Below are 55288 nucleotides of genomic sequence, written 5' to 3'. Positions count from 1 at the left end.
TGAGCCTATGCCCACGGAAATCCCTGACGGTGCAGAGGTGTACCGCGAGGCGTATTTCCGTGGGCTGCGTCCCGATCCGGATGTCTGGATCGATGTATGGGCCGACGAATACATGCGCATCCCGCGTGATACCGGCGCCGCCGAGCCCGGCCAGTACCGCACGTCACGTACACCGTATGCCCGCGAGCCGATGCGATGTCTTTCACCGGCTCACCCCTGCAAGCGCGTGGTGACCATGGTCGCCTCGCAGTTGATGAAAACCCAGATCGCCTTGAACTGGATCGGCGGCCTGATCCACATGGCGCCGTCGAACATCCTGACGCTGCTGCCAAGCCTGGGCTTGGCGAAGCGGGTCTCCTCGCGGATTGGCAAGACCATCAAGGCCACGCCGGTACTGCGCGAACGGGTGGCCTCCAGCCGCTCGCGAGACTCACGCAACACCATGGACACCAAGGAGTTCGAGGGCGGTTCGCTGTACGTCACCACAGCCGGCTCGGCGGCCAACCTTTCGGAGCTGTCGGCGCGATATGTTTACGGCGATGAGATCGACCGCTGGGAAGTGGACATCGGCGAGGAAGGCGACCCCATCGAGCTGGCGGAAACGCGGGGCAGTACGTTCGGTCGCAATGCGAAGTTCTACTTCTCCAGTTCCCCGACCATCAAGGGAGCCTCACGAATCTCTGACTTGTTCGAGGGCAGCGACCAGCGTCACTACTACGTGCCGTGCCCAACCTGCGGGCACATGCAAACCTTGGAATGGGAACGCCTGCACTACTCGCGGGACTTCAGCGTGGTGCACTACCAGTGCGCAGGGCCTGATTGTGACGTGCTGATCGAGGAGTACCACAAGGCCGAGATGCTCGCCAAAGGCGAATGGCGCGCCCATGCCGAGGGTGACGGCGAGACGGTGGGGTTCACCCTCAACGCCTTGTATTCACCGCTCGGCTGGATGGACTGGAAGTCCCTCGCCAAGCAGTTCGAAAAGGCCAAAAAAGCCCAGGCCAAGGGCGACCTTGAGCCGATGCAGGTGTTCTATAACACCCGTTTGGCGAAGGTGTGGGACAGCGCCCAGGAGCAAACCAAGGCCGATACGCTGAAGCACCGGGCACGCCTGGAAAACTTCACCCTCGGCTCGATGCCGGCCGGCGTGCTTATGATCACTGGCGCCGTTGACGTCCAAGCCAACCGCCTGGAGTTCATGGCGATGGGGTGGGGCGTCGGCATGGAGCGCTGGATCATTGACTACCAGATCGTCGCAGGCGACCCGGCAGACGACCGCACCTGGGCTGCGCTGGACGAAGTGCTCAAGGCCAAATACCGGCATCCGTGCGGTGTAGGCCTGGGCATTCTAGCAACGGCTGTCGACTCCGGCGGTCATCACACCGACGAGGTCTATCAGTTCTGCCGCGTGCGCCGCTGGCGCAACGTGTTCGCCATCAAGGGCGCGAGCAAGCCCGGCAAGCCGGTGATTGCTCAGCGGCCATCCATGGTAGACGTGACCTGGAAAGGTCAGACCGAACGTAACGGCGCCGAGCTGTGGTTTGTCGGTACCGACACGGCGAAAGACTGGATCTACAACCGCTACCCGTTCGAGAGCGGGCCAGGCGCGTTGCACTTTGCCAGTGACCTGCCGGACGACTTCTTCGCGCAGTGCGTGGCCGAACGGAAGGTCGCCCGCTACGTGCGGGGTCACAAGCGCATCGAATGGGTCAAGGGCAAGGCCGAGCGCAACGAAGCCCTCGACCTGATGGTGTACTGCCTTGCCATGGCGCATTACCTGGGTATCAACCGCTACAAGGAGCATGACTGGGAGCGGGTCCGTCAGGCCCTGGCGCAATCTGGGTTGTTCGATGACGCGCTGGGGATCAAGCCCGTGCAGGGCGAGCGAGTCACTCAGCCGGTTCCAGCGACCATGCCACAACCAGCACCACATCCTGTTGCCCAAGCGGCTCAACCACGATCCGCTGCACCACCCCCTCAACGCCGCAGTTCCACTAGCGGCTATCTGAAGAGACGCTGATATGTCCTTTACACAGAAGCACCTCGACGCGGTTGAGGCGGCCATCGCACGCGGTGAGAAAGTCGTGCGCTACACCGATCGCACCGTGGAGTACCGAACCGTGGACGAGCTGATCAAGGCCCGCGACGAGATCCGCACCTCTCTGGTCAACGCGGCCGGGCCGCGCTCCCGCGTAGTCCGGCTTTATCACGGAGGCAAAGGAGTCTGATGGCCCGACACTATCCGACGCTAAGCCGTAGCGGATTCTTGTTGCCGTCGAACATCAAGGCCAGTTACGAAGGCGCCGGAGAGGGTCGCCGATCCACTGGCTGGGATGCACCCGACAACGGAATCAACAGCATCAACACACCGGCACTGCGCAACCTGCGCGGCCGGTCGCGGGCAGCGGTACGCAACGACCCGTATGCCTTCAACGTCATCGACAAACGCGTCAGCAACCTGATCGGCACGGGCATCACGCCCAGGCCGAACACCGAAGACAACACGCTTCGCAAGCTGCTGCAACTGCTATGGGATGACTGGGTGGACGAGTCGGACGCCGATGAGCACACCGACTTCTATGGGCAGCAGGCGCTGGTCGCTCGCACCGTCGAGACTTCCGGCGAATGCTTTGTCCGCTTACGACCACGCCGCCTGGACGAGGGGCTGGCGGTGCCACTCCAGGTGCAGATCCTCGCGCCGGAGTTTGTGCCCCACGACAAATTCGAGACCACGCGCACCGGCAACTCCATTCGTGCTGGCATCGAATTCAATCCGGAGGGCAAGCGGGTGGCCTACTGGATGTATCTGTCGCACCCCCGCGACGGCGTATCGCTGAACGCGGGTTACAACCAGTTGGTACGGGTACCGGCATCGCAGGTGCTGCACATCTTCGAACCGGTGGAGCCGGGGCAATTGCGCGGTGTACCGCGCCTGTCTCCCGTACTCAAGCGCCTGCGTAGCCTGGATAACTATGACGACGCAGTGCTGTTCCGGCAGGAGGTTGCAAACCTCTTCGCAGGCTTCATCAGCCGCCCGGCACCGGACACTGGCCCCGTGCCAAGGGATCCCGTCACCGGTGAGCCGCTGAGCTTTGACCGTGACGGATTCACGCCCATGGTCGCGCTGGAGCCCGGCACCATGCAGGAGCTGGGGCCCGGCGAAGAGGTTGAGTTCTCCAAGCCGCCGGACGCAGGCAACAACTACCCCGACTTCATGCGCCAACAATTGATGGCCGCAGCCGCGGGCACCGGCACGCCATACGAGATCCTCACCGGTGACATGCGTGAAGTGAATGACCGGGCGTTGCGCGTCGTGTTGAACGAGTTCCGGCGCCGCCTGGAACAGCTTCAGTTTGGCGTTTATGTGCATCAGCTCTGCCGCCCGATCCGTGCCGCCTGGATGGACATGGCGGTCCTGTCGGGTGCCTTGGTGTTGGATGACTACGCCAAACGGCGCCGCGAATACCTACGCACGCGCTGGGTGCCGCAAGGCTGGGCTTACATCCAGCCTGTTCAGGACGTGCAGGCCCGCCGCATGGAAGTGCAAGCCGGGTTCGCCTCACGTAGCGAGATGGTCACCCGCACCGGTTACGACGCTGAAACCGTCGACGCGGAAAACGCAGCCGACAACGCTAGAGCCCAGGCGCTGGGCCTCAACTACAACACGCACGAAGCCGTCGAGGTTACTGACGACAAGGAACAATCATGAGCAAGCCAGCGCTTCCGCGCATTTACAACAGAGCCGGCCAGCGGGTGAACGTCCAGGACAAGACCTGGTACGCCATGCAGGAGAGCGGCGAAGCCGAGGAGCGGGTTATCGAGGTGTTCGTCTACGGCGAGATCGGCACCTGGGGCATCACGGCGAATCAGTTCGTGCAGGATCTGCGCGCCATGGACGACGGCGTTTCGCCGGTTATCGCCGCATTCAACAGCATCGGCGGCGATTTGTTCGATGGTCTGGCGATGCACAACGCGTTATCCCGCCTGGGCGAGCGTTGCACCGGCCGTGTCGATGCCCTGGCAGCCAGCGCGGCCAGTGTCGCGGTCTGCGGTGCGCACCGTGTGGTCATCGCCTCCAACGCCATGCTGATGATCCACAACCCATGGACCTACGCGGCAGGGGACGCCGAAGACTTTCGCAAGGTGGCCGACGTCCTGGATCAAACCATGGAGGCCATCATCGCGGCCTACAAGGCCAAGGCGCCGGACATCGACGAAGCCGAGCTTCGGCGTCTGGTGGGGGCTGAAACCTGGCTGACCGCCAGCGAAGCGGTGGCCCTGGGGCTGGCCGATGAGGTGGGCGACGGGCTGAAGGTCAAGGCGTGCCTTGGGCAGGGCTCCGTGCTGCAGCGTTACCAGCATGCCCCGGCTGAATTGCTCGCCCAACTGGACGAGGCACCTGAGCCGGATATCGAGCTGGAGCCTGAACCTACTGATCCGCCCCAGGAGCCTCGGGTGACGAACTCGGCCAAGCTGGCCCTGATGATCACCCAGCGTTGTACGGTGGACGGCATCAGCAACCTGATCGAGCCGTTGCTCAACTCGACCAAGCTGGAAAGCGAGGCCATCGTCCTGGCGGGCTTGGCCCGTGCCAAAGCCGTAAACGATCTGTGCGTTGCCGCACGACTGCCTGAGTTCAGCGCCGAATACGTCGCGGCCGGTTTGGATGCCGCCTCGGTTCGAGCGCGTCTGTTCGACAAGCTGGTGGGCAGCGGCAAAGGCTTCGAGATCGACAACAGCCTACCGCTCAACGCAGACCCGGCCCCGAAGGTCCAGGCCAAACAACCCGACCCCACCTCTATCTGGGCAGCCCGTCAGGCGGCGCAGTCAGGTAGCGCTAATACCTCGAAAGGAGCAAGACCATGACCATCAAACTGGAACCGATGCACGCCGGAGAATTCCTCCTGTCCGAGGGTGCCGGGAACATCTCGCGTGAAGCGATCAACGTCGCGGCAGGCCCAGCCTTGAATCCAGGGCAAGTCCTCGGCCTGATCACCGCCTCTGGCGAGTTCGCCCCTTACGACCCGGCAGCCGAAGACGGCACGCAAACCGCCGTGGCGATCCTCTTCGGCCCGCTTGGTGAATCCGACGTGGTACGTCGAGCCCGTGCCGTGGTGCGACTGGCAGAGGTGAGCGAAGTCCATCTGACCGGCCTGGACCCCGACGCGGAAAGGGCCCTCGCCGCGCATTTTTTGATCGTTCGTTAAAGTGGTTGAACTAGCATCAGAGAAACTCCACTAAGGACGATTTCTATGCCAGACCACAACGAAGCCCTAGCCAGCGCCCTGGAGCTGTTGCTGATCAATCAGAACGCAATTGGCGCTGCCGTTGAAGAACTTTCCAACTGGGTCGCTGATAGAGGTTCATTGGACGTTGCGGACAACATCACGACTGCCTTGGAAACACTGGACCTGAATGCCGATGGGATCGGCAATGCAATTCGAGCCCTGCGTCAGGGATAGAACTACAAACATTTTTTTTGAACCCGCTCCGGCGGGTTTTTTCATTTCTGGAGTGTACTCATGGCCGATATCGCCATTTTTGACGACGAAGCGTTTGCCGTACCGGCGCTCACCGCCGCAATCAACGAACAACCCTATCTGCCGGGCCGTATCGGCAGCCTCGGCCTCTTTCAAGAAGAGGGCGTTGCTACCCTGACAGTGCAAATCGAGAAGGATGGCGACACCCTGGCCCTTGTGCCTGCGGGTGAGCGCGGTACTTCGGGGCTGGTGGTCGGTGCCAGCAAACGCAAGATGATTCCTTTCAACACCGTGCACCTGCCGGAACGCTTTACCATCAAGGCCGACGAGATCCAGGGCATCCGAGCGTTTGGCACCCGCACCGAGTTGCAAGCGGTACAGGACGTCGTGAATACCCGGCTGGCAAAAGCGCGCCGCCAGTTGGACGCCACTCACGAATTCCAGCGCATGGGCGCACTCAACGGCCTGATTCTGGACGCCGACGGTTCGACACCTCTGTTGGACCTGTACGCCACCTTCGGAGTGTCCCGACAAAAACTGTCCATGGGGCTGAACGACCCGAGCACCGAACTGCGCGTTAAGTGCGGAGAGGCGTTGGACATGCAGGAGGACGCGCTGGGCAGCGTCACCAGCACCGGCTCCCGCGCCTTCTGTGGCAAGAATTTCTGGAACAAGCTGATCGTTCACAAGTCGGTCAAGGAAACCTACATCGCCACGCAGCAAGCGGCGGCATTGAGAGGGGACGCTCGGGAGAGTTTCGAGTTCGGCGGCATCGTCTGGGAGCGCTACCGTGGCAAGGTGGCCGGTGTGGCCTTCGTCCACGACGATAAGGCGTTGCTGGTCCCTGAAGGTGTGCCGGACCTGTACATCTCGGTGTTCGCTCCGGCGGATTACATGGAAACGGTCAATACCCAGGGCATTCCGTACTACAGCAAGCTGGAGCCGTTGCCTTTCAACAAGGGTGTGGCCGGCGAAGCGCAATCCAACCCGCTGCACCTGTGCTCACGGCCCCGTGCTCAGATCCTGCTGGAACTCTAACCATGAGCTTTCGCGAGCTGGTCAGCGACCTGGACAACACGGTATTCGATGTCCTCGGCGACTCGGTGCTGATCGAAGGCCGCCCAGTCCTTGGTATGTTTTCGGCGCCATGGCTGCAACCCAAACTCGGCCGGATAAACACCGGCCTGCGCGAGCCGCACCTGATCATCCGGGTGGCAGACGCCGAGGGCGTCAGTGAGCGACAACAGGTCGTGGTCGACCTGCCGGTGCATGACGGCGGTGGTAACTACATCGTCGTCAGGCCGGAGCCCGGCGGCGATGGCTTGGTGACTCTGGTGCTGAGGAAATCCCCATGAGCGTCGGCAGCTACGTCAAGCAGTCGGCCAGCAGCGGCATGATCACGCTGCAGGCTGATCGGTCGGATCTGAAAGCGTTTGCTGACTTCGCTGCGCTGGTGCCCAAGGCTTCCTTAGCTGCACAGCGCCGGGCCATCAACAAAACGTTGCGGTGGCTGCGAACTCACATTGCCCGCACCGTCAGCCGGCAGGAACGCATCGCGGTGTCTGCTGTACGGCAGCGCCTGCGGGCCTACCCGCTTTCCGGCAACGGGCAAGGCAAGCTGTGGTTCGGCATCAATGCGATTGAGGCCAGCCGTGCGGGTCGACCTCGACAATCACGGTCAGGTGTTTCGGTAGCAGGCCGTCGATATGAGGGGGCATTTTTCAAGAAGGTCTATGGCAGCCGGCCCGATATCTGGATTCGAACCGCGAGCAAACACTTTAAGGCCAGCGACTATCCCGATAGTGAGGTGTCTGGCGGTGGTGGGGCAAGCTCGGGCTGGATCTCGGAGAACGACAGCCGTTTTCCACTTGCCAAGGCCAAGATATCCCTGGAGGACGTCCGGCCGCACTTCGAATCATGGACCAATCGGGCTCACCAGCGCCTGCTTGAGATCCTGGAGCAGGAACTGAACTTTGAACTGCAGAAGTATCTGCGAGGATCTGCCCGTGTCTGACTTCAATCTTGAGCTTTTGTATCAGGCCGTTGAGGCTCGTATCGACCAAGCGATCCCAGGATTGGCCTGCGTGCGGACCATGCCCTATATGGCCGATCACATCGACTTGCCTGCTGCGGTGATCGAGTTGGTCGAGCTGGAGCCCGGTCGAGATCCCGGAACAGGGGAGACGGCGCTGGTTGCGCGTTTGGAGGTGCGCTTCATAGTTGGCGGTGAGGATGCCGAGTGCCAGCAGAAAGCGGCATTCGCCGCCTCACAAATGGCCGTGCTGTTGCGTATCCAGACATGGGGGCTGGAGGTTGAGCCCGCCGAGTTTGTTCGGGCAGCCCAAGACTGGACCCGCCCCGAGTTGGATGGTTACGCGGTCTGGGTCGTTGAATGGACACAAACTATTTACCTCGGTGAAGAGGAGTGGCCGTGGCCGAATCAGCCCCCGGGTACCTTGCTCTGGGGTTTCAGCCCTGACACCGGACCTGGTAGCGAAGGAAACTACCAGCCACCGGAGGATATGGCATGAGCTACCCCAGTGCGCAGCATGACCGCATGCTGGCCGGCCTGGTCAAGGGTTGTTATGTGGTCGCGCTGGATCTGACCGCTTCGCCGCCCGCATGTCGGGTGTCGGATGGGGACTGGGTCAGTGCCTGGGTGCGTTGGCACAGCATCGCCGCCGGTAAAGCCCGTCATTGGCGAGCGCCCAGCATGGGCGAGCAGGGAACTCTGGTAAGTGCCAGCGGCGATGTGGCGCAGGGCACATTTATCCCCGGTCTGTATGGCGATGCCGGGGCACCTCCGGACAACCGCGACCACGTCGAGGTGTGGCGCTTCGATGATGGTGGTTCGCTGGTCTATGACTGGCAGGCCAGTACCTACACCATCACCGTGCCAAGCGGTACCGTGACCATCAAAGCCGGCGGAACCGAAGTGGTCGTAACGGACAGCGAGATCAACGCCACGGCAGGCGATATCACCCTGACCGGCAATGTGCTGATCAACGGCCCGTTACAGGTCACGGGCGATATCAACGGCGGCGGAAAAATCATCGACACTAGTGGCAACACGCCGAACCACAAACACTGACTCCGACATTTATCCACAGCCCGCCACGTGCGGGCTTTCGCATTTTTGGAGCAACCCAAATGAGCAAAGCGCGAACAGAGACGGAGCGGACAACTGCCGATGCGGCGTTGCCTGAACCAGTCCAAACCGAGTCGCCGGCACCCATCGGACCGGCACGAGTGTTTCGCGACACCCGATACACCTCACGCACGCTGATCATGCCAGACGACAGCACCTTGCCGGTCATCGCCGGCCAGGTCACAGCCTGCGGCGATGATCAATACGCCTTTCTCAAGGCACACCCGGATATGCAACAGCTGACGGAGTAATTCCATGATCGGAGTGGACCGTCGCACGGGGCAGCCGCTGTCCGGGCAGGCGCATTTGCGGCAGTCCATCGAGGACATTCTGAGCACGTCTGTCGGCAGCCGCCGCATGCGTCCAGAGTACGGCAGCCAGATGCGCCGTTATGTCGACCTGCCAGTTAACGAGGGTTGGAAAAGCGCGGTACAGGCCGAGGTCGCTCGTGCCCTCGGGCGCTGGGAGCCTCGTTTAAAGCTTGAGCGTGTCCGGGTCATTGCGGTGGTGGATGGACAAATCACCTTGCAACTGACGGGCTCATATATTGGCGATGGCGTGGTGCTGGAGGTGAACGCATGAGCACTATCGACCTTTCGGCGTTGCCGGCGCCACAGGTGCTGGAGAGTCTGGACTTTGAAGAGTTGTATCAGGGCGAGCTGGCAACGTTTCGCGAATACATGGGCGACAACTGGACCGCTTTCCTTGAAAGCGATCCGGTAACCAAGTTGCTGGAGTTGGGGGCCTATCGGCGCATGCAGAACCGGGCCAGGGTCAACGACGCGGCCAAGGCGCTGTTCCTGGCTCATGCCACGGGTGCTGACTTGGTGCAGTTGGCCGCCAACGTGAACCTTGAGCGCCTGGTCATTCAGGCTGAGGACTTGACCGCCGTGCCGACAGTGGCGGAGGTGCTGGAAAGCTACGACGCACTGCGCGAGCGTATCCAGCTGAGGTACGAAGGGCTGACCACTGCCGGGCCGCGAAACAGCTACATCTTGCATGCCCGTAACGCCTCCGGCCTGGTGGCAGACGCCACGGCCGAAAGCCCGGCGCCGGCCGAGGTTGTCGTGACGGTACTGTCCCTGGACGGCGATGGTACGGCCAGCCCCGAGCTGTTGGTCGAAGTGGACACTTACCTCAACGATGAAGATCGGCGGCCTGTTGCTGATCGGCTGACGGTGCAGGGCGCCGAGATCCTGCCTTATCGAATCGATGCCGTGGTGTACATGGCCGGCACCGGGCCGGAAAACGAGGCAGCGCTTGCCGAGTGTAATGCGCGACTTCAGGCCTGGATCAATCCACGGCGCCGTCTGGGCGTTGAGGTGGCCCGTTCGGCGATTGATGCACAGATCCACGTCAGCGGCGTGGCCCGAGTCGAGATCCCTGGATGGGTGGACATCCGTCCAACCAAAGCCCAGGCAGCGTGGTGCACGGGGTTCACCATAAAGCGGGGTGGTAAATGAAAAGTTTGCTTCCCCTCAACAGCACTCAGCTTGAGCGGGCCATTGAGGCGGCTATCGACGAAACAACAGAGATACCGCTCAGAACCCTATACAACCCCGACACCTGCCCGGCGCACCTGCTTTACCAATTGGCTTGGGCCTGGTCCGTGGACCGCTGGGACGAGGCGTGGCCCGAAGAGGTCAAGCGTTCGGTGATCCGTTCTTCGTTCTACGTTCACGCCCATAAAGGAACCATCGGGGCTCTGCGTCGCGTGGTGGAACCGTTCGGCTACGTGATCGAGGTAGTCGAGTGGTTCCAGACCGAGCCGAAGGGGGTACCGGGAACGTTCGCCTTGAAGATCGGCATTTCCGATGAAGGCATCAGCGAAGAGACCTATCAGGAACTGACGTGGCTGATCGATGACGCCAGGCCGGTCAGTCGCCACATGACCGGATTAGCGATCAGCCTCGAAACCCGAGGGAATTTGAACATCGGTGTTGCCCTGTATGAGGGCGACGAAATCGACGTGTACCCGCCGATCATGCGTGACATTGAAGTCACCGGATCCTTCGGCGTGGTAGGGCGCGAACACACCATAGACATCTTGGACGTTTACTAATGATTGATCAGACCTCGCAATTTTTCGCGATTCTCACGAACGTGGGGGCGGCGAAACTGGCAAACGCCAATGCCCTTGGCGTTCCCTGGAAACTTACCGAGATGGGATTGGGAGACGCCAACGGCACCGACCCGATTCCAAGCGCGGTGCAAACGTCTCTTATCAACGAATGGCGTCGCCGGCCGTTGAATCAGCTTTTTATTGACCCGGTCAACCCGGCGGTAATTGTCGCGGAGCAGGTAATACCGGCCGATGAGGGCGGACGTTGGATACGTGAAATTGCCTTGTACGACGCTGACGGGGATCTGGTGGCGGTCGCGAACTGCCCACCGAGCTTTAAGCCGATCATGTCGCAGGGCTCGGGTCGGACTCAGGTCGTGCGGATGAACATCATCGTCAGCAGCACGGGCAACATCACACTCAAAATCGACCCATCGGTTGTGTTGGCGACGCGGGAGTTTGTCGAGCGGCGAATCCAGGAAGAACTGTACAAGCTAGATAACAAGCAGTCGGTGCGCGTGGCGACCACGGCCAATATCGCGTTGACTGGGCTTCAGACCATCGACGGCGTTAGCCTGTTCGCAGGCGACCGGGTGTTGGTGAAAAATCAAGTGACCTCCAAGGACAACGGCATCTACATTGTCGGCGTAGCGGCTTGGCAGCGCGCACCGGATGCTGACAGTAACGCTGAAGTCACGTCGGCGATGATTCTGTCCGTCGAGCAAGGCGCTACGCTGGCTGACACTCGCTGGCAATTGATCACAGACGGACCGATTGTTTTGGGCACTACGGCCCTGACGTTTCAAAACATCACGCAAGGCTTTGCCCCACTTAACTCGCCCGCGTTTTTGGGTGTACCTACGGCACCCACAGCCATCCCTAACGCAAATAATACGCAGGTTGCCACGACAGCCTTTGCCAAGACGATGTTGGCCGCTGTCGGCCTTGGTGATGTTTCGCCAAGCGCAACTATCCTCGATATGGATGACGCAACCTTTGCCTCTGGTTTTTACTATGCCAGTGCAACCTCGACCGCCAATTTGCCGGTTGAGGCCAACGGTACGGTGATACACAAAATTTATGGCGGCGGCGGTCTGCAAATTTTCCAAGCCTATGCAAATAACCTTCTCCTGTGGCGCCGCCGGAGTCTTACCCAATGGGAGCCTTGGAATTCCCTTGCAGCGTTGGATAGCCCCGTGTTTGTTGGTAACCCAACTGCACCAACACCACCGCAATTCGATAAGGACAAATCGCTAGCCACCACTGAATTCGTACAGCGCGAAAAAGGGAGTTTTGCCAGTAGTGCGGGAATCGCCGGTGGAAACGTCACCCTAACGGCTGCGCACGTCGGCACACGTATCGAGTTGTCCGCAAACGGTACGTTGACATTGCCCAAGGCAAGTACGCTGCCCAAGGGGTCGTCAATTCTGATTACGACTTCTAGCGCGGTCGATGCGGCCAAGTTGGCGCTGTTGGCAGGTGACTCACTGGCTATCAATAACGTTGCCGTCTCCACGCCTTACACCATGGCCGTTGGGTCGGACATATTGCTGGTGTCGGACGGTGCGATGTGGCGGGCCCACGCCAGTCTTGAGTGTTTGCGATCGTCTCCAATGTTTGCGGCCATTTTTGGAGCTAACGGCCATCAAGTTTTGCCCAGTGGCTGGATATTTAAAATAGGGCATGCATCAACGGATACTGCGTCAGGAACAGTGCCAGTAACGTTCCCCGTCGCATTTCCTACTGCCTGTATGTATGTGGGAGCCATGTATGCGGGGGCTGGTGCGGCGCCTAATCCAAGTCTTTGTCAGTGCTCACAGCCGACCCGTACAGGTTTTACGGGCTTCATGACCAACGTGACTAGCAACAATTCCGCTGTGACTGTTGGTGGTTACAACTGGCTAGCCATCGGCTATTGAGGGTATTTATGTTCGCTAAATGGATTGAAGAAGATGGTCGATTTGCCTTCGAATTGACTGATAACGGAGGCATCGAAATATCTGATGAGGACCACGCCGCACTGTTTGAGCCGCGCCAGGTGGTCAAGATCATTGGAAAGGGCGCTGATGGCCGACCAGAGCTGCAGGATCCACCGCCGCCGACTGTAGAGGAACTAGCTGGCATCGAGCGGGCCTGGCGCGATAACCAACTATCACTCACTGATGGGGTTGTGACACGCCATCGAGACGAGATGGAGGAGGGCGTCGTAACAACATTGACTGCTGAGCAATATGCGGAGCTTCAAACCTACCGACGGGCCCTGCGCAACTGGCCGGAGGCCGGCGAATTTCCATTGACTGATCATCGGCCTCCAATCCCCGCCTGGCTGCCTCATCAATCCGAATAAACGCCCCGCATCGACGGGGCGTTTTCTTTTCCGCCTCATCACAAGCTAGGCCCTGCATTGCGGGGCCTTTTCGTATCTGGAGAACCTATGAGCTTCTTTCACGGCGTTACCACCACGAACGTCGACACCGGCGCTCGTGTCATTGCGTTGCCTTCGTCCTCGATCATTGGACTCGTTGACACCTTTGTACCGGCGCCTGCCTACAGCGCGCAGCCCAATGACCTGGTGGTGATCACCAATGAGCGCGAAGCGGTGGCTGCCTTCGGTGCCGACTCGGCGATTACCAAAGCCTGCAAGGCCATTTACACCCGGGCCAAGGCGGTGATCGTCGCCTGTGGTGTGGCCCAGTTGGCCGATCCGGCTGCACAGACCTCGGCAATCATTGGCGGCGTTCTGGCTGACGGCAAGCGTACTGGCCTGCAGGCGCTGCTGGACGGCAAGAGCCGGTTCAACGCGCAGCCGCGGCTGTTGGTGACTCCCAAGCACAGCGCGACACAGGCTGTCGGTACCGCCCTGGTGGCAGTGGCCGACAAGTTGCGAGGGCTTGCCATCCTCGACGGTCCAAACACCACCGATGAGGCGGTTATGGCCTACGCCGAGAACTTCGGCGCCAAGCGGGCGTACCTGGTTGACCCCGGCGTGCGGTATTGGGACACCACGGCGGACGCCACGGTCGACGCGCCGGGCTCGGCCTGGGTGGCGGGCTTGTTCGCCTGGACCGATAGCGAATACGGCTTCTGGGCTTCGCCTTCGAACAAAGAATTTGTCGGCATCACTGGCACCACGCGGCCCATTGAGTTCCTGGACGGTGACGAAACCTGCCGAGCCAACCTGCTCAACAACGCCAACATCACCACGATCATCCGTGATGACGGCTTCCGCCTGTGGGGCAACCGCACGCTGTCGAGCGATCCGAAGTGGGCGTTCGTTACCCGCGTTCGGACGATGGACATCGTCATGGACGCGATCCTCTACGGCCACAAATGGGCGGTGGACCGCTCCATCACAGCGACATACATCAAGGATGTGACCGAAGGTCTGCAGGCGTTCATGCGCGACCTGAAAGCCCAAGGCGCAATCATCAACTTCGAGGTGTATGCCGACCCGGAGCTGAACACGGCCAGCCAGCTGGAGCAGGGCAAGGTGTATTGGAACATCCGCTTCACCGACGTTCCGCCGGCAGAAAACCCCAACTTCCGCGTAGAGGTCACCAATCAATGGCTGACCGAAGTCCTCGACACCGCCGCTTAAGGAGCGACCTCAATGGCAATGATTCCCGAAACCCTGGCGAACCTGAACTTGTTCGCCGACGGCGTCAGCTTCCAGGGCGATGTGCCGAGCCTGACGCTCCCCAAGCTCACGCTCAAGATGGAAGAGCATCGCGGCGGCGGCATGGACGCGCCGGTCGAGCTGGACATGGGCATGGAAAAACAGGAAGCGAGCTTTACTACCACTGGCGTACGCCGTGAGTCGTTGAAGTTCTTCGGCTTGGCCGACGGCACGGCGTTTAACGGTACGTTCCGAGGGGCCTATAAAGGGCTCAAAGGCAAAGTCACGCCGGTCATCGTCACCCTGCGCGGCACGTTGAAAGAAGTCGACATGGGCGACTGGAAGCCGGGCGACAAGGCCGAGATCAAGCACTCCATCGGGCTGACCTACTACAAGCTCGAAGTGGACGGACGAACCGTCTACGAGATCGACCCCATCGGCATGCGCCGTGTCATCAACGGCGTTGATCAACTGGCCGTCCAGCGTTCCGCATTGGGACTTTAACTCTTCTTGATACCCCGCCTGGCGATTCGCCCGGGCGGCGGCTCCTCTGTTTAAGGACATACCTCTATGAGCAGTACCGCAATTCCAAGCTGGATGACCCTGGCCGCTGACCGCGTCACCGTAAAACTGACTGTGCCATCTGAAGCCAACGGCGTGCGTGTCGATACGCTGAGCCTCCGAACACCGACCGTACGTGACCTTCGTATCGCCCGCCAAACAGCGCCCAATGATGAAGAACAGCAAGACCTGAACTTGTTCGCCTCCCTGGCCGAAGTCGGAACCAAGGATCTGGATGGCTTGACGCTGAAGGACTTCAACCGCATACAGGCCGGCTATTTTCGCCTGGTGCGAGAAGATGAACTTCAACCCCAAGGTGCAGAAGCAACTGGCTAAGCGTCTAGCCACCGAGCTGAATTTTTCCGCCGCTGAAATTCTCGCCATGCCGTTCTCCGACATGGTCTGGTGGCTCTCAGACTGAAACAAGGGGTAGACGATGGCAAGCAAACTGGCGTTATCGCTGGTGATTGGCGGCGCCGTTAGTTCGACGATGGCGTCTGCCTTCCGCACGGTTGAAGGCCACATCAAAAAGCTGGAGGACAAAGGCAGCAAGGCCAAGGTGCTCAAGAGCACCATTGGCGAAACCATCCGCCTGCGTGATGAATGGAAGCGGGCGCACGACAGCGGCGCTGCTTCGGCCGATGGCCTGTTGCGCAAACTCAACGGCAACCTTGATGCCCTGCGCAAGCAGGGCGTGGAGGTGGGCAGGCTGGGGCAGGAGTACCAGCGCCTCGGCCGTGCAGCTAAAGCCGCCGATCTGCAGCTCAAAGGTCACCAGCAGCTCGATGCCGGCAAGAAAGGACTCACGTCGAGCATTGGTCAGGGTGTTGTAGCCACAGGCCTGGCGGCGATTCCGACCAAGGTCAGCGCGGATTATCAGGCGATCATCCGTGACATCGCGATCAAGGCGGATGTGGTCAACAAGCCGCAAGAAACACAGCTTAGTCAGACAGTAATCCAGACCTCTCGCGATACGGGTATGGCCCGTAACGACGTGGCGGACCTGGTGAATCAGCTGGTCGGTGCAGGTATGGACCTTAAGCAGGCCATGGCCTACGCACCGACGGCCGCGAAGTTTGCCATCGGCCAGGGCGCATCCGGCGTCGACACGGCCAGCATGATCATGGCGCTGCAGCAGAACGCCAAGATCAACGACCCGAAGGTGATGCAGCAGGCCCTGGAGGCCATCGCCTATCAGGGACAGGCGGGGAGCTTCGAGGCCAGCGACATGGCCCGGTGGTTCCCTCAACTGTTGGCAAGCATGGAGAAAAACGGTAGCACCGGCATGGAAGCGGTCAGCTCCTTGGGCGCGATGCTCCAGGTGCAGATGAAAACGGCCGGGGGCTCGGACGAAGCGGCCAACAACCTCAAGAACTGGATGGAAAAAATCGGTTCGGGCGACGTGGTCAAGGCGTACAAGGACGCCGGTATCGACTATCAAGCCTCCTTGAACACTGGCATCCAGAAGGGCATGTCGACCCTGGAATCCAGCTTCGCCCTGGCGATGAAATACATCCAGGCCACCGACCCGGCAAAGGCCGCGAAGATGGCCGAGGCCCAGGCCAAGATCAGCAAGGAGACGGATCCGGAGAAGGCCAAGGCGGCGCTCGATGCGTTGGAGAAATCCCTGCGTACCGGTGACCTGTTCGCAGACATGCAGGTCAAGGCGGCGCTCACGGCCTACTCGCAAAACAAGTCGCTGTACGAGCAGTTGAAAAAGGATTCGCAGTCCTCTGGCGGGATCCTCGATAAGAACCTGGCCGAGCGGCGCGAAACGTCGAAGCAGATGTGGGACGAGCTGGGCCAGGCGGTTAGCGATGGCATGCGCAGCGTGGGTGACGCCATCCGCCCAGCGACCGATGCGGTCGCCCAGGGCCTGACTTCAATTGTGCGTGGGCTGACCAAGCTTTCGGATGGTTCGCAACCGGTGGTGCTTGGCATTGCTGCCATCACCGCCGGCCTGTTGGCCCTCAAGACGACTGCCAGCGCGGTGAAGATTGGCAAGGGGCTCTACAACATATCGCGTGGTCGAGCGATGGAACGAGGCGCGGGTGCCCTGGGTGGTGCCGCTGCCAAGGCTCCGAAAACCGGTATCAAAACGGTGGACAAGGGCCTGGGTGTGCTCGGCAAACTCATGGGAGGCAGTTCGGAGGCTGGCAGCGAGCCGCAGCGGGTCTTTGTCGTCAATGCGGATGCTATCGGCAGGGCCAGTGCCAGCGGTCCGGGGACAGATCCTGGAGGCGCTGCGCGCAAGCGTCAACGTGGCCGCCGTGGTCGTCGTTCTGGCATAGGGGCTATGCCGCGCAAGCGGATGATGGTTCGGGCACCGAGTGCCCCGGCAGTGGCCGCACCCGCAATGCCATCTCTGCCCAAAGCGTCTGCATTGTCCGCCTTACCCAAGGCCGCAGCGGTGGCCGCTCTCCCTATGGCTGCGGTCGCAGAGGCCGTTCCTAGCGGTTCACTCGGTCAGGCGGTGAAGTCGATAAGAGGGGTTACGCGTCTTTCCAAGCGTGTCCCAGGTGGATCGGTGCTCGATGCGGGAGTGGGTGCCCTGGACACCGCACTCAACGCCACAACGCAGGATGAAAAAGCCGAAGGATACGGCAGCGCGGCCGGTGGTCTGGCGGGCGCGCTTGCGGGTGGTGCTGCCGGTGCCGCTATTGGTTCAGTGGTACCGATCATCGGTACCGCCATCGGCGGAGCAATTGGTGCCGCTTTGGGCGGCCTGGGTGGCGAGAGTATCGGTGGCTTCCTGGGCAAGTCCTGGTTTGGCAGTGATGACAAGGTTGAGGACGCAAAAGCAGACAAGCCAGCGGCCTCTACTGACGCACCGACCAAGCCGCCCGAAGTCGCGAAGGTGGCAGAGCCGACGCCGCCTGTGCCGCCAAAAGTTGAGCAGGCTTTCAGCTTTGCGCCGCAAGTCTCCATCACCGTGCAAGGCGATGTAAAAGACCCGGCGCAGCTGGCTCGGGATCTGGAGCCGCATCTGCGCCAGTTAATGGAGTCCTTCTCCCGGGACGTGGCCGCCCGTCAAGCGTCGAGTCAGTTGTTCGATTCCCCTCACGTTTAAGGAGGTGCCATGGCCTACATGGAGCAACTGCAATCGGTGTTCAAATCACTGCTTGCAGCGGGGGAGGCTGGCCGTACCAGTCTCGACGGCATGCTGGGCCCGCTCAACGGTGCAATCAGCGACATGACGGGTGCCGCCTCGGAGTTGGAGGGAGTGCCCTTCATTGGGCCTGCCATCGGCGCCAAGATGCAACGGACCATGCGGGCCATCAACGCGGCACAGTCCACCGTGGGCCAGGTGGCGGCGAAGTACAACCAAGCCGTCACCGCAGCCGGCCAAGTCCAAGAGCGGCTGGGTTCGCTCAAGGAGCAGGCAGGCAAGGCGGGAGCAGCGATTAATCGCATCGCCGGCCAGGTGAGCCCCTCGCTGAGCAACATCATGCCCACGGGTTCATTTGCTCCACAGCTGACACCAGCGGCCGAGGCGGTGAAGCCGTTCCCGCACCTGCTGATCATGCAGCCCTTGGAGCCGAACGCGCAGCCGTACTACTTCAACCTGGATACGGCGGCTTTCGAGGAGCTACGTCGGCAGACATCGTTTCGTTGGGCAGGCCAGGAACGTCTGACACGCAGCATCGCCCAGCAGGCGGTCGGCCAGGGAGAGGACAAGATCAGCCTCAAGGGCGTGATTTTTCCCGGCTTCAAAGGTGGGCTCAAACAGCTGGACACCTTGCGTACCATCGGGCGACGTCTGCAGCCGGTGAACCTGACCACCGGCTACGGCGAAGTGCTCGGCACCTGGTGCCTGCTCAACATCGAGGAAGAGCAAAGCAACCTGCTCGCGGGTGGTATTCCGCGTAAGCAATCCTTTTCACTGGAGTTTGTGAGCTATGGCGACGACCTGCAGAACGTCTGACGGGGATCTGTTGGACACCGTCTGTCATCACTACTACGGCCATCTGAATGGCACGGTGGAGGCCGTGCTTGCCGCCAATCAAGGCCTGGCCGATGAGCCTCAACCGTTTCGCGCTGGTGTGATCATCCTGCTGCCGGATCTGCCAGCGCAGACGCTGGAGGATATCCAGCTGTGGGATTAAACAGCACCGTCATTCCTCAAAAGCCCCGCCCTGTGCGGGGCTTCTTGTTTCTGGAGTATCACCATGAAGCCGACCTTTCGCATCGTTGCGGACGGCAAGGACATCACCACGCTGATCAACGATCGCCTGTTAGAGCTGCGTGTCTCGGACAAGCCCGGCATGGAGTCGGACGACTTCGAGCTGCGCATTGATGACCGGGATCAAGCGGTCGCGTTACCCACGCGGGGCGCAAGTATTGAGGTCTACCTGGGCTACACCGACAAGGCCCTTACTCGCCTGGGGCTGTACACCGTGGATGAAATCCAGGTGTCCGGGCCTCCGGATACGCTGATCATTCGGGGTAAAGCCAGTGACATGCGCGGCAGCGGCAAGACCGTGCGCAGCGGGTCCTGGGAAAACGTGCCCCTGCAGCAAATTGTCCGCGACGTGGCAGCCCGCAATGGTTGGCAGCCGGTGTGTCCGGTGCAAACCAAGGTGCCTCGAGTCGACCAACTCAACGAGTCGGATTACAACTTCATCACCCGCCTTGCCAAACAATATGACTGCACGGCCAAGCTGGCCGACGGCAAGCTGTTGGTCATGCCTCGGCAAGGTGGTCAAACAGCCAGCGGCAAGAACCTGAGCCCTGTGGTTCTGAGGCGCTCTGATCTGAGCCGCTATCAATTCCGTCTCGGCGACCGCAATACGCAAAAGGCGGTACGCACCAAGCACCAGGACAAAAAGTCCGGCGCGCTTAAGGTGGTCGAGCTGGACAACGACGACCTACCGAACGGCCTGCCAGCGGTCCATACCGACCGGCATATCTACCCCAACAAGTCAGCCGCCGAGCAGGCCGCCAAGGCGCGCTTGGCCGCGTTCAATCGCAGCAGCGCCGGGGTTCGCCTGGAAATGGCCGGGCGTACCGATGTATTTGCCGAACGGTCCATCATCGTTCAGGGGATCAAGCCCGGGCTTGACGGTGAATACCTGGCTGAGGCGGTGGAGCAATTGTTTACCCCCAGTGGCTGGACCACCGCAGTCGAGTGCAACGGCGGCAAGAAGGGCAAGGCCAATGCCAAGGGGAAGAAAAAGAAGAAGGAAGCCAAGCCGGTCAAGGTCGTCCAGCTTTAAGCGGACTCAGCACCACCTCAAACACAACCGCAACCCGCCATCGAGCGGGCTTTTTTTGGAGCCCCCATGCCACTCACTGAGCAGCAACTACAGCGCATCATGCCCAACGCCCGCCGCCAAGCGGGCGTTTTTGTATCGGCCCTGAACGCCGCCATGGCCCACCGACAGATCGACACGCCCAAGCGGCAGGCGGCATTCCTGGCCCAGGTTGGGCATGAATCCGGCCAACTGCAGTACGTGCGGGAGCTGGGCGGCGATCAGTACCTCAGCAAATACGACACCGGTTCGCTGGCGTCGAAACTCGGCAACACGCCCGAGCCCGACGGAGATGGCCAGCGCTATCGCGGTCGCGGCTTGATCCAGATTACCGGTGCCCACAACTACCTGCGCTGCAGCTTGGCGCTGTTCGGCGACGAGCGTCTGTTGCGTACGCCCGAAGTGCTGGAACTGCCCCAATGGGCGGCCGAGTCGGCTGCGTGGTTCTGGTGGGTCAGGGAGCTGAACGTGCTGGCTGATCGGGATGAGTTCGAAAAGATCACCCGGAAAATCAACGGCGGGCTCAACGGCTTGGCAGATCGCCTGCAGCTGTGGGAGCGGGCGAGGGCGGTGTTATGCGTCTCGTCGACCTGATCCCGCTGCAATACCGCGTGCTGGTCGCCGGCCTTTTACTGCTCGCTTTGGTCGCCACTTCGGCGGCCATCGCCTGGACAGTCCAGGGCTGGCGATACGGTCAGCAGTTGGAAAAACAAGCCCGGCTCCACACCGAAACCCTCAACCAAATAACCCTGGCCTCGGCCGCGCTGCAGCGTACCGAGCAAGACAAGCGCCTGGCCCTGGAACAGCGGCTGGCCGCCAAAGACCAAACCCACTATCGAGCCCTAACCGATGCCCAACGTGATCAGGATCGCCTGCGTGATCGCCTCGCTACTGCTGATGTCCGGCTGTCAGTCCTACTCGACGCCACCGATACCATCAACGGCTGTGCAGTGCCAGCCGCCACCGGCACCGGCGGCGTGGTTCATGGAGCCACACGCGCCCGACTTGACCCGGCGCATGCTCAACGAATTATCGGCATCACCGATGCCGGCGACCGGGGGCTGATAGCCCTGGCTGCTTGCCAGGCCTATGCCAAAGAAGTTTCAACACCGAAGTGAAAAGAAGCGACCGGGCCGGATGCGCCAACATCCGACCCGGTCGCCGTCCCTGCAGATGTCCCTGCAAGTCCAGCCAAGGCTCCTGCTCCGTGCACAAAGCGCGGCGAGCCTAGCACCTGTTTATCCATACAGTAAAGGTCTTGCTTTCAATGAGTTCACCCATCATCCCTTGGATGGGCGGCAAGCGCCGCCTAGCCGACCGCCTCATTCCGCTTTTTCCGCCTCACGAATGCTATGTCGAAGTCTTTGCCGGCGGTGCCGCGCTTTACTTCATGCGACCCCAGGCCGCTCCCGTTGAAGTCCTGAACGATATCAACGGCGATCTGGTGACGCTCTATCGCGTCGTGCAGAACCACCTGGAAGAATTCGTGCGCCAGTTCAAATGGGCGCTCAGCTCCCGCCAGGTGTTCGAGTGGCAGAAAATGACCCGTCCTGAAACCCTCACCGACATCCAGCGCGCCGCCCGGTTCTTCTACCTGCAGCACCATGCCTTCGCCGGCAAGGTCACCGGGCAAACGTTCGGCACCGCAACCACTGGCCCGGCCATTAACCTGCTGCGGATCGAGGAGAACCTCTCGGCCGCATGGCAACGACTGTCCGGCACCTACGTCGAAAACCTCCCCTGGCTTGATTGTGCTGAGCGCTATGACCGCGCTCATACGTTCCACTACATGGACCCGCCGTACTGGCAGACCGCTGGTTATGGCGTGGACTTCCCGTTCGAGAATTACGAGCGGATGGCTGACTTCATGCGCCGTTGCAAGGGCAAGGTAATGGTCAGCATCAACGACCACCCGGACATCCGCCGCGTGTTCGAAGGCTTCCAAATGATATCGATTGATATCCACTATAGTAGTAATAATCAACGGCATGGTAAAACTAGCAGTAGTGATGAGTTGGCAATTTTGAACTGGACTCCTGTAATGCAGAGGGGACTATTTGATGTGGTCGGATAAATAGCTGATTAGCTAAAAGGATGGTGCACTTGTTAAGGTTTAAAGGTCTTCGTGGTCATAAAGGTTTTGATTTGGATGGTGAATTACGTATTGATCAAAAAATTGGTGTGCTGACTGGGAAAAATGGTTCAGGAAAAACAAGATTTTTAGAGGCGATAGCCAATGGTAACGTCATCGTTGATGAGGATGGCGAGGAAATAGCGGTCGCATCTATTAAAATGATTGAGCACAAATCGTTGGTGCCTCAATTCTATAATGGATATGATGAAAATTCGCGCAAGATGAAAGTGTTGGCTTTAAAACAGATATTGGAAGCATGTAAGGGGGAGTTAGATGAGCCGTTAAGTGCGGTGGCTGTTAATCATCCTTTGATGGCACAGAGGGCTGGTAGGTTAGGTGGTGCTGATTGGCCGCAAGCTCATAGAGTCATCGGGTTGATCGCGCGTAAGCTAGGGAAGAAACCTAGTGAGGTTTCAGGAGGAGAGGTTGATAGCTATTATGATGAATATCGAAGGTTGACTTTTGGTGAATATGATGTTGGGGCAATATTCAAAGATTACCTGAGGCGAAAGGAGAGTAATTTATATTTTCAATGGTTGCGTCAAGAGCGAGGGCGTGAAGATGTTCATTTTGTTTCCGAAGATTCATTTGAGTCGGAGTTTGGAGGTCCTCCTTGGGTTGCTCTCAACTCGATCCTGAGCGACTTGTTTGACGGGAAATTTAAGTTTAGCGAACCGGGACATGAATACGATCCCGCTTTTGTTACAAGCTTATGCTTAAGCGCGGATGGAACTCCGTTGGAACCTAAGGAGCTTTCTTCCGGAGAGCAAACTCTTTTATGGCTAGTTCTTACCATTTTCAATACTCGTGCTTTTATATCTAGCACTCAGACTCCCAAACTTTTGTTGATAGACGAACCGGATGCATTTTTACACCCCTCAATGGTCTTGAAAATGGTCCAGTGCTTTGAAAGTTTTTGTGACGTATTCGACGCTGTGGTTCTTTTTACTACGCACTCACCTACAACTGTTGCTCTCGCTCCCGTTGATGCAATTTATGTTGTGGATGATAATAAAGTTTCCGCTGTGGACCAGGACGGGGCGATTTGCGAGTTGCTAGATGGTGTGACGCAAATATCAATAAGCCCCCATAATCGTAGACAGGTTTATGTTGAAAGCTCAAGTGATGTTGAGATCTTTCAGATGTTGTATGATGCTGTTTTGCGAAAAAGTGAGTTTCTAGATAAGAAAATTAGCTTGACGTTTGTAAGTGCTGGGATGAAATACCCTAGGGGGTTGGTTGCAGAGAAACTGAGAGAGTTCTTTGGGGGGCTGGAATCGGGACAGGTGGAGTTGTATACGAGTGCTATAAACGGTGTCGGTGGTTGCGTACAGGTGAAAGGAGCGGTAGAGCATCTTTGTGATGCTGGCAGTATCACGGTAAGGGGGCTGATTGATAGGGATGCAAATAACATCGCTGAGGGTCATGTGCATGTTTTAGGTGGTGGGGTTTGCTATGCAATCGAAAATTTGGTTTTCGATCCCGTCTGTACTTTGCTAAAAGCGCATCTAATAGATGATCAAAAGTTTTCTATGACTGCTATATGTGGTGCAGAGGTAACATACGATCAGTGGCTGGAGGATGATGATTTGTTGCAAAAAAGTGTTGATGTATTTATAGATACGTTGTTGGGTCGGCCGAATCTGAGGGATGTTTCATTCGAATATATGGGTGGTAAGCGACTGCTTTCTGATTCTGGATATTTGAATCATCATGGTCATGAGCTTTGGAAAGATAAAATATCGATCAAATATGCGCCGCTTAAAAGGTGTGGGAAAAATGAAGAAGGTGTAAAGAAAGAAATTGTTCGTTGTATGTTGCTGCATACGAAGGGTAAGTTTGTTCCGTCATTGTTCGTAGCTGCATTCTCTGATCTTCAGAAATAGAGGCTATTGTTTGTATGATAAGGTTTTGAGTTTTTTAATCTATTTAAATTATTCGCTGGATTAACTCTATGCCTTGATTTCGAACATTACCCACTGCAAGGTCAACCTTGAACCACTCAAAGACCTCGCTAGGTTCGCCCTGCAGCAGAACGATTTGTTCGGCGCGCTCTGTTGGTGTGGCAGGATCGATCCATTCCCGCGCCAGCTCCGCATTGAGCGCCACAGGGCGGCGATCATGGATGTCCACCATGCCTCCCTGGCTGTCAGCGGTGATGATTACGAAGCCGTCATGCTCCAGCGGCTCCCTGGCTCCAGTTGGGTACTGGCCGATGGCAGCGCACAAAATCGGCGCTTGGTCCTTTCGGCGGATCAGGTACGGCTGCTTCTTTGGCCCGCCTTCATCCACCCATTCGAACCAACTGTTGATTGGGGCCAGTGCTCGGTGCGGCCAGATCGACTTGTAGTAAGGACCGTGCGCAACTTTCTCGACCCTAGCATTCACCGGGGTTCTATCCTTCGCCCAATGCGGCTTCCAGCCCCAACGCACTAGGTCGACGTGTAGAACGTCACCCTCCTGATGGAAGAGCGCGAACTGATTCGAGGGTGCGCCGTTATAGCGCCCCAAGGGCTGATCGCCCACGGTATTGACCATGGCGTTCGGCATGCTTAGAACGCGGGTGAACTCATGGATTCCGGTGTACTGGGAGAGTCGTCCGCACATGTTGAACCCTCTGGTTAACGTCAGCGTAGTCCAGTGGGCGACCCGTCGACGAAGCACAGGTAAGCGGCGCACGACCGCGACCTGCATCAGCCGGGGCCTGCTCAGCCACTTGTCCGAATCCTCTTACAAGAAATTGACCGCAAAACTTGTACAACGTTAACTGTATATCTGTACAGGTTTCTAGAAGTGGTCCGTCATGAGCTTTTCGATTTTAGGCCCCATCGCTGAAGGCGGGTTAAAGCTGCCTCTCTGTTCGTTTCGAGTGCCCGCCGGGTTTCCGTCTCCGGCAGCGGACCATATCGAAGCGCACATCTCATTGGATGAGGTTCTGAACATACGCGCCCCGCATGTCTACCTAGTTTCCATCGCTGGGGAGAGCATGCAGGGCGCTGGGATCTTTGAAGGGGACCTTGCCGTCGTCGACCGTGCGATGGAGCCTACGCACGGGCACATCGTCGTGGCGCTGCTGAACAACGAGCCCGTGTGCAAACGCCTTTGCATACGCGGTAAGGAGGTGATTCTCCTGTCGGAGAACCCAAAGTACCCACCGAGGTACGTGCTCGAGGGCGACGAGCTGGTCATCTGGGGCGTCATTACCTGCAGCGTGCGCAGCCATGTCTAAAGCCCAGCCTGTTTTTGCCCTGATCGATTGCAACAGCTTCTACGCCAGTTGCGAAAGAGTATTCCGCCCGGACCTGGCCCGCGTGCCCATCGTGGTTCTGAGCAACAACGACGGCTGTGTGATTGCTCGCAGCTACGACGCCAAGCCCTACGTGAAAATGGGCGAGCCGTATTTCCAGATCAAGCACAAGCTGCAGAAACACGGCATCGTCCCGTTCTCCTCAAACTACGCGCTATATGGCGACATGAGCGAGCGCGTGATGACACTCATTGAATCGATGGTGCCTGCTGTCGAGGTTTACAGCATCGACGAAGCCTTCGCGGATCTCACCGGCATTAACGGCCGGGATACCCTCGGTCGCAAGATCCGCAGCCACGTGCTGCGCTGCACTGGCATCCCAGTCGGGGTAGGGATCGCTCACACCAAGACCCTGGCGAAGCTCGCGAACCACACGGCCAAGCGGCTGCAGGTGCAAACGGGCGGCGTGGTTGATATCTGCGACCCGTTCAAGCGCGACTGGGTGCTGCGCAACACCGACGTGTCCGAGGTCTGGGGAGTCGGTCGCAAGATGAAACTTCACTTGGACACCATGGGTATCAAGACCGCTATGGACCTGGCGAAGGCCGACCCTTGGACGCTACGCAAGAAATTCAGCGTGGTGATTGAGAAGACAGCCCGCGAGCTGGCCGGCACGCCGTGCCTGGAGCTGGATGAGCCGGACCCGCCGAAGCAGGAGATCTGCTGTAGCCGGATGTTTGGTAAGCGGCTCACGGAGCTGGTACCGATCAAGGAAGCGGTGGCCACTTACATGATGCGCGCCTCGGAAAAGCTCAGGGCGCAGAGGTCGCTTTGCAAGAAGATCCGCGTCAGCATCCGCACTGGCATGTTCAACCCGGAGGAGGCGAAGTACGCCAACGGTGTTCTGATTGACATGCCGTACCCTACGGACGATGTGCGGCTGCTGACCAAGGCCGCGGTAGATGCACTCGACCGGGTTTTTCGACCGGGCTTCAAGTACAGCAAGGCCGAGGTGCTGTTGATGAATCTCTGTCAGCAAGGAGAGTACACCGACGACCTGTTTGCCACCTCGCAGCCAGTCGACGCCACGAAGTTGATGGCGGTGTTGGACCAGATCAACGGACGCTGGGGCAGGGGGACGCTGCGTTCAGCCTGCGTGCCTGCAAACCCTGAATGGGGCATGCGCCGGGAGCTGATGAGCCAGAGCTACACCACAAGACTGGACCAGCTGTGGCGAATTTCTTGTAAGTAGCCGGTGGAAAATATTGAGCCTTCGTTCACGTGTGGGACGTTCTGCATATATAGCAGCACCCTGTGTTACTAGGATTGGAAGCAGAGGTGGGCTTTCAGATGTAATTTTCCATTCTCGCCCGAAATTCTACAGCCAGAGCCTCTCAGAAAAGAGCGATTAGCTCTGGTGACATAAGGCTCCTACCTTGGAAAATTAAACCCAAGTATCTTCAAGTTTTCGGAGTTTGAGTCCAATAGATTCCATTTTTGGGATAACCGCTCTGAGAGCATTCCGCATGGTTTCCTGGCTCGGGTTCGATTGGATGTTGAAGTAGTGATTGTTTGGCTCTTTGTCGTTAAATTCCATTGCTTCAATTGACAACTCTGAATTGATCAGCTCTACGGTCTTCTCTAAAAGCGTGTCGCTTTCGGCAGTGATGGTTAGAAGTAAATCGCGGTCGTCGTCGTAAATATTAACTATGATTTTATCAGTTAGCTCGTGACATTCATCTCGTTTGACGAATGTTGCCTCGAGGATTTCCCACTGCTTTTCAATTGAAAGGTCCATCTTTATTATCCTTGTTGAGAAGTTGAAAGGTTCTGGTCGTCTTGATGTGGCGTGGCGACCTATTGTGTAAGTTTTATTTGTCTTTAGTGGCAGTATTAATAATTTTAGTCGTGGTTGCGACTTCAAAGAGCCAAGAAGTCATCGAGTTCATCTGGTGGCCATACAGTTTTAGCGAGAAAAAGGCCAATAACGTGCTCGACACCGTCCACCTGCTCGATTAATTTTTTGGCAGCATTAAATGATGCCCCCATAGTAATAACGTCATCCAAAATTACAACCGTGGCTCTTGCAGGGTGATATACATGCGCAGGGTCAATCGCCATGGTTTCCAAGAGTTCGGCGGGAGTTAATCTGCCTCCACCTTCATGTTGGCTTTGCCTTAACGCTGTTTGTACAAGTATTGGGCGAATATCGGTCGGGGGTTTTCCTCTAGCCATGCTTAGCAGAACTTTATGCATCCTGTCATCAAAATCTGGATGGCCTGGGGGCTTGGAGCAAGGCATCGGCACAAATGTCACACGGGAGTCTGCTTTTAGATCTAGAGTGGCGGCAAGTATGCGGCCCCAATAATCAATCGCGCGCTGCTTATACCATAGCTCGCCACTGGAGCTGGAGGGTTTCTTTTTTAAGTTAAGAATCTGTTGGTTGGTTTCGCTTTTTTGAAAACCTCCACCAGATGTGTATTCACCATAGTAGTAACATTTATCATCATCCACTAGATAGCGGTAATCATCGTTGTCCAGCTCAATCAGCTTTGTCATCCGTGAGCATTCCAATAAGGTCACTTACATTTTTAACTCGAATGGCGCCCAACTTCTCATACTTTGCTGGCCATGTTAGTTCCGGCTTTCTAAAACAGCTGTCGAGAATGAAAAGCTTTCTTTTTTGCGCAAGTGCTGCACGCGCCTGTACGAGTGTGCCTGAAGTATTGCCCGCTTCAACTATGATTGTCGCATTAGTGAGTGCGGACATTGTTACGTTGCGCGCGGGGAAAAAAAGTCGATTTACTTTATAGTTTTGAGCGTCATACCTCAGGAATGGTACTTGGGAGATGAGTAGGTGGTGTTGGGCAATTCGATCTTGGAGAAGTTTGTTTTCTTTAGGGTAATAAGAGTTTAATGGTGTGCCTATCACCGCAATAGTGTTGCCTCCTGCCTCGAGTGCAGCATTGTGGGCGCAGGAATCAATTCCTTTAGCTAGCCCTGAAACAACGGTGAATCCTTTTTGAACGAGTTTGTGTGCAATAAATCCAGCATTAAAGGCGCCTTCTTCACTTGGTGAGCGTGTCCCTACAATAGCAACACATGGTGTATCAACGAGTTCCCAGTTCCCCATGTAGTAAAGCATTTCAATTGGGTGGTCGGCATCTCTGAGTTTCTGTGGATATTCACCTGCGCCATGTAGTCTAATGCCGACCTTCGAAAGAAATTCTGCTCCCAGGGAGCTTGAAAGCTTCTTGCATGTATCTTCAATGAGTAGACGGTCCACAAGGTCCGAGGGCGCAGCTCCAGGGTTTTCGCCGAACAGTTTTGCAAGGTTTGCGAACCATGCGCCATGGTTGAGCCAGAGGGCTTCATAGGCTGCGATCTCTTCCAGTGGAATGATCGGCTTTGAACGAAAAATATTCGCTATTGGGGAGGTAAAATTCATACTTGATTTTCTGATCGCTGTCTGCGTCATGGGCGTTCCTTGCTAGACCTTGCTGGTGGTGAAATGTTGCACCACAGCGTTTGCGTCGATTTAGCGCCTTCTGTCCCTATCGGTGCTTAATTTAGCGTGATCTTTAGCTCTGCGTCACTGAAAAACCAAATCTAAGTGACACAAAAACGAACGCCCCAGCAGCGAGACGCAGATTCATGCGTTTATGGGTAGCCGAAAGCGAAATTTTTTGTCGAAAAACATCGTTTCTGGTGAGGGAAAATAGCTAGGAGGGGCCCGGCGCATAAAAACCCTCTTAATAGTCTGGTTTTTTTGCGCGAAAAGCCGGGTACGCCTAGCGCCTTCCCAGCCTCACTATCTCCCGACGCCAAGCGGAACCCACCCAACCTACCGGTGTGATTTCTTACCCAGTACCGCACGCCTGAAATCAGCCAAGCTGCGATTGCTAAATATTTACTACATAGTTTTCCTAAAAGATGCTCGCAGCCAGGCTAGGTAGAGGTTCAGCGACTAATCCGTCCAATCCATCATGGGTGAGCCAGGGGCCACTTTTGACCAGCAGCTGACACTCAGCCGAGCAAAAGCCATGCCGGTTCAGAATTCGCGTAACAATAGAGTGATCTGCAAGCGATAAATTGATAACTTCCAGTCCACCTGACGCGAAACCCACTGAGCTAGACGACAGTGCTCACGCGTTTCGCATTTGAAAGCAGATCGCATAGAGAAACTTGGAGCCGCTTAGTGGAAAGCACGTTGGGAAAAATTTGCGGATTGCAGCCCAAGTACTCATCAACCAACACACACGAAATGCAAGAGCGGGGGTATCTTATTCGATCTGTGCTTGCGGGGGAGTTGCGTTCCCGTTTACCAGCCCTACAGAAGGCATTTCATAGTGCCTTTGATGATCTTGCTGTCGAGGGCTCGGATGGTATCGGGCGAAAGACAGAAGCCCCGTGGGTACGCGTCTTTTCTAGAACAATGTCCCCTAACCCGCGTGAAGGGTTCTATCTGGTAATTCACTTTGCAGCTAACGGCTCTGCTGTTTTCATCACAGTAGGGTGCGGGAGCACGATCTGGCGCGGGGGCGATCTCCAGCCTGTATCTAATGACGAACTTAGTAAACGAACCTCATGGGCTCGGTTCGTCGTTCAGCAAAAATGGAAGACGCTCAGCCCTTTTGATGACGAGATTGTCCTGGGTGCGAAAGCGCCACTCCCACGAACATTCGAGAAAGCCACGGCATTTGCTAAGCGTATAGCAGTCTCAGACTTATTGACCGTTGATTTTGACCTTTTATTATTTAGAGCTGCAGAACGCCTTAGCGAAATTTATCTTGCTCAGATTGAGCAACGAGATATATCTCCAGGCGACCAAGATGCTGGGGAAATTGCTATAATTGCCAAACCTCTGAGAAGTACAGCAGGAAAGCAAGGACGAGGGCTGACAGCAAAGGAACGGCAGGTAGTTGAACTTCAAGCTATGGCACTGGCGATACAATATCTGGCTGCAAAGGGTTTTGAGTCGCGGGATACTTCAGCAACGGACTCATTTGATATTCTTGCCAAGAAAGCTGGTGAGAAGCTTATGGTCGAGGTGAAGGGCACGACCAGTGATATCTGTGATTCGGTACTGATGACAAAAAACGAAGTTAATCTCCATCGAGAACATAAAGGATCCACAGGCCTACTTATCGTCTCGAAGATTAGACTCTCTCGTGATAATGACGAGCCAACAGCTACTGGTGGCGAAGTTGAGGCTCTACTTTACTGGGATATTGATGAGTGGATTTCGGAACCAATTGCGTTTCAAGTATCGCGAAAGGCTAGCTACTAGGCCGATCTACCCAAAAAACATGAATGTACCTCGGTCAACTTGGGAAACGCTGTAACTACTTTGGGCCGGTTTCTGCAGGTCAAGACCGTCAAAAGTCGGCCAAGAGTAGTCATTGAAAAATCGCACTTGAGGATCCTTCAGCCGCCAAGGGCAGCAATGGTGTTATTGAGCCGTCGCAGCAGATCATCGTATGTGATGATGTCCATCATGTTTGCATACTTGCGTTTTATTATCTCGAAGTCCAACAACTGGCTTCCTGTCATATTGGCACCGCCGATTTGATCGCGTCCGACGATGATAGTCGCCTTGGGATTGGAGATCCGAATCCTCATGCCCGGCGGTAGTTCAGTGGTGTATTTTTTGGTGAGGGTTTCTTCACCTTTGATACCCCATTTCGATAAGTGGAACAGATATTTCTCGGCCTGCATAATGCTACCGCTCAACTCTGAGGTCGGTATACTGTTACCACGATACTGGCTCTTGCGAAGGATTTTGTCATCGAAGGGCTTTTTGACTTCTATGATGTCAAGATTTCCATTGGCATCAATCAAGGCAATGTCGATATATCGATCAGTTTTCTTGCTGAGATTACTATAATAATCATGGATAGTGACATTCTCGAGAACCATAATATATTTGGGGAACAAAAGGAGTAGGAAGGACAGCATCAGCTTCTGCCAGTCACCCTCGGACCAATTTTTCTTGGTTGCCAAGGAGTCCTTTATTAGGTCTCGAATCAAAATGTATTTCTCGATTTCCAGCTTCTTCAATACATCCAAATTGATTTTGTTGGTGCTGGTGAGAGACTTGTTTCTGTTGAGATAGTTTTCATAGCGGCCCCGTGCATCCCTCATACCATCCAGGTACTGAGAAAGTATTGTTTGAACACGAGCATCGGCGTAGCGGTTGAGTTCATAGCTGTTCGGGAATTTTTTGAGCAGTTCCTCAAATACGTCTCTCGGTATTGCGTCGGGGTGTGTCCCTCCTATCACAATGGAATTGGAGTGATCTAGTAGTTCTGATAGACGAAGAAAAATCGAGATATTGCGCTCGGCAACAAAGAGAGACCGCCTGAGTGTTATATCACGACTTATGAGTAAGTCGTTTTTGATTTCAAGGATCCGCGCAGGAATCCTCACATAGTCATTTGCGAAAGTTCCGAATCGAAACTGATACTTATAATTCTCAAAATTTTGGTTGGGGGATGGAGGATTTAGTAAGTCTGAAGAATTGAACAGAAATATTCGAGATATCCGCGCTTTGTTGTTGGTCGTCAATTCATCCCAGACCCATTTGTCATCGGATCCCAGATCTCCTTCGTATTCAAGATCGACACCTGTAGCTGTAATCTGAAATTCAAGCATGCTTCCCTCGATGGAAAAAATCAACGCCTCCTACTTATAGCAGGTGATATCAGAGTTTACATACTGAATGCCTCTAGTTTGATAGGCACAGTTGAGCGGCTGCTTTTGGCCCGAAAGCCGACACTGAGCGAGCGAAAAAGGGTGTCTCCAGTTAAGAAAAAGCCCCGTGTCGTTTCTACCGACGCGGGGCTTTTGGATGCATGAGTTCTCGTACCATTCTCCGTACCAATCGTTGCGTTTTGGTGAGAAAAATCAGGTCGCCCTAAGTACGAAACCCCCGATTTCATTACTTCTGAACACCAAGCTGAACCCACTCTATATAGCGGTGTAATTCTGTTCCAGAGACATGAAACTACCTGTGGGATTTTACGCAAAGGGCAAGGGTACGGTGGCGGACACGGCGCTGCAAGCTCGGCAAGCGAGGGCTATTCGTCGCGGCCTTCCATCATGGTGCGCTTGAGCATCACGTAGACCGCCCCGGCTCCGCCGTGTTTCGCCTGGCAGGAGGTGAAGCCCAGCACTTGCGGGTGCTGGCGCAGCCAGGTGTTGACGTGGCTCTTGATCATCGGTCGCTTGCCGTCCAGGCGCACGGCTTTGCCATGGGTGACGCGTACGCAGCGGATTTCGAACTTGGTGGCTTCGGCCAGGAACGCCCAAAGGGTTTCCCGGGCCTTTTCGACACTCATGCCGTGCAGATCGAGGCTGCCTTCGAAGGGGATCTGGCCGACCTTCAGCTTGCGCATCTGGCTTTCCTGGACACCGTCGCGGGCCCACATCAACTCGTCTTCCGGCCCGACGTCGATCACGAACTGATCGGACAAGCCGTCCACGGTGGTGGCGTCGGTGCGCACGGTGGCCGCTTGGCGCAGCTTGGCGATTTGCGCGCGATCAGCCTTGGGCTTGCCGGTCTCGGCACGGTCGTGCTTGATCGGTTTTACGCCCTGGATCGCACTTTTGAACAGGGAAAAGTCGTCGTCTTGCATGTCAGCCTCCGCGAAGCCGGCCAGTTTACCCAACTCTGGCGGAATCCGGCGCGACAAAACGTCGGGTGGCGGGTCAGTCGTGCTTTTTCATCAGGTGCGGAGCCATGGCCAGCTCCAGGGATTGACGGGCGCGACGGCGGCAGCGGCGCCAGAGCCAGACGCCCAGCAACAGCACGAAAAGACCGACGGCCAGGATGATAGCCGAACCCAGTGGGGTCGCGTTCAACTCGCCCAGTGCCGGTGGACGGCCCAGCAGGCTGGCGGCACCGGCCATGGCCAACAGTACACCGAGTGTTGCCAGCAGCGCTGCGATCGCTGCGCCGAAACGAAACCGCCAGTTGCTCGGGCCTTTGGGCCGCAAGCGACGTGCGTCAAAACCATCGGATAACTTCATTCCGACCTTCCTCAATGGGTATCGGCCCTTCGACCGGAAGATATTCGGGTTGTTCCTGACACTAGGGCAATTGCGGCAAATGAGAGGCTTTTGCGGATGAGCGGCGCAGTGGGCCGCTCATCAAGGCGCATCAGATGAAATCGCGGGTCAGGGCCAGGGTGGCGAAGTTGTCGGCCATGATCGCCATTTCGGTCTGCTGCACGTGCTCGGCGCTGAGGACGCCGCCCTTGTACGGCAGGTCGCGCGTGGCGCAGGCGTCTTCCACCAGGGTGCAGCGAAAGCCCAGGTTCTTGGCGGCGCGCACGGTGGTGCTGACGCTGGAATGGCTCATGAACCCGCACACGATCAGGTCCAGGGGGCCGAAGTCTTCCAGGCGCTTTTTCAGCTCGGTGCCGTGGAAGGCGCTGGGCAGCAGCTTCTCGACCACGGTTTCGTCGCCCTGGGGTTCGAGGCCGGCAATGAACTCCCCGCGTTCGCCTTGTGGGTCGAACAGCCCGCCATGGGTGCCCAGGTGGCGCACGTGCACGATCGGTCGACCGGCTGCACGGGCCGCGCCGAGCAGTTGCTTGATGTTCGCGACGGCTGCATCCATGCCGCTCAGGGCCAGGGGCCCGGCGAGGTATTCTTTCTGGGCATCGATGATGATCAAGGTCGCTTGACTCAGATTGGCCGCTGCATAACCACGGCCGCTGAGTTGAAACATCGTTTTTGGAACGGACATTCTGGGGCTCCTTCGAGTGGGGCTTTTGCGACATTGTCCTCTGGCTGAGCGGTTCTGTGAATCGCTTCCATCGCAAGGGCCGCCGTTGCTGGCCTACAGCCTTGTCAAGATGCTCGTCTTGTTCAATAGGCGGTGCAAAAAACGGACAAATCCTACGGTTGGTCCGGCGCTTTTCGTTCGTCATCGGGGCGCGTTTGGGTGGGGGCGCGTTTGGCTGGTAGACTCGCCCGTCGATTTTTCTGGAGTTTGCCACCGTGATCACTTCCCGCCTCCGTACCCTGCGCGACCATATCCGTTGGGCCGTCAGCCGTTTCCATGGGGAGGATCTGTTTTTCGGCCATGGCACCGACAATGCGTGGGACGAAGCCCGTCAACTGGTGTTGGGCGCGTTGCATCTGCCGTGGGAAATTGCCGACAGCTACCTGGACTGCCGTCTTGAAGACGAAGAGCTGGTCCACGTGCAGCGTTTGCTGCGTCGGCGGATTGCCGAGCGTATCCCGACGGCCTACCTGCTGGGTGAGGCCTGGTTCTGTGGAATGTCATTCATCGTCGACGAACGCGTGCTCATTCCGCGTTCGCCCATCGGTGAGCTGATCGAAAAACGCTTTAAGCCTTGGCTGGGCCAGGCGCCGGCACGGATTCTCGACCTGTGCACCGGTTCCGGCTGCATCGGCATCGCCTGTGCCTATGAATTCCCGGAGGCCGAAGTGGTGCTGGCCGACCTGTCGTTCGAAGCACTGGAAGTGGCCAACCAGAACATCGAGCGCCACGGCGTCGATGAGCGCGTGTTCACTGTCCAGGGCGATGGTTTCGACGGTTTGCCGGGGCAACGTTTCGACCTGATCGTGTCGAACCCGCCCTACGTCGATGCGGAAGATTTCGCCGATATGCCGCAGGAATACCAACATGAGCCGGAGCTGGGGCTGGCCTGTGGCGACGACGGCTTGAACCTGGTTCGTCGGATGCTGGCCGAGGCGGCCGATCATCTGACCGAGAAGGGTCTGTTGATTGTCGAGGTGGGCAACAGCCAGGTGCACGTCGAGGCGCTGTACCCGGAAGTCGATTTCGCCTGGCTCGACTTCGAGCGCGGCGGCCATGGCGTGTTCATGCTCAGCGCCGAGCAGTGCCGCCAGCACCAGGGGTTGTTCGCTTCGCGGGTTTGATTGCTGCGACCGCTTTTGTGGCGAGGGAGCTTGCTCCCGTTGGGCTGCACAGCAGCCCTCGCTTTAAAGGCTCAAAATAGTATTTGCCAGATTTACGACTGCTGCGCAGCCGAGCGGGAGCAAGCTCCCTCGCCACGGGATTGTCCGTATTGCGCCGCAACCCCACTGTGGGGGCATGCGCGGTTGGGATCAGTGCCGCGTCGCAATCCAGATCAGCAACCCCGCCTGGAACATGGCGAAGGCCACCAGGCAGGTGATGGTGAAGCGCAAGCCGGTGTCTTCGCGCTTGAACTTGTTGACCTTCTCTTCCTGCTGCTTGAGTTTGACTTCCTGTTCCGCCAGGTTCTGCTCGGCTTGTTGCAGCATCTGCGCGGCTTCGAGGATGGTCACGAACTGCAGCTTCTCGGTGTTCCAGTCCCCGACCAGATCGCCGACCTGGGCCGACTTGATGCTGCCCTTGAGGTGCTGGGCGTCGGCGTAGGCGACCTCGAAGCCCTGGGCCTTGAGGAAGCGGTCGCGGCGCAGGCGCGTGTCTTCGTTCAGGGCGTCCTTGTTGTCCAGGTCGGTGCCGTCCACCTGGTAGGCCGACCAGCGCTTCTTGGCCCAGGTAATACCCTGGGCCGCGAGGAACCGGCCAATGCCACGGTTCAACGGCTCGACTTGCAGGTTGTCCGGGGAAAAAGTCAGGCGTTTCTCGACGTGATCGGCCCAGACGTCCAGGTGATTCTGTTCCTTGCGCACCCGCTGGTTCGGCAGCTGGATGGTCATGCGCAGGAGGCTGCGTTCCTTGCTGTGGCGCTCGACATAGCTGAACTCGACAAACCGCAACGGCCGCACGCCGGTGGCGCGGTCGGTCTTGAGCGGCGCCAGCCGGAGCATCTTGTGATGCTCGGTATGCACATCGGCCCACGGCAGCTCCACCGCAGACGAGGCGGGGGCTTCGGCAGCGGTGTCGGGGGAAGTTTGAGTTTCAGTCATAACGGCAAAATCCTGTCCAGGCCGGCGGGTCGGTAGCCATTGCGCTATCCGACACCGGGTTATCGGCCATTTTTGCCAGTACTGAAGCTAAATCGACTAAAACCGCCTAACGCGCGGCTAACGAGTCAATAAAACGCAGAATCCGCGTGCCGAGTTCGGCCGCCAGGGGCAGGTTGGGGTCCTTGTAGGAGGCCAGTTGCCGTTTCACGTCGTTGGGCACGATGCGCATCACGTGGTTCATGCCCTCGATCAGCACCAGTTCGGCGTCGGGCTTGGCGGCTTTCAACTTCCGGGCATCATCGACGCTGACCTGGATGTCGTTGCTGCCCTGGATGATCAAGGCCGGCATCGTCAGCGCGGCGAAGGCCTGGGCCGGGTCTTGGCGGAACAAGGAGATCAGGTACGGCTGTACGCTGGGGCGGAAAATGACCTGCAGTTGCGCTGGCACGTTGTTGTCCAGCCGACCGGCCTTGAGGCTGTCGAGCAACTCGTTGCTGCGCAGCATCAGCGGCGGTGGCAGGCGGTTGCTCAGTTGCTGGCGCAGCACCTGGTCGATTGGCCGGGCGCTGCCGGACAGCGAAATCACCGCCGCCGCGTTGGCCTGGGGCGCGGCGAGGCTGGCGATCAGTGCGCCTTCGCTGTGGCCCAGCAGAATCAACGGGCCCAGGCGTGGATCGGTGGCGAGCTTGTGGCTCCAGGCCACGGCATCGGCCACATAGGCCTCGACGCTCAGGTTGCGCTCGTCCGGTGTTGCCGCGAGGCTGGCGGCCACACCGCGTTTGTCATAGCGCACGCTGGCAATGTTGTGCCTGGCCAGGACCCAGGCCAGGCGCTTGAGGCTGTCGTTGCGCCCGCCCTCGGGGTTGTTGCCGTCGCGATCCGTAGGACCGGACCCGGAAATGATCAGGACAACCGGCACCGGCGTGTCGGACTTGGGCAGCAACAACGAGCCGAACAGTTCGCCATTGCCGGTGTCGAGGCTGATCGGGCGTTGCAGCACCGTGGCCTGGGCCAGGCAGGAAAACAGGCCGGTAAACAAGGCAAGGCTTAAGGCAAGCAGCTTTAACATCATCACGCCATTAGTTACGAAGGTGCCGGTTGGACTGGCGGCCGCCGATAAGGTTCGAGGATGAACTACGCGGGGAGCCTGCGTATACTGGCGCCCACTACGAATCCAAGGTTGAGTTTCTCAGCGTTTTCACGGAGCACCCTGCATGTCCGGCAATACCTACGGCAAGCTGTTCACTGTCACCACCGCGGGCGAAAGCCATGGCCCGGCGTTGGTCGCCATTGTCGACGGCTGCCCGCCGGGCCTGGAGATTTCCCTGGACGATCTGCAGCGTGACCTGGACCGCCGCAAGCCCGGCACCAGCCGCCACACCACCCAGCGCCAGGAAGCCGATGAAGTCGAAATCCTGTCCGGTGTGTTCGAAGGGCGCACCACCGGCTGCGCCATCGGCCTGCTGATCCGCAACACCGACCAGAAATCCAAGGACTACTCGGCTATCAAGGACCTGTTCCGCCCGGCCCACGCCGACTACACCTACCACCACAAATACGGTGAGCGCGACTACCGTGGCGGCGGCCGCAGCTCGGCCCGGGAAACCGCCATGCGCGTGGCGGCCGGGGCGATCGCGAAGAAGTACCTGGCCAGCCAGGGCATCGTCATCCGTGGCTACATGAGCCAGTTGGGGCCCATCGAAATCCCGTTCAAGACCTGGGACTCGGTGGAACAGAACGCCTTCTTCTGTCCCGACCCGGACAAGGTGCCGGAACTCGAGGCCTACATGGACCAACTGCGCCGGGACCAGGATTCGGTCGGCGCGAAGATCACCGTGGTCGCCGAAGGCGTGATGCCGGGCCTGGGCGAGCCGATCTTCGACCGCCTCGACGCCGAGCTGGCCCACGCGCTGATGAGCATCAACGCAGTGAAGGGCGTTGAGATCGGCGCCGGTTTCGCCTGCGTCGCCCAACGTGGCACCGAACACCGTGATGAACTGACGCCGCAAGGTTTCCTCAGCAACAATGCCGGCGGGATCCTCGGCGGCATTTCCTCGGGCCAGCCGATCGTGGCGCACCTGGCCTTGAAGCCAACGTCCAGCATCACCACGCCGGGGCGCTCCATCGACATCCATGGCAACCCGGTGGAGGTCATCACCAAGGGCCGTCACGACCCATGCGTCGGCATTCGGGCCACGCCCATCGCCGAGGCGATGATGGCCATCGTGCTGATGGATCACCTGCTGCGTCATCGCGGCCAGAACGCCGACGTGCGCGTCAGCACCCCGGTACTGGGACAACTTTGATGGCCGGCCTGCCAGCCGCCGTGGCCTGACGACCGTGGCGGCACTGCCGTACTGGCGGCTCTCCAGTTTCTATCTGTTCTATTTCGCGCTGCTCGGTTCGACGGCGCCGTTCCTGGCCCTGTATTTCGATCACCTGGGCTTCAACGCGGCGCGCATCGGCGAGCTGGTGGCGATCCCGATGCTGATGCGCTGCGTGGCGCCGAACATCTGGGGCTGGCTAGGCGATTACACTGGCCGACGCCTGGCGATCGTGCGGTTTGGCGCGATCTGCACGCTGTTGGCCTTCTCGCTGATCTTCATCGACAAAAGCTACGCCTGGCTGGCGATGGTCATGGCGCTGCATGCGTTCTTCTGGCACGCAGTGTTGCCGCAGTTCGAAGTCATCACCTTGGCCCACTTGAGCGGGCAGGCCGCGCGCTACAGCCAGATCCGCCTGTGGGGTTCCATTGGCTTCATCATCACCGTGGTCGTGCTCGGTCGTTTGTTCGAATGGCTGAGCCTGGACATCTACCCGGTGGCGCTGGTGTTGATCATGGCCGGTATCGTCCTTGCCAGTTTCTGGGTGCCCAATGCCCAGCCATTGCAGGGGCCGCGAGTCGCGGGGGAGGGCTTCCTGCGACAACTGCGCAACCCTGGCGTGCTGGCGTTCTATACCTGTGTGGGCCTGATGCAGGTGAGCCACGGGCCGTATTACACCTTCCTGACCTTGCACCTCGAACACCTGGGCTACAGTCGCGGCTTGATCGGCCTGCTTTGGGCGGTCGGTGTGGTGGCGGAAGTTTTGGTCTTCCTGCTGATGAGCCGGATCCTGGCGCGGTTTTCCGTGCGTCGGGTGCTGCTGGCGAGTTTCCTGCTGGCGGCGTTGCGCTGGCTGTTGTTGGGCTCGCTGGCCGAATTTCTCTGGGTATTGTTGTTTGCCCAGGTGTTGCACGCGGCGACCTTCGGCAGTTTTCACGCCGCCGCCATCCATTTTGTGCAACGTAGTTTCGGCCCTCGTCAGCAAGGCCAGGGACAGGCGCTGTATGCGGCGCTGGCCGGCACGGGCGGGGCCTTGGGCGCGTTGTACTCCGGCTACAGCTGGAATGCCCTGGGCGCCAGTTGGACGTTCAGCCTCGCCAGCGTCGCAGCCTTTGCGGCAGCCGTTATCATTGCGACACGTATGCAAGAGGACCGGCCATGAGCCTTCGAACCGTTAATTTGCTGGAGCCATTGTCATGAGCAGCCTGTCCGTCTATCACGTTTCGAGCCCTGAGATTCCGAACAAGGTGTTGACTCACTTCGAGGACATTGTCGCGACGTTGGCTGAGCAAGGTGTGCGCTTTGACCGTTGGGAAGCAGCGGTGAAAATCCAGCCGGGTGCCAGGGATGAAGAGATCATTGCGGCTTATCAGGCTCGGATCGATGGGTTGATGACTGAGCGGGGTTATGTGGCGGTCGATATCGTCAGTGTCAGCAGTGATCATCCGGAACAGGCTGGGGAGCTCGATGAGTATCGCCATAGCCAGGATGACGTGAGATTTTTCGTTACCGGTCGTGGTTTGTTTAACCTCCACCTTGGCGATTATGTCTATGCGGTGCTGTGTGAAAGGAATGACTTGATAACGGTGCCTGCTGGTATGCCGCATTGGTTTGATGGGGGGGAGCGGCCGCATTTTGTTTCGATTCGTTTGTCTGGTGATTCGCATGGGGTGGTTGCTGAGCTGACAGGGGATGATATTGCTCGGCGGTTTCCGCGTTTGGAGGATTGACCGCGTTCTTTGGGTTTGTGTGTATATCCATTATTTTGGTAACGGCGGCTTATGGTTCCGCCCTGACGGCGGGTCACTTTTGGAAGAGCGCCAAAAGTAACCAAAAGCGCTTTGCCCCACCACTCGGCACCTCGCCTAGGCTCGGTGTGCCCTCACTCCGGCATTGCTCCGTGGGCCGCCGCGAAGGGCCATCCATGGCCCAGCGCGGCTATCCCGGCATCCATGCCGGGATGCCCACTGCGCAATGCCTGCGTTCGGCCATCGTGGTTAACGGGGCGCCCCAGATCAAAATCAAGATCCAAAGCAAGAGCAAGAGCAAGAGCAAGAGCAAGAGCAACGGCGAGAGCGGGGCACAGGCCGTCATCTATGTGGCTGAGCCACCGCTATCGCGAGCAAGCTCGCTCCCACATGGGATCTTCAGCAGCCACAAAACTTATGTCCACCGCAGAACCCTGTGGGAGCGGAGTACGACCAGAGAGCCAGGTCGGCTATCAGGCCGCCTCGCGATGGACGTTGATCTCGGGCACACCGAGCCTTAGCGAGGTGCCGAGTGGTGGGGCAGGAGCGCTTTGGTTACTTTCGACTGGGCCGGCTTCCGGGCTTTTCGAAAGTGACCCGCCGTCAGGGCGGAACCCTAAGCAGCCGTTACCGCAGAAACGGATATACACACCGATCAAACGCCCTCAAAAGAAGGCGCAAAAAAACGGCGCTTCCCATTTCTGAAAGAAGCGCCGTTTCCAAGTAAACAGCAAACCGAGTTAACCAGCAGACTCAAGCGCTATGGTAAGTCGGCAGCGCAAACCGATGCTGGCTCTGCAACAGCGTGATCTGTGGCAACTCGCTGGCCTGTTCAGCCAAGTCGCGACGGATCGCGCTGATCGCCCAGGACAACTGATCCCCAGCATGCAATTGAGCGTAGGAAATCGTGCGTTTGAACAGCTTGCCGTCGCTATTACGCAAGGTCAGCAGAATGCCGCCATCCGGGCGGGGCTGAGTGGTCACTTCGTAGTTGGAAAACAGGGACGCAAACTTTTCTTGAATCATGTTCATAGTTGACTGCTCCATGGTATGGCAAACCGTGGAGGGAGGGTTGCACTGTCTGTGCCAGCATTTTATTTTTCAATAAACACTTTAAAAACAATGGGTTATATTTTGTGCGGATTTTTGCTTTCGTGCATCTTGCATGAATAGCCATCGTGCATCCTGCATTTTGCGTGGTCGGGCAATGATTTTTGGAACCAAATCGTTGTCCAGCGCTCACGCTTCGCCTGCCTCGGACCGCGGATACAAAACATTGCAAAAACCGCGTGTACAGCGCCGCGATGGCCGGCGTACTTTCGAGCCAAAATCACTGCCAGCCCGATAACAAGAACCGAGACCCACGAGGTCGAACGGGGAAGATCACCATGAGTCGTACACCCAGCGACGCCATTACCTGGGGCATGATGCTGCGCAAGCTGCCAACCATCGCCAGAGCCGTGCCCCGGATCGTCAAAGGCATGAAGCTGGCCAATGTCCAGGACCCGACCCAGCCTTGCGGCCTGGGCTGGTGTTTCGAGCAGGCCACGCAACGCAATCCCCTGGGCCCGGCACTGCTGTGTGGCGATACGGTGTTGAGTTATGCACAGGTCAACGCGCAAGCCAATCGCATCGCCCATTATCTGTTGGCCCAAGGCATCGGCAAGGGCGATTGCGTGGCGATATTCGTCGAGAACCGGCCGCAGCTGTTGATCAGCGTGCTGGCGATGGCCAAGGTTGGCGCGGTCAGCGCCATGCTCAACACCTCGCAGACCGGCGATGCGCTGGTGCACAGCCTGGCCCTGGTCAATCCGGTTGCAGTGGTGGTCGGGGATGAACGGGTCGCAGCCTTCAACGACGTGCGAGAGCGTACCGTGCTACCGAGCAGCAGGACTTGGTGGCTGGCGGATCAGGACAGCGGCGATGTTCCGTTCGGCTTCGTCGACCTGATGGCTGGCTGCGAGGATTACCCCGGCGATAACCCGGCGTGCAGCCAGCAGGTGTTCTGCGACGACCCATGTTTTTATCTCTACACCTCGGGCACCACCGGGTTGCCCAAGGCCGGGGTCTTTCGCCATGGTCGCTGGATGCGCACGTCCACCAGCTTCGGCCTGATCGCCCTGGACATGCAGCCCGACGATGTCGTCTATTGCACCTTGCCGCTGTACCACGCGACGGGCCTGTGCGTGTGCTGGGGCGCGGCGATCTGTGGAACATCGGGGTTCGCGATTCGACGCAAGTTCAGCGCCAGCCAGTTCTGGAGCGATGTACGCCGTTACCGGGCGACCACGCTGGGGTATGTCGGAGAGTTGTGCCGTTACCTGATCGACCAACCCGTCGCTGCCGACGACTGCCAGCACGGTGTGAAGAAAATGATCGGCAACGGCCTGCGGCCCGGGGCCTGGTCGACCTTCAAGACGCGTTTCGGCATCGACCACATCTGCGAACTGTATGCGGCCAGCGACGGCAATATCGGTTTCACCAACATCCTGAATTTCGATAACACCATCGGGTTTTCCCTGATGGGGTGGGAATTGGTGCAGTACGACCATGCCAGCGGCCTGCCGTTGCGCAACCTGCAGGGTCGCATGCAAAAAGTGCCCAGGGGCCAACCGGGTCTGCTGCTGGCGCGGATCGACGAGAAGGCGCCACTGGACGGTTACACGGATCCCGCCAAGACCGAAAAAACCATCTGCCGGGATGTCTTCGTGCCGGGCGACCGTTACTTCAACACTGGGGACCTGTTGCGCAATATCGGCTTCGGACATGGGCAGTTCGTCGATCGTCTCGGCGACACCTATCGCTGGAAAGGCGAAAACGTCTCCACCACGGAAGTCGAAAACGTCTTGCTGCAACACCCGCAGGTGGCCGAGGCGGTGGCTTATGGCGTGGAGATCAATGGCACCAATGGCCGCGCCGGCATGGCGGCGATCACGCCCTCTGAGTCCCTGGCGACCCTGGACTTCAGCGAGCTGCTGCAATTCTTGCAATGCAAGTTGCCCGTTTATGCCGTGCCGTTGTTCCTGCGCATCAAAGTGAAAATGGACACCACCGGCACCTTCAAGTACCAGAAGACCCGCCTCAAGGCAGAAGGGTTCGACCCGTGCGTGACTGGGGACGAGCCGGTCTACGCCTGGCTGCCGGGCACCGACACGTACGTGCGGGTGGACCGGCCACTGGCGATCCGGATCCAGGGCGGACAACTGCGTTATTGATTCTGGCTATGACGGGCACAATGAAAAAAGGGATGACAGCGCCCGGGTCCCTCGGGAAACTAGCCGCTTTGCGAAGACCCGAGTGGAGTTTCCCATGTCCGATACAAGCCGCCAGATGACGCCGGAAGAGGCTGCTGAATTTGCCGAGCAGGTGTTCAACGTCGCACGCCAGGGCGACGCTGCCATGATGGCCGCGCTGCTGAGCAAGGGCCTGCCGCCCAACCTGCGTAACCACAAGGGCGATACCTTATTGATGCTGGCCGCTTACCACGGGCATGTGGAAACGGTGAAGGTGCTGCTGGAGCACAAGGCCGATCCGGAAATCCGCAACGACAACGGCCAGAGCCCGATTGCCGGCGCGGCGTTCAAGGGCGACCTGGCCGTCGTCTCGGCGCTGGTGGACGGCGGCGCGCAAGTGGAAGGCGCCTCTTTCGACGGTCGTACCGCCTTGATGATGGCGGCGATGTTCAACCGGGTGGAAATCGTCGACTACCTGATCGGCAAAGGCGCCGACCCGAAAGCCAAGGACGCCAACGGCGTCTCGGCCCTCGATGCCGCAAGGACCATGGGCGCGGCGGACACCACGGCGCAGTTGGAAAAGTTGTTGGCCCTGTAGGAGCTGCCGAGCGAAGCGAGGCTGCGATCTTTGGCAGTTGAATCTCAAGCAAAAGATCAAGATCAAAAGATCGCAGCCTCGCTTCGCTCGACAGCTCCTACGGACCGATGTGATGCGCTATCCTGCGCGCCCCCAAAACACCATTCGCCACAGGATTCACCCCCATGAAAGCCGCTCTCATCGAACTCATCGGCAAAATCAGCTCCGGCTGCCTCGGCGAGGCGGACATCGAGAAAATCGCTGACGAAGCGGCCCAGGCCTATGCCGATCCGACGGCTTTCCAGGCGGCCAATCCCGACATCAATTACGACGACACCTTCCCGATCCCGTTGGGTGAGTGGGTGGTGGTGGGTAGCCTGCCGGACACGGTGCTATTCCAGGCCGACACCTACGTGGACCTGTTCGAGCAGATCGTCGCCTCGTTCGGCCCCGGCGTGGCGTTCAACCTCAAGCCCAAGCAACTGGCGAAAACCGAAGCCCTGACCGCGCTCAACCGCATCCAGATCCAAATGAGCAGCCTGAACAAGGAAAGCGGCGGCTACGTGTTGATGAATTTCAGCCAGTTGCTCGACGATGAATTGCAGATGGTGCTGGTGTACGGCAACGACGTGCCGCGGGTGCTGGCGTTGTGTGCCGACGTCGGCATCGCCGCCGCGCCGGCCCTGGAGGCCCTCAAGGTCGCGGTCCACGTCTGAAGCAATAAAACGAACCCTTGCCGAGGGCCCGCTATCCTAAGGGTGCACATCACCATTTGGGAGCGACACCATGGGTTCCACCTTCAACGGCCTGGTCGGCCTGATTATCCTGGCGCTCGATATCTGGGCGATCATCAATGTCCTCAAGAGCGGCGCGGAAACCGGGATGAAAATCCTCTGGGTGCTGCTGATCCTGCTGCTGCCGGTCCTGGGCCTGATCATCTGGGCGATTGCCGGGCCGCGTGGCAACGTGCGGATCTGACCGCTCCAATGAAAATGCCCGATCGCCTTGAGCGACCGGGCATTTTTTTGTGCCTGGATAATCAGGCCGTGGCCAGGGACGTTTTTTGCGAGGCACTCAAGAAGCGCAGCAAGGCCAACAGCGGGAAGGCGCTGCCGACGATCACCACCCACAACCAGCCGCCATGCTCGTACACCGCACTGGCAATCGATGAGCCGAAGGCGCCACCGACGAAGATGCTGGTCATGTACAGCGCATTCAGCCGGCTGCGGCTCTTGGCATCGAGGGCATAAATGGTGCGCTGGCCCAGGACCATGTTCATCTGCACACAGAAATCCAGGACCACGCCAGTCACCGCCAGGCCGATCACGCTGTAAAGCGGATGGATGAACGCCGGCAGGAAACTCAGGCTCGCGAACAGTATCGCCAGCAGCGAGGCGTTGCGGGTATGGCCGGCATCCGCCAGGCGACCGGCGATGGGCGCGGCGATGGCACCGATGGCACCGACCAGGGCGAACAGGGCGATTTCAGTCTGGGACAGGCCATGGTTGCGGGACAGTTCCAGGGGAACGGCGGTCCAGAACAGGCTGAATGTGGCGAACATGCAGGCTTGGTAAAAAGCCCGTTGCCGCAACAGCGGTTGTTGGCGCAGCAGGGTGCCGAGCGAACCCAGCAGTTGGCCATAGGAGGCACTATGGTCGGGCTGACGCTTGGGCACGGTCAGCGCCAGGACGATGCTGATCGCGGCCATCAACGCGGCGGCGATGATGAACATGGCGCGCCAGCCGAAGTGATCGGCCACGACGCTGGAGACCGGCCGCGCCAGCAGGATCCCCAGCAGCAGGCCGCCCATGATCCCGCCGACGACCCGCCCTCGCGACTCCTCTGGCGCCAGGTGTGCGGCCAGTGGAATCAGGACTTGAACCGACACCGAGCTGAACCCCACCAGCAGCGAGACCAGCAGGAACACATTCGGCTGGTCAGTGAACGCCGCCCCCAACAGGCTGGCAATCGCCAGCAGCGTGGTGAGGATCATCAGCCGACGATTTTCCAGCAAGTCCCCCAGCGGCACCAGGAAAAACAGGCCCAGGGCATAACCGATCTGGGTCAGCGAAACGATCAGGCTGGCCATGGTGCTGCTCAGGCCGACGTCGGGTGCGATCAGTTCGATGATGGGTTGGGCGTAGTAGATGTTGGCGACAATGGCGCCGCAGCAGAAGGCGAAGAGCAGGACCATGCCGCGGGTCAGGGTGCCGCCGGGCGTGGTGGGGGGATGCGCACTCATGGCAATCTCGTCGATCAATTGAAAGGATGGCGTGAGGCTAAAGACTTACAGGACGCTGGAACAGGGCTTGTGGCTGATATCAGTCATGCCTGCGGTTGATGATGGTTGCTGCGATGAGAGCCTTTTGTGGCGAGGGAGCTTGCTCCCGCTGGGCTGCGTAGCGGCCCCATTCTGACGGTCGCTGTGCAACCGAGCGGGAGCAAGCTCCCTCGCCACAAAGGCTTGCTTGCAATCCTGGCTGGATCAGTGCCTCACTGCCCGCTATAGATCTGGTCGAAAACCCCACCATCATTGAAGTGAGTCTTCTGCACCGTGCGCCAGTCACCAAAGGTTTTTTCCACCGACAGGAAGTCCACTTTCGGGAAGCGGTCGGTGTATTTGGCCAGTACCGCCGGGTCCCGTGGGCGCAGGTAGTTGGCGGCGGCGATTTCCTGGCCTTCGGGCGACCACAGGTATTTGAGGTACGCCTCGGCGGCTTCGCGGGAGCCTTTCTTCTCGACGACTTTGTCGACCACGCTGACCGGTGGCTCGGCCTCGGCGGAAACGCTCGGGTAGATCACCTCGAACTGCTCGCGGCCGAACTCGCGGGCGATCATTTCCGCTTCGTTTTCAAAAGTCACCAGCACGTCGCCGATCTGGTTGGTCATGAAGGTAGTCGTCGCGGCGCGACCGCCGGTGTCCAGCACCGGCGCCTGCTTGAACAGTTTGCCGACGAAGGCCTTGGCCTTGTTCTCGTCACCGCCGTTCTTGAGCACATAGCCCCAGGCCGACAGGTAGGTGTAGCGACCGTTGCCGGAGGTTTTCGGGTTGGGCACGATCACCTGCACGCCGTCCTTGAGCAAGTCGGGCCAGTCTTTCAGGGCTTTCGGATTACCTTTGCGCACGATGAATACGGTGGCCGAGGTGAACGGCGCGCTGTTGTTCGGCAGGCGGGTGACCCAGTTCTCGGGTACCAGTTTGCCATTATCGGCCAAGGCGTTGATGTCGGTGGCCATGTTCATGGTGATGACATCCGCTGGCAGCCCGTCGATCACCGAGCGCGCCTGCTTGCTGGAGCCACCGAAAGACATCTGCACAGTGATGTTTTCGTTGTGCTCGGCCTGCCAGTGTTTCTGGAAGGCCGCGTTGTAGTCCTTGTAGAAATCACGCATCACGTCGTAGGAAACGTTGAGCAGGGTCGGGGCGGCATGGGCCAGGCTGCCGAAGGTCAGTCCGGCTGCGAGAAGGGAGGCGCCAAAGAAGTTCTTCACTGCGAATTCCTTTTTATAGGGGAGGCGGGCAAGTAGCCAGCACACTAATGGCAAGTTTATAGGTCATCAAGCATTAAAAAATGCTTTGCTTATTCCAATTTCTTGAACAATGCGTTGCCGCAACGGGAGCAGAACGCGGCGCCGTGTTCGTGGTTGTTTTTGCTGCACACCGGGCAATCGTGCTGGAGCTGGTCGCCGCGCATGGCCGTGGCCAGTTCGGCCGTGAAAATGCCCGTCGGCACGGCGATGATCGAGTAACCGGTGATCATCACCAGGGATGACACCACTTGGCCCAGGGGGGTCTTGGGCACGATGTCGCCGAAGCCTACGGTGGTCAATGTCACGATAGCCCAATAGATGCCCTTGGGAATGCTGGTGAAACCGTGCTCGGGACCTTCGATGACATACATCAGCGTGCCGAAGACGGTCACCAGGGTCGAGACGCTGACCAGGAACACGATGATTTTCTGCTTGCTCCCGCGCAGCGCCGCCATCAGGTAGTTGGCTTGCTTGAGGTAGGGGCTGAGCTTGAGCACGCGGAAAATCCGCAGCATGCGGATGATCCGAATGATCAGCAGGTATTGGGCATCGCTGTAGTACAGCGCCAGGATCCCCGGCACGATCGCCAGCAGATCCACCAGGCCATAGAAGCTGAAGGCATAGCGCAGCGGCTTGGGCGAGCAGTACAGGCGCAGGCCGTATTCGACGATGAAGATGAAGGTGAAGCCCCACTCGATACCGGCCAGCAGGGCCGCGTAGTTTTTGTGCACGCTGTCGATGCTGTCGAGCATCACGATCACCAGGCTGGCGAGGATGATCAACAGCAAGGTGCTGTCGAAGCGCCGGCCGGCCACGGTGTCGGTCTGGAAAATGATCACATAGAGGCGTTCACGCCAGTTGTTGCTGCTGTCCATACGCTTCGCCTGAACCAGAATCAGCGAAGCCTAGGGTGATTGCCCCGCAGAGCGCAAGGCGCGCTGTCGAGACTGGCCTGGTGCCACGCCCGGCCGCTGGCCTGGATCAGCCAGCAGGCGAGGATGAACGGAGCCGTCAGCGGCGGCAGGTCAAGGGCGATAAACCCTGGGGTAAGCATGATTGCCAGGAGGATGCCCGTCAGCGACAGCCATGGGCGCCGTTGTTGACTGAGGGCCAGCGCCACCAACACCGGGTTGTAGCCGCCCAGCCCGGAAAGGGCGGTTGCGTTTTCATGTTGCGACAAGGCGAAGGCCAGGCCGGCGGCGGAAGCGAACAATGCCCAAGCCGCGGCGCGACGGTTGGCCAGCAGCAAGCCCAGCGCAATCAGCGCACCGGCCGCCGGGTGGCCGAGAAACATGACTTGGCCCAGTCCGCTCAAATGAGCGGCGAGCAGGTTGGCTATCGTCATCTCCATCGAGGCGGGTGGTGAGGGCGGCAGGGTGAAACTCATCAGCAGCCAAGCCAACCCGACGAAGGGCGCGGTGTAGGCGGGCAGACAGCGAGGGCCGCGGGTTCGCTTGAGCCATTGCTGGGTCAGCATCGCGCTGAGGCCACCTGCGGCAATGATCAATGGCGGTAACAGCACCGACCAGGGCAACACAAGGCTCAGCAGCAAGCCCAGCAGGATACCGTTGTAGCTGAACAACCCGGCTTGGCGGTCGGCCTTGGCGTAACCGCGTCGCTGGGCTGTCAGCAACCCGGCCACCCCGCCCAGCAACGCGCCGCCGAACAGGGCGGGCGCCGTGAGCAGAATCGCCAGCAGGCACAGCAGGCCGCACAGCGGATGGCGCTGGAGAAAGACTTGGCTGAAGCCGTTGAGCAGGGCGGTGGCCCAGTCGGGGCAGTGGGGGTTGGTGGAATGGTTGGGCATGATGGGTCAGAGGTAAGAGAACTGTGGCGAGGGAGCTTGCTCCCGCTGGGTCGCGCAGCGGCCCCTCTTTTTGCGGTTGCTACGCAACCGAGCGGGAGCAAGCTCCCTCGCCACAGAAAAACTCAGATCAGGGTCTCTATACGCAGCGAATTGGTCGACCCCGGCTGCCCGAACGGCACGCCCGCCGTAATCACCAGGGTATCGCCACGCTGGGCCATGCCTTGGGCCTGGGCGATTTCCAGGGCGGTGGAACAGACCTCATCCACCTGCTTCAAGCGGTCATTGACCACCGAGTGCACGCCCCAGGCCACCGTCAGGCGGCGGGCGGCCTGCAGGTTCGGCGTGAGGTTGAGGATCGGCACCGTCGGCCGTTCCCGTGCCGCGCGCAGGCTGGAACTGCCCGATTCGCTGTAATTCACCAGCACGGCCACCGGCAGGATGCTGCTGATGCGCCGGATCGCGCAGCTGATGGCGTCCGACACCGTGGCCTCGGCTTTCGGCCGGCTGACGTCCAGCTGTGCCTGGTAGTCGGGGCCGTTTTCCACCTGGCGGATGATCTTGCTCATCATCTGCACGGCTTCGAGGGGGTAGTCGCCGGACGCGGTTTCCGCCGAGAGCATGACCGCATCGGCCCCCTCCGCCACGGCGTTGGCGACGTCAGTGACTTCGGCACGGGTGGGCGCCGGGGAAAAGCGCATCGACTCGAGCATCTGGGTCGCCACCACCACCGGTTTGCCGAGGGCACGGCAGGTGCCGATGATGTTTTTCTGGATCTGCGGCACGCTTTCGGCTGGGACTTCGACCCCCAGGTCACCGCGGGCGACCATGATCGCGTCGCTCAATTCGGCGATTTCCCGCAGTTGGGTCACCGCCGACGGCTTTTCGATCTTCGCCATCAGGAATGCCTTATTGCCGATCAGCGCACGCGCCTCGCGGATGTCCTCGGGACGCTGCACAAACGACAGCGCCACCCAGTCCACGCCCAGCTCCAGGCCGAAACTCAAGTCGCGCCGGTCCTTGGCGGTCAACGGGCTCAGGTCGAGCACGGCCTGGGGCACGTTCACGCCTTTGCGGTCCGACAGCTCGCCGCCGTTGAGCACTTCGGTGTCGATGGCGTCGCTGTGCCTGGCGGTCACGCGCAGGCGCAACTTGCCGTCGTCCAGCAGCAGGTCCATGCCGGGCTCCAGGGCCGCGATGATTTCCGGGTGGGGCAGGTTGACCCGGCGTTGATCACCGGGCGTCGGGTCCAGGTCCAGGCGCAGGGCCTGGCCGCGTTGCAGCAGGACCTTGCCATCGGCGAACCGGCCGACCCGCAGCTTCGGGCCTTGCAGGTCCATCAGGATGCCCAGCGGGTAATTGAGCTGCTGCTCGACCTCACGAATCCACTGGTAGCGCTGGGCGTGGTCGGCATGGTCGCCGTGGCTGAAGTTCAGGCGGAAGATGTTCACCCCGGCCTGTACCAGCTCACGGATGTCATCGATGCCGCGGGTGGCGGGGCCGAGGGTCGCGAGGATCTTGACCTTTTTATCAGGCGTCATGTTTGGGGTTCTCGAGGATCAGGATGGCGCGGAAGTCGTTGACGTTGGTGCGGGTCGGTTCGGTGACGATCAGCGCGTCCAGGGCGGCGAAGTAGCCATAGCCGTTGTTGTTATCCAACTCGTCACTGGCGCACAGGCCCAGCTCGGCGGCACGGCGATAGCTGTCCGGGGTCATGAGGGCGCCGGCGTTGTCTTCGGAACCGTCGATGCCGTCCGTGTCACCGGCCAAGGCGTAGATGCCGGGATGGCCCTTGAGGCTGTCGGTCAGGCTCAGCAGGAATTCGGCATTGCGCCCGCCACGGCCATCGCCGCGCACGGTGACGGTGGTTTCGCCGCCGGAAAGAATCACGCACGGCGCCGCCAATGGCTGGCCGTGCAGGGCGATTTGCCGGGCGATGCCGGCATGGACTTTCGCCACCTCCCGGGATTCGCCTTCCAGGTCGCCGAGGATCAATGGGCTGAAACCGGCCTGCCGGGCCTTCACCGCCGCGGCCTCCAATGACTGCTGGGGGCGGGCGATCAATTGGAAGTGGCTGCGGGCCAGGCTCGGGTCACCGGGCTTGACGGTTTCCGATGCCGGGCTTTGCAGCCAGTTGCGCACCGAGGCCGGCACCTCGATGTGGTAGCGCTGGAGAATCGCCAGGGCTTCGGCCGAGGTGCTGGGGTCGGCCACGGTGGGGCCGGAGGCGATGACCGTGGCGAGATCGCCGGGTACATCGGAAATCGCGTAGGTGTAAACCGTCGCTGGCCAGCAGGCCTTGCCCAGGCGACCGCCCTTGATCGCCGAGAGGTGCTTGCGCACGCAATTCATCTCGCCGATGGTCGCGCCGGACTTGAGCAAGGCTTTGTTGATCGATTGCTTGTCGGCCAGGGTGATGCCTTCGGCCGGCAAGGCGAGCAGGGCCGAACCGCCGCCGGACAGCAGGAAGATCACCCGGTCGTCTTCGCTGAGATTGCTCACCAGCGCCAGCACCCGCTGGGCCACGGCCAGGCCAGCGGCGTCAGGCACCGGGTGGGCGGCTTCCACCACCTCGATTTTCTGGCAGGGCGCACCATGGCCATAGCGGGTCACCACCAGGCCGGACACTTCGCCCTGCCAGCAGCGCTCGATCACTTGCGCCATGGCCGCCGCGGCCTTGCCGGCCCCGATGACAATCACCCGGCCGCTGCGGTCGCTGGGCAGGTAGCGTTCAAGGACATGGTGCGGATGGGCCGCGTCGATGGCTGTGGCAAACAGCTCGCGCAGCAGTTGTTGCGGATCGACCGACATGGCGGGCTCCCGGGATTTTTGTTATTTGAAGGGCAACGCAGACCCCTGTGGGAGCGGGCTTGCTCGCGAAGGCGGTGTGTCAGTCAATACTTCATTGACAGGAAGATCGCCTTCGCGAGCAAGCCCGCTCCCACAAGGGGTGTGGTGTGTCAGTTGTCGCGGATGGAGAAATTGGCCATGTGCTCCAGCCCCTTGATCAGCGCCGAGTGATCCCAGTGGCTGCCACCAATGGCCGCGCAGGTGCTGAACACTTGTTGGGCGTTGGCGGTGTTGGGCAGGTTGATGTTCAGCTCCCGGGCGCCTTGCAGGGCCAGGTTCAGGTCCTTCTGGTGCAGGCTGATGCGGAAGCCCGGGTCGAAGGTGCCCTTGATCATGCGCTCGCCGTGCACTTCGAGGATCTTCGACGAAGCGAAACCGCCCATCAGCGCTTCACGGACCTTGGCCGGGTCGGCACCGTTTTTCGAGGCGAACAACAGCGCTTCGGCCACCGCCTGGATGTTCAGGGCGACGATGATCTGGTTCGCCACTTTCGCGGTCTGGCCGTCACCGTTGCCGCCCACCAGGGTGATGTTCTTGCCCATGGCCTGGAACAGCGGCAGGGCGCGTTCGAAGGCGGCGCTGTCGCCACCGACCATGATGCTCAGGGTCGCGGCCTTGGCACCGACTTCACCACCGGAGACCGGGGCATCGAGGTACTGTGCGCCTTTTTCATTGATCTTCGCCGCGAACGCCTTGGTGGCGGTGGGGGAGATCGAACTCATGTCGATCACCACCTTGCCTGCGCCCACGCCCGCCGCCACGCCGTCGGCGCGAAACAGCACGTCGTCGACCTGCGGCGTGTCCGGGACCATGACGATGATGAACTCGGCTTCCTGGGCCACTTCCTTCGGGTTGGCCAACGCCACTGCACCACCGGCCACAAGGTCGGCCGGGGCCGGGTCGTGGTGCTGGGACAGGAACAGGCTGTGACCGGCCTTTTGCAGGTTCAGTGCCATGGGGTGGCCCATGATGCCGGTGCCGATGAATCCGATTTTAGCCATGGGAAAGTCCTCTCTTATTTAAATATCCCGGGTTTCTGTGGCGAGGGAGCTTGCTCCCGCTGGGCCGCGAAGGGGCCCCAGAAATCCATGTCGGGTGAAAAATCATGCGTCTGCTTCGCAGCCGAGCGGGAGCAAGCTCCCTCGCCACAAAAGCCCGCGCCAGTCAGATCGCGTTATGGGTTTTCAGCCAGCCCAGGCCCGCTTCGGTGGTGGTCAGTGGCTTGTATTCGCAACCGATCCAACCCTGGTAGCCGATGCGGTCCAGATGTTCGAACAGGAAGCGGTAGTTGATTTCGCCCGTGCCTGGCTCGTTGCGGCCCGGGTTGTCCGCCAGTTGCACGTGGTTGATCTCGCCCAGGTGCGCCGACAGGGTCCGGGCCAGGTCACCTTCCATGATCTGCATGTGGTAGATGTCGTACTGCAGGAACAGGTTGGCGCTGCCCACCTGCTCGCGGATCGACAAGGCCTGGGCGGTGTTGTTCAGGTAGAAGCCGGGAATATCGCGGGTGTTGATGGCTTCCATCACCAGCTTGATGCCTTTGGCCTGCAGCTTCTCGGCGGCGTATTTCAGGTTGGCGACGAAGGTTTTTTCCACCAGGGTTTCACTGCAGTTCTGCGGGCGAATCCCCGACAGGCAGTTGACCTGCGTGTTGCCCAGCACCTGGGCGTAGGCGATTGCCAGGTCGACACCAGCACGGAACTCCTCGACCCGGTCCGGCAGGCAGGCAATGCCGCGCTCGCCTTTGGCCCAGTCGCCGGCGGGCAGGTTGAACAGCACTTGGGTCAGGCCGTTGGCGTCGAGCAAGGCCTTGAGTTCGGCGGAGCTGTAGTCATAGGGGAACAGGTATTCGACGCCACTGAAACCGGCCTTGGCGGCGGCTTCGAAACGGGCGAGGAAATCCTGCTCGGTGAACAGCATGGACAGGTTGGCGGCGAAACGCGGCATGGTGGTCTCCTGCTACAAATTAAATGGCGTCCTGACCCGTAGGAGCTGTCGAGCGAAGCGAGGCTGCGATCTTTCTATCGACACTTGAGATTTAAGCGAAAGATCAAAAGATCGCAGCCTTCGGCAGCTCCTACAGGTAAAGCAACCGTCAGCTCAGTCGAGCAACGAAATGGCGGTCGGTGCATCGTTGCCTACAAGCGCCAGGTCTTCAAACTCATTGACGGCGTTGATCTCGGTGCCCATGGAGATGTTGGTGACCCGCTCCAGGATGATCTCGACGATCACCGGCACCTTGAACTCCTCGATCATCGCCTGGGCCTGGCGCAGCGCCGGTTGGATACCGGCCGGTTCGAACACCCGCAGCGCCTTGCACCCCAGGCCTTCGGCCACGGCAACGTGGTCCACGCCATAACCGTTGAGTTCCGGGGCGTTGAGGTTGTCGAACGACAGTTGCACGCAGTAATCCATGTCAAAGCCGCGCTGGGCCTGGCGAATCAAGCCCAGGTAGGAGTTGTTCACCACAACGTGGATGTACGGCAATTTGAACTGTGCACCCACCGCCAGCTCTTCGATCATGAACTGGAAATCATAGTCGCCCGACAGCGCCACGACCTTGCGGCTCGGATCGGCCTTGACCACTCCCAGCGCGGCCGGAATGGTCCAGCCCAAGGGCCCGGCCTGGCCGCAGTTGATCCAGTGGCGGGGCTTGTAGACATGAAGGAACTGCGCGCCGGCGATCTGCGACAGGCCGATAGTGCTGACGTAGCAGGTGTCCTTGCCGAATACCTGGTTCATCTCTTCGTACACACGTTGTGGCTTGACCGGCACGTTGTCGAAATGAGTCTTGCGCTGCAGGCTGGCCTTGCGTTGCTGGCAATCCT

60 protein-coding genes (2 of these 60 only partly in view) are annotated in these 55288 nt (G+C 59.1%); 40 read left to right on the top strand and 20 right to left on the bottom strand.

The features are described 5' to 3' along the window. From AD659_RS19230 to AD659_RS19090, 29 genes are all read left to right on the top strand, one after another. Positions 1–3: the final stretch of a hypothetical protein gene (locus AD659_RS19230; RefSeq protein WP_053124081.1), read on the top strand. It extends 600 nt beyond the left edge of the window; only the last 3 of its 603 coding nucleotides appear in the window; the start codon falls outside the window, past its left edge; its stop codon occupies positions 1–3. 4 nt (positions 4–7) lie between these two features. After that, positions 8–2020 (top strand): phage terminase large subunit family protein, encoded by a 2013-nt coding sequence (locus AD659_RS19225; RefSeq protein ID WP_053124079.1) that lies wholly within the window; start codon positions 8–10, stop codon positions 2018–2020. A gap of 1 nt (position 2021) precedes the next feature. After that, on the top strand, positions 2022–2228 hold the full coding sequence (locus AD659_RS19220; RefSeq protein ID WP_043041996.1) for a phage head-tail joining protein: 207 nt from the start codon (positions 2022–2024) through the stop codon (positions 2226–2228). Next, positions 2228–3709, top strand: coding sequence for a phage portal protein (locus AD659_RS19215; RefSeq protein WP_053124077.1), 1482 nt, complete (start codon positions 2228–2230; stop codon positions 3707–3709). The genes AD659_RS19220 and AD659_RS19215 overlap by 1 nt, the downstream gene beginning before the upstream one ends. Beyond that, a complete protein-coding gene (locus AD659_RS19210; protein WP_053124075.1) occupies positions 3706–4866 on the top strand; it encodes a head maturation protease, ClpP-related in 1161 nt (386 codons plus the stop codon). Before AD659_RS19215 ends, AD659_RS19210 begins: the two co-directional genes overlap by 4 nt. After that, positions 4863–5207 carry a head decoration protein gene (locus tag AD659_RS19205; RefSeq protein ID WP_053124073.1) on the top strand — a complete coding sequence of 115 codons (345 nt, stop codon included), beginning with the start codon at positions 4863–4865 and terminating at the stop codon, positions 5205–5207. Before AD659_RS19210 ends, AD659_RS19205 begins: the two co-directional genes overlap by 4 nt. Positions 5208–5252: 45 nt before the next feature. Beyond that, a complete protein-coding gene (locus AD659_RS19200; RefSeq protein WP_053124071.1) occupies positions 5253–5462 on the top strand; it encodes a hypothetical protein in 210 nt (69 codons plus the stop codon). Between the two features lie 60 nt (positions 5463–5522). After that, positions 5523–6518 (top strand): major capsid protein, encoded by a 996-nt coding sequence (locus AD659_RS19195; protein WP_053124069.1) that lies wholly within the window; start codon positions 5523–5525, stop codon positions 6516–6518. A 2-nt stretch (positions 6519–6520) separates the two neighbouring features. Further along, positions 6521–6835, top strand: coding sequence for a head-tail joining protein (locus tag AD659_RS19190; RefSeq protein ID WP_053124067.1), 315 nt, complete (start codon positions 6521–6523; stop codon positions 6833–6835). Further along, positions 6832–7494, top strand: a complete 663-nt coding sequence (locus AD659_RS19185; RefSeq protein WP_053124065.1) for a hypothetical protein — start codon at positions 6832–6834, stop codon at positions 7492–7494. Before AD659_RS19190 ends, AD659_RS19185 begins: the two co-directional genes overlap by 4 nt. After that, positions 7487–8011 (top strand): hypothetical protein, encoded by a 525-nt coding sequence (locus AD659_RS19180; protein ID WP_153043895.1) that lies wholly within the window; start codon positions 7487–7489, stop codon positions 8009–8011. Before AD659_RS19185 ends, AD659_RS19180 begins: the two co-directional genes overlap by 8 nt. Then, positions 8008–8571 carry a phage baseplate assembly protein V gene (locus AD659_RS19175; RefSeq protein WP_053124063.1) on the top strand — a complete coding sequence of 188 codons (564 nt, stop codon included), beginning with the start codon at positions 8008–8010 and terminating at the stop codon, positions 8569–8571. The genes AD659_RS19180 and AD659_RS19175 overlap by 4 nt, the downstream gene beginning before the upstream one ends. A 59-nt stretch (positions 8572–8630) precedes the next feature. After that, positions 8631–8879, top strand: coding sequence for a hypothetical protein (locus tag AD659_RS19170; protein ID WP_053124061.1), 249 nt, complete (start codon positions 8631–8633; stop codon positions 8877–8879). Positions 8880–8883: 4 nt separating this feature from the next. Further along, positions 8884–9210 carry a GPW/gp25 family protein gene (locus AD659_RS19165; RefSeq protein ID WP_053124059.1) on the top strand — a complete coding sequence of 109 codons (327 nt, stop codon included), beginning with the start codon at positions 8884–8886 and terminating at the stop codon, positions 9208–9210. Continuing rightward, on the top strand, positions 9207–10091 hold the full coding sequence (locus tag AD659_RS19160) for a baseplate assembly protein (protein WP_053124057.1): 885 nt from the start codon (positions 9207–9209) through the stop codon (positions 10089–10091). The genes AD659_RS19165 and AD659_RS19160 overlap by 4 nt, the downstream gene beginning before the upstream one ends. After that, on the top strand, positions 10088–10690 hold the full coding sequence (locus tag AD659_RS19155; protein ID WP_053124055.1) for a phage tail protein I: 603 nt from the start codon (positions 10088–10090) through the stop codon (positions 10688–10690). The genes AD659_RS19160 and AD659_RS19155 overlap by 4 nt, the downstream gene beginning before the upstream one ends. Next, entirely contained in the window at positions 10690–12609 is a 1920-nt protein-coding gene (locus tag AD659_RS30245; protein ID WP_063680128.1) for a phage tail-collar fiber domain-containing protein, read from the top strand. Before AD659_RS19155 ends, AD659_RS30245 begins: the two co-directional genes overlap by 1 nt. Before the next feature lie 8 nt (positions 12610–12617). Next, on the top strand, positions 12618–13037 hold the full coding sequence (locus tag AD659_RS19145; protein ID WP_053124053.1) for a hypothetical protein: 420 nt from the start codon (positions 12618–12620) through the stop codon (positions 13035–13037). An 87-nt stretch (positions 13038–13124) separates the two neighbouring features. Then, positions 13125–14288, top strand: a complete 1164-nt coding sequence (locus AD659_RS19140; RefSeq protein WP_053124051.1) for a phage tail sheath subtilisin-like domain-containing protein — start codon at positions 13125–13127, stop codon at positions 14286–14288. A gap of 12 nt (positions 14289–14300) precedes the next feature. After that, entirely contained in the window at positions 14301–14810 is a 510-nt protein-coding gene (locus AD659_RS19135) for a phage major tail tube protein (RefSeq protein WP_053124050.1), read from the top strand. 66 nt (positions 14811–14876) lie between these two features. Then, a complete protein-coding gene (locus AD659_RS19130) occupies positions 14877–15203 on the top strand; it encodes a phage tail assembly protein (protein ID WP_014339635.1) in 327 nt (108 codons plus the stop codon). Between the two features lie 100 nt (positions 15204–15303). Then, positions 15304–17937 carry a phage tail tape measure protein gene (locus AD659_RS19125; RefSeq protein WP_053124047.1) on the top strand — a complete coding sequence of 878 codons (2634 nt, stop codon included), beginning with the start codon at positions 15304–15306 and terminating at the stop codon, positions 17935–17937. A gap of 9 nt (positions 17938–17946) precedes the next feature. Further along, positions 17947–18792, top strand: a complete 846-nt coding sequence (locus tag AD659_RS19120) for a phage tail protein (protein ID WP_053124045.1) — start codon at positions 17947–17949, stop codon at positions 18790–18792. Then, positions 18767–18973, top strand: coding sequence for a tail protein X (locus AD659_RS19115; protein WP_053124044.1), 207 nt, complete (start codon positions 18767–18769; stop codon positions 18971–18973). Before AD659_RS19120 ends, AD659_RS19115 begins: the two co-directional genes overlap by 26 nt. 63 nt (positions 18974–19036) lie before the next feature. After that, the gene (locus AD659_RS19110) at positions 19037–20083 is read left to right on the top strand and encodes a phage late control D family protein (protein WP_053124042.1); all 1047 of its coding nucleotides are present in this window, start codon (positions 19037–19039) and stop codon (positions 20081–20083) included. 66 nt (positions 20084–20149) lie between these two features. Beyond that, positions 20150–20713 (top strand): glycoside hydrolase family 19 protein, encoded by a 564-nt coding sequence (locus AD659_RS19105; protein WP_053124040.1) that lies wholly within the window; start codon positions 20150–20152, stop codon positions 20711–20713. After that, positions 20695–21237, top strand: coding sequence for a lysis system i-spanin subunit Rz (locus AD659_RS19100; protein WP_053124038.1), 543 nt, complete (start codon positions 20695–20697; stop codon positions 21235–21237). The genes AD659_RS19105 and AD659_RS19100 overlap by 19 nt, the downstream gene beginning before the upstream one ends. 149 nt (positions 21238–21386) lie before the next feature. Further along, the gene (locus tag AD659_RS19095) at positions 21387–22193 is read left to right on the top strand and encodes a DNA adenine methylase (RefSeq protein WP_053124036.1); all 807 of its coding nucleotides are present in this window, start codon (positions 21387–21389) and stop codon (positions 22191–22193) included. A gap of 29 nt (positions 22194–22222) precedes the next feature. Continuing rightward, complete coding sequence (locus tag AD659_RS19090; protein ID WP_053124033.1) at positions 22223–24139, top strand: AAA family ATPase; 1917 nt, start codon at positions 22223–22225, stop codon at positions 24137–24139. A 43-nt stretch (positions 24140–24182) separates the two neighbouring features. Here the strand turns inward: AD659_RS19090 and AD659_RS19085 are convergent, their stop codons facing one another. Next, a complete protein-coding gene (locus tag AD659_RS19085) occupies positions 24183–24860 on the bottom strand; it encodes an SOS response-associated peptidase family protein (RefSeq protein ID WP_053124210.1) in 678 nt (225 codons plus the stop codon). 196 nt (positions 24861–25056) lie between these two features. Here AD659_RS19085 and AD659_RS19080 point away from each other — a divergent pair, with 196 nt between their 5' ends. Next, the gene (locus AD659_RS19080; protein ID WP_053124032.1) at positions 25057–25482 is read left to right on the top strand and encodes a LexA family protein; all 426 of its coding nucleotides are present in this window, start codon (positions 25057–25059) and stop codon (positions 25480–25482) included. Beyond that, on the top strand, positions 25475–26752 hold the full coding sequence (gene umuC, locus AD659_RS19075) for a translesion error-prone DNA polymerase V subunit UmuC (RefSeq protein ID WP_053124030.1): 1278 nt from the start codon (positions 25475–25477) through the stop codon (positions 26750–26752). Before AD659_RS19080 ends, umuC begins: the two co-directional genes overlap by 8 nt. A 192-nt stretch (positions 26753–26944) precedes the next feature. Here umuC and AD659_RS19070 read toward each other — a convergent pair whose 3' ends face one another. The 3 genes from AD659_RS19070 to AD659_RS19060 form a co-directional block, all read right to left on the bottom strand. Further along, positions 26945–27298, bottom strand: a complete 354-nt coding sequence (locus tag AD659_RS19070) for a hypothetical protein (protein WP_053124029.1) — start codon at positions 27296–27298, stop codon at positions 26945–26947. Positions 27299–27420: 122 nt separating this feature from the next. Next, positions 27421–28059, bottom strand: coding sequence for a hypothetical protein (locus AD659_RS19065; protein WP_053124028.1), 639 nt, complete (start codon positions 28057–28059; stop codon positions 27421–27423). Next, entirely contained in the window at positions 28043–28978 is a 936-nt protein-coding gene (locus AD659_RS19060) for a DNA-processing protein DprA (RefSeq protein ID WP_197676971.1), read from the bottom strand. The genes AD659_RS19065 and AD659_RS19060 overlap by 17 nt, the downstream gene beginning before the upstream one ends. A 720-nt stretch (positions 28979–29698) precedes the next feature. Here AD659_RS19060 and AD659_RS19055 point away from each other — a divergent pair. Beyond that, positions 29699–30790 carry an MrcB family domain-containing protein gene (locus AD659_RS19055; protein WP_053124027.1) on the top strand — a complete coding sequence of 364 codons (1092 nt, stop codon included), beginning with the start codon at positions 29699–29701 and terminating at the stop codon, positions 30788–30790. A gap of 137 nt (positions 30791–30927) precedes the next feature. On the opposite strand, the gene AD659_RS19050 is transcribed toward AD659_RS19055, so the two are convergent. From AD659_RS19050 to AD659_RS19035, 4 genes are all read right to left on the bottom strand, one after another. Beyond that, entirely contained in the window at positions 30928–32154 is a 1227-nt protein-coding gene (locus AD659_RS19050) for a Shedu immune nuclease family protein (protein WP_053124025.1), read from the bottom strand. Positions 32155–32579: 425 nt separating this feature from the next. Continuing rightward, positions 32580–33137, bottom strand: coding sequence for a Smr/MutS family protein (locus AD659_RS19045; protein ID WP_003204497.1), 558 nt, complete (start codon positions 33135–33137; stop codon positions 32580–32582). A 73-nt stretch (positions 33138–33210) separates the two neighbouring features. Beyond that, on the bottom strand, positions 33211–33531 hold the full coding sequence (locus AD659_RS19040; protein ID WP_053124023.1) for a hypothetical protein: 321 nt from the start codon (positions 33529–33531) through the stop codon (positions 33211–33213). Between the two features lie 130 nt (positions 33532–33661). Continuing rightward, a complete protein-coding gene (locus AD659_RS19035; RefSeq protein ID WP_053124021.1) occupies positions 33662–34252 on the bottom strand; it encodes a cysteine hydrolase family protein in 591 nt (196 codons plus the stop codon). A gap of 254 nt (positions 34253–34506) precedes the next feature. Here AD659_RS19035 and prmB point away from each other — a divergent pair, with 254 nt between their 5' ends. Beyond that, positions 34507–35415 (top strand): 50S ribosomal protein L3 N(5)-glutamine methyltransferase, encoded by a 909-nt coding sequence (gene prmB, locus AD659_RS19030; RefSeq protein WP_053124019.1) that lies wholly within the window; start codon positions 34507–34509, stop codon positions 35413–35415. A 189-nt stretch (positions 35416–35604) separates the two neighbouring features. Here prmB and AD659_RS19025 read toward each other — a convergent pair whose 3' ends face one another. Together AD659_RS19025 and AD659_RS19020 are read right to left on the bottom strand one after the other, a co-directional pair. Next, positions 35605–36393, bottom strand: coding sequence for a hypothetical protein (locus tag AD659_RS19025; protein ID WP_053124018.1), 789 nt, complete (start codon positions 36391–36393; stop codon positions 35605–35607). A gap of 106 nt (positions 36394–36499) precedes the next feature. Then, positions 36500–37465, bottom strand: a complete 966-nt coding sequence (locus tag AD659_RS19020) for an alpha/beta hydrolase (protein ID WP_053124016.1) — start codon at positions 37463–37465, stop codon at positions 36500–36502. A 142-nt stretch (positions 37466–37607) separates the two neighbouring features. On the opposite strand from AD659_RS19020, the gene aroC reads away from it, so the two are divergent. Genes aroC through AD659_RS19005 form a run of 3 tightly spaced genes read left to right on the top strand, consistent with a single transcriptional unit; the run spans position 37608 to position 40447 of the window. After that, the gene (aroC, locus tag AD659_RS19015) at positions 37608–38699 is read left to right on the top strand and encodes a chorismate synthase (protein ID WP_053124014.1); all 1092 of its coding nucleotides are present in this window, start codon (positions 37608–37610) and stop codon (positions 38697–38699) included. A 34-nt stretch (positions 38700–38733) separates the two neighbouring features. Next, positions 38734–39879 carry an MFS transporter gene (locus AD659_RS19010; protein WP_053124012.1) on the top strand — a complete coding sequence of 382 codons (1146 nt, stop codon included), beginning with the start codon at positions 38734–38736 and terminating at the stop codon, positions 39877–39879. A 34-nt stretch (positions 39880–39913) separates the two neighbouring features. Then, positions 39914–40447 (top strand): 1,2-dihydroxy-3-keto-5-methylthiopentene dioxygenase, encoded by a 534-nt coding sequence (locus tag AD659_RS19005; RefSeq protein WP_053124010.1) that lies wholly within the window; start codon positions 39914–39916, stop codon positions 40445–40447. A gap of 771 nt (positions 40448–41218) precedes the next feature. Here the strand turns inward: AD659_RS19005 and AD659_RS18995 are convergent. Further along, positions 41219–41497 (bottom strand): DUF3509 domain-containing protein, encoded by a 279-nt coding sequence (locus AD659_RS18995; RefSeq protein WP_003204481.1) that lies wholly within the window; start codon positions 41495–41497, stop codon positions 41219–41221. A 356-nt stretch (positions 41498–41853) separates the two neighbouring features. Here AD659_RS18995 and AD659_RS18990 point away from each other — a divergent pair, with 356 nt between their 5' ends. The 4 genes from AD659_RS18990 to AD659_RS18975 all read left to right on the top strand — a co-directional run bounded on the left by AD659_RS18990 (position 41854) and on the right by AD659_RS18975 (position 45253). Continuing rightward, positions 41854–43680: a long-chain-acyl-CoA synthetase gene (locus tag AD659_RS18990; protein ID WP_053124008.1), complete on the top strand. Its 1827-nt coding sequence runs from the start codon at positions 41854–41856 to the stop codon at positions 43678–43680. Positions 43681–43774: 94 nt separating this feature from the next. After that, positions 43775–44296 carry an ankyrin repeat domain-containing protein gene (locus AD659_RS18985; RefSeq protein ID WP_053124006.1) on the top strand — a complete coding sequence of 174 codons (522 nt, stop codon included), beginning with the start codon at positions 43775–43777 and terminating at the stop codon, positions 44294–44296. A gap of 164 nt (positions 44297–44460) precedes the next feature. Beyond that, positions 44461–44991: a hypothetical protein gene (locus AD659_RS18980; protein WP_053124005.1), complete on the top strand. Its 531-nt coding sequence runs from the start codon at positions 44461–44463 to the stop codon at positions 44989–44991. A gap of 70 nt (positions 44992–45061) precedes the next feature. Further along, on the top strand, positions 45062–45253 hold the full coding sequence (locus tag AD659_RS18975) for a PLDc N-terminal domain-containing protein (protein WP_003204476.1): 192 nt from the start codon (positions 45062–45064) through the stop codon (positions 45251–45253). Between the two features lie 61 nt (positions 45254–45314). Here AD659_RS18975 and AD659_RS18970 read toward each other — a convergent pair whose 3' ends face one another. From AD659_RS18970 to gcl, 9 genes are all read right to left on the bottom strand, one after another. Then, positions 45315–46517, bottom strand: coding sequence for an MFS transporter (locus AD659_RS18970; protein ID WP_053124003.1), 1203 nt, complete (start codon positions 46515–46517; stop codon positions 45315–45317). Positions 46518–46768: 251 nt separating this feature from the next. Further along, on the bottom strand, positions 46769–47767 hold the full coding sequence (locus AD659_RS18965; protein WP_053124001.1) for a sulfate ABC transporter substrate-binding protein: 999 nt from the start codon (positions 47765–47767) through the stop codon (positions 46769–46771). 89 nt (positions 47768–47856) lie between these two features. Further along, positions 47857–48681: an ion transporter gene (locus tag AD659_RS18960; protein WP_053123999.1), complete on the bottom strand. Its 825-nt coding sequence runs from the start codon at positions 48679–48681 to the stop codon at positions 47857–47859. Between the two features lie 20 nt (positions 48682–48701). Then, positions 48702–49613: an urea transporter gene (locus AD659_RS18955; RefSeq protein WP_053123996.1), complete on the bottom strand. Its 912-nt coding sequence runs from the start codon at positions 49611–49613 to the stop codon at positions 48702–48704. Positions 49614–49735: 122 nt separating this feature from the next. Continuing rightward, positions 49736–51151, bottom strand: a complete 1416-nt coding sequence (gene pyk / locus AD659_RS18950; protein ID WP_053123994.1) for a pyruvate kinase — start codon at positions 51149–51151, stop codon at positions 49736–49738. After that, entirely contained in the window at positions 51141–52421 is a 1281-nt protein-coding gene (locus AD659_RS18945; RefSeq protein WP_053123992.1) for a glycerate kinase type-2 family protein, read from the bottom strand. Before AD659_RS18945 ends, pyk begins: the two co-directional genes overlap by 11 nt. Positions 52422–52570: 149 nt before the next feature. Then, entirely contained in the window at positions 52571–53461 is an 891-nt protein-coding gene (locus AD659_RS18940; protein WP_053123990.1) for a 2-hydroxy-3-oxopropionate reductase, read from the bottom strand. Positions 53462–53624: 163 nt separating this feature from the next. Then, positions 53625–54407 carry a hydroxypyruvate isomerase gene (gene hyi, locus AD659_RS18935; protein WP_053123988.1) on the bottom strand — a complete coding sequence of 261 codons (783 nt, stop codon included), beginning with the start codon at positions 54405–54407 and terminating at the stop codon, positions 53625–53627. Positions 54408–54560: 153 nt separating this feature from the next. Beyond that, positions 54561–55288: the 3' end of a glyoxylate carboligase gene (gcl, locus tag AD659_RS18930; RefSeq protein WP_053123986.1), read on the bottom strand. The gene runs 1048 nt beyond the window's last position; the window shows 728 of its 1776 coding nt (coding positions 1049–1776); the start codon falls outside the window, past its right edge; it ends in the stop codon at positions 54561–54563.

The sequence above is a fragment of the Pseudomonas thivervalensis genome (assembly GCF_001269655.1).
Classification (GTDB): domain Bacteria; phylum Pseudomonadota; class Gammaproteobacteria; order Pseudomonadales; family Pseudomonadaceae; genus Aquipseudomonas; species Aquipseudomonas thivervalensis.
The sequence above is the reverse complement of the archived record's forward strand: the minus strand, read 5'-3'. Positions and strand labels throughout refer to the sequence as shown.

Bases quoted from the DNA above. Each gene is read 5' to 3' on its own strand.
- AD659_RS30245 (WP_063680128.1), top strand. From the start codon at position 10,690: ATGATTGATCAGACCTCGCAATTTTTCGCGATTCTCACGAACGTGGGG.
- AD659_RS18970 (WP_053124003.1), bottom strand. From the start codon at position 46,517: ATGAGTGCGCATCCCCCCACCACGCCCGGCGGCACCCTGACCCGCGGC.
- AD659_RS19045 (WP_003204497.1), bottom strand. From the start codon at position 33,137: ATGCAAGACGACGACTTTTCCCTGTTCAAAAGTGCGATCCAGGGCGTA.
- AD659_RS19135 (WP_053124050.1), top strand. From the start codon at position 14,301: ATGGCAATGATTCCCGAAACCCTGGCGAACCTGAACTTGTTCGCCGAC.
- AD659_RS19120 (WP_053124045.1), top strand. From the start codon at position 17,947: ATGGCCTACATGGAGCAACTGCAATCGGTGTTCAAATCACTGCTTGCA.
- AD659_RS19190 (WP_053124067.1), top strand. From the start codon at position 6,521: ATGAGCTTTCGCGAGCTGGTCAGCGACCTGGACAACACGGTATTCGAT.
- aroC (WP_053124014.1), top strand. From the start codon at position 37,608: ATGTCCGGCAATACCTACGGCAAGCTGTTCACTGTCACCACCGCGGGC.
- AD659_RS18990 (WP_053124008.1), top strand. From the start codon at position 41,854: ATGAGTCGTACACCCAGCGACGCCATTACCTGGGGCATGATGCTGCGC.
- AD659_RS19085 (WP_053124210.1), bottom strand. From the start codon at position 24,860: ATGTGCGGACGACTCTCCCAGTACACCGGAATCCATGAGTTCACCCGC.
- AD659_RS19070 (WP_053124029.1), bottom strand. From the start codon at position 27,298: ATGGACCTTTCAATTGAAAAGCAGTGGGAAATCCTCGAGGCAACATTC.
- AD659_RS19020 (WP_053124016.1), bottom strand. From the start codon at position 37,465: ATGATGTTAAAGCTGCTTGCCTTAAGCCTTGCCTTGTTTACCGGCCTG.
- AD659_RS19155 (WP_053124055.1), top strand. From the start codon at position 10,088: ATGAAAAGTTTGCTTCCCCTCAACAGCACTCAGCTTGAGCGGGCCATT.
- AD659_RS19145 (WP_053124053.1), top strand. From the start codon at position 12,618: ATGTTCGCTAAATGGATTGAAGAAGATGGTCGATTTGCCTTCGAATTG.
- AD659_RS19105 (WP_053124040.1), top strand. From the start codon at position 20,150: ATGCCACTCACTGAGCAGCAACTACAGCGCATCATGCCCAACGCCCGC.
- AD659_RS19100 (WP_053124038.1), top strand. From the start codon at position 20,695: ATGCGTCTCGTCGACCTGATCCCGCTGCAATACCGCGTGCTGGTCGCC.
- AD659_RS19210 (WP_053124075.1), top strand. From the start codon at position 3,706: ATGAGCAAGCCAGCGCTTCCGCGCATTTACAACAGAGCCGGCCAGCGG.
- AD659_RS19125 (WP_053124047.1), top strand. From the start codon at position 15,304: ATGGCAAGCAAACTGGCGTTATCGCTGGTGATTGGCGGCGCCGTTAGT.
- AD659_RS19220 (WP_043041996.1), top strand. From the start codon at position 2,022: ATGTCCTTTACACAGAAGCACCTCGACGCGGTTGAGGCGGCCATCGCA.
- pyk (WP_053123994.1), bottom strand. From the start codon at position 51,151: ATGACGCCTGATAAAAAGGTCAAGATCCTCGCGACCCTCGGCCCCGCC.
- AD659_RS18980 (WP_053124005.1), top strand. From the start codon at position 44,461: ATGAAAGCCGCTCTCATCGAACTCATCGGCAAAATCAGCTCCGGCTGC.
- AD659_RS19215 (WP_053124077.1), top strand. From the start codon at position 2,228: ATGGCCCGACACTATCCGACGCTAAGCCGTAGCGGATTCTTGTTGCCG.
- AD659_RS19200 (WP_053124071.1), top strand. From the start codon at position 5,253: ATGCCAGACCACAACGAAGCCCTAGCCAGCGCCCTGGAGCTGTTGCTG.
- AD659_RS18985 (WP_053124006.1), top strand. From the start codon at position 43,775: ATGTCCGATACAAGCCGCCAGATGACGCCGGAAGAGGCTGCTGAATTT.
- hyi (WP_053123988.1), bottom strand. From the start codon at position 54,407: ATGCCGCGTTTCGCCGCCAACCTGTCCATGCTGTTCACCGAGCAGGAT.
- AD659_RS19080 (WP_053124032.1), top strand. From the start codon at position 25,057: ATGAGCTTTTCGATTTTAGGCCCCATCGCTGAAGGCGGGTTAAAGCTG.
- AD659_RS19225 (WP_053124079.1), top strand. From the start codon at position 8: ATGCCCACGGAAATCCCTGACGGTGCAGAGGTGTACCGCGAGGCGTAT.
- AD659_RS19185 (WP_053124065.1), top strand. From the start codon at position 6,832: ATGAGCGTCGGCAGCTACGTCAAGCAGTCGGCCAGCAGCGGCATGATC.
- AD659_RS19065 (WP_053124028.1), bottom strand. From the start codon at position 28,059: ATGACAAAGCTGATTGAGCTGGACAACGATGATTACCGCTATCTAGTG.
- AD659_RS19205 (WP_053124073.1), top strand. From the start codon at position 4,863: ATGACCATCAAACTGGAACCGATGCACGCCGGAGAATTCCTCCTGTCC.
- AD659_RS19130 (WP_014339635.1), top strand. From the start codon at position 14,877: ATGAGCAGTACCGCAATTCCAAGCTGGATGACCCTGGCCGCTGACCGC.
- AD659_RS19060 (WP_197676971.1), bottom strand. From the start codon at position 28,978: ATGACGCAGACAGCGATCAGAAAATCAAGTATGAATTTTACCTCCCCA.
- AD659_RS18960 (WP_053123999.1), bottom strand. From the start codon at position 48,681: ATGGACAGCAGCAACAACTGGCGTGAACGCCTCTATGTGATCATTTTC.
- AD659_RS19095 (WP_053124036.1), top strand. From the start codon at position 21,387: ATGAGTTCACCCATCATCCCTTGGATGGGCGGCAAGCGCCGCCTAGCC.
- AD659_RS19025 (WP_053124018.1), bottom strand. From the start codon at position 36,393: ATGACTGAAACTCAAACTTCCCCCGACACCGCTGCCGAAGCCCCCGCC.
- AD659_RS18975 (WP_003204476.1), top strand. From the start codon at position 45,062: ATGGGTTCCACCTTCAACGGCCTGGTCGGCCTGATTATCCTGGCGCTC.
- AD659_RS18995 (WP_003204481.1), bottom strand. From the start codon at position 41,497: ATGAACATGATTCAAGAAAAGTTTGCGTCCCTGTTTTCCAACTACGAA.
- AD659_RS19140 (WP_053124051.1), top strand. From the start codon at position 13,125: ATGAGCTTCTTTCACGGCGTTACCACCACGAACGTCGACACCGGCGCT.
- umuC (WP_053124030.1), top strand. From the start codon at position 25,475: ATGTCTAAAGCCCAGCCTGTTTTTGCCCTGATCGATTGCAACAGCTTC.
- AD659_RS19195 (WP_053124069.1), top strand. From the start codon at position 5,523: ATGGCCGATATCGCCATTTTTGACGACGAAGCGTTTGCCGTACCGGCG.
- AD659_RS18940 (WP_053123990.1), bottom strand. From the start codon at position 53,461: ATGGCTAAAATCGGATTCATCGGCACCGGCATCATGGGCCACCCCATG.
- AD659_RS19175 (WP_053124063.1), top strand. From the start codon at position 8,008: ATGAGCTACCCCAGTGCGCAGCATGACCGCATGCTGGCCGGCCTGGTC.
- AD659_RS18955 (WP_053123996.1), bottom strand. From the start codon at position 49,613: ATGCCCAACCATTCCACCAACCCCCACTGCCCCGACTGGGCCACCGCC.
- AD659_RS19160 (WP_053124057.1), top strand. From the start codon at position 9,207: ATGAGCACTATCGACCTTTCGGCGTTGCCGGCGCCACAGGTGCTGGAG.
- AD659_RS19110 (WP_053124042.1), top strand. From the start codon at position 19,037: ATGAAGCCGACCTTTCGCATCGTTGCGGACGGCAAGGACATCACCACG.
- AD659_RS19050 (WP_053124025.1), bottom strand. From the start codon at position 32,154: ATGCTTGAATTTCAGATTACAGCTACAGGTGTCGATCTTGAATACGAA.
- AD659_RS19165 (WP_053124059.1), top strand. From the start codon at position 8,884: ATGATCGGAGTGGACCGTCGCACGGGGCAGCCGCTGTCCGGGCAGGCG.
- AD659_RS19005 (WP_053124010.1), top strand. From the start codon at position 39,914: ATGAGCAGCCTGTCCGTCTATCACGTTTCGAGCCCTGAGATTCCGAAC.
- AD659_RS18945 (WP_053123992.1), bottom strand. From the start codon at position 52,421: ATGTCGGTCGATCCGCAACAACTGCTGCGCGAGCTGTTTGCCACAGCC.
- AD659_RS19035 (WP_053124021.1), bottom strand. From the start codon at position 34,252: ATGTCCGTTCCAAAAACGATGTTTCAACTCAGCGGCCGTGGTTATGCA.
- AD659_RS19115 (WP_053124044.1), top strand. From the start codon at position 18,767: ATGGCGACGACCTGCAGAACGTCTGACGGGGATCTGTTGGACACCGTC.
- AD659_RS19040 (WP_053124023.1), bottom strand. From the start codon at position 33,531: ATGAAGTTATCCGATGGTTTTGACGCACGTCGCTTGCGGCCCAAAGGC.
- AD659_RS19170 (WP_053124061.1), top strand. From the start codon at position 8,631: ATGAGCAAAGCGCGAACAGAGACGGAGCGGACAACTGCCGATGCGGCG.